The sequence below is a fragment of the Micromonospora sp. C51 genome, assembly GCF_018070435.1.
Classification (GTDB): domain Bacteria; phylum Actinomycetota; class Actinomycetes; order Mycobacteriales; family Micromonosporaceae; genus Micromonospora; species Micromonospora sediminimaris.
Map to the genome: position 1 here is coordinate 170,226 of NZ_JAGPXQ010000005.1, position 57,671 is coordinate 227,896.

Annotated in this window: 48 protein-coding genes (2 of these 48 cut by a window edge); 26 read left to right on the forward strand and 22 right to left on the reverse strand. The window is 70.2% G+C overall.

The features are described 5' to 3' along the window. The 5 genes from KBX50_RS09140 to KBX50_RS09160 form a co-directional block, all read left to right on the forward strand. Positions 1-2,183: the 3' portion of a bifunctional diguanylate cyclase/phosphodiesterase gene (locus tag KBX50_RS09140; RefSeq protein WP_247673369.1), read on the forward strand. Its footprint begins 322 nt before the window's first position; 2,183 of the gene's 2,505 nt are visible here — the last part of the coding sequence; the start codon falls outside the window, past its left edge; the stop codon is at positions 2,181-2,183. A gap of 13 nt (positions 2,184-2,196) precedes the next feature. Beyond that, positions 2,197-3,501, forward strand: a complete 1,305-nt coding sequence (locus tag KBX50_RS09145) for a glycosyltransferase 87 family protein (protein WP_210936268.1) — start codon at positions 2,197-2,199, stop codon at positions 3,499-3,501. A 17-nt stretch (positions 3,502-3,518) separates the two neighbouring features. Next, positions 3,519-4,151, forward strand: a complete 633-nt coding sequence (locus KBX50_RS09150; RefSeq protein WP_210936270.1) for a phosphoribosyltransferase — start codon at positions 3,519-3,521, stop codon at positions 4,149-4,151. A 19-nt stretch (positions 4,152-4,170) separates the two neighbouring features. Then, positions 4,171-4,566: a zf-TFIIB domain-containing protein gene (locus KBX50_RS09155; RefSeq protein WP_210936272.1), complete on the forward strand. Its 396-nt coding sequence runs from the start codon at positions 4,171-4,173 to the stop codon at positions 4,564-4,566. 154 nt (positions 4,567-4,720) lie between these two features. After that, complete coding sequence (locus KBX50_RS09160) at positions 4,721-5,395, forward strand: maleylpyruvate isomerase N-terminal domain-containing protein (RefSeq protein WP_210936274.1); 675 nt, start codon at positions 4,721-4,723, stop codon at positions 5,393-5,395. A 4-nt stretch (positions 5,396-5,399) separates the two neighbouring features. Here KBX50_RS09160 and dnaB read toward each other — a convergent pair whose 3' ends face one another. Next, positions 5,400-8,342 carry a replicative DNA helicase gene (dnaB, locus tag KBX50_RS09165; protein WP_374224587.1) on the reverse strand — a complete coding sequence of 981 codons (2,943 nt, stop codon included), beginning with the start codon at positions 8,340-8,342 and terminating at the stop codon, positions 5,400-5,402. Positions 8,343-8,718: 376 nt separating this feature from the next. Here dnaB and KBX50_RS09170 point away from each other — a divergent pair, with 376 nt between their 5' ends. Beyond that, complete coding sequence (locus tag KBX50_RS09170; protein ID WP_210936278.1) at positions 8,719-10,359, forward strand: hypothetical protein; 1,641 nt, start codon at positions 8,719-8,721, stop codon at positions 10,357-10,359. 78 nt (positions 10,360-10,437) lie between these two features. On the opposite strand, the gene rplI is transcribed toward KBX50_RS09170, so the two are convergent. From rplI to rpsF, 4 genes are all read right to left on the reverse strand, one after another. Next, on the reverse strand, positions 10,438-10,884 hold the full coding sequence (gene rplI, locus KBX50_RS09175) for a 50S ribosomal protein L9 (RefSeq protein ID WP_093409374.1): 447 nt from the start codon (positions 10,882-10,884) through the stop codon (positions 10,438-10,440). Between the two features lie 13 nt (positions 10,885-10,897). Further along, a complete protein-coding gene (gene rpsR, locus KBX50_RS09180) occupies positions 10,898-11,137 on the reverse strand; it encodes a 30S ribosomal protein S18 (protein WP_007073789.1) in 240 nt (79 codons plus the stop codon). Positions 11,138-11,178: 41 nt separating this feature from the next. After that, positions 11,179-11,688, reverse strand: a complete 510-nt coding sequence (locus tag KBX50_RS09185) for a single-stranded DNA-binding protein (RefSeq protein ID WP_093409371.1) — start codon at positions 11,686-11,688, stop codon at positions 11,179-11,181. A gap of 99 nt (positions 11,689-11,787) precedes the next feature. Further along, positions 11,788-12,078, reverse strand: a complete 291-nt coding sequence (rpsF, locus tag KBX50_RS09190) for a 30S ribosomal protein S6 (RefSeq protein ID WP_093409369.1) — start codon at positions 12,076-12,078, stop codon at positions 11,788-11,790. A 508-nt stretch (positions 12,079-12,586) separates the two neighbouring features. Here rpsF and KBX50_RS09195 point away from each other — a divergent pair. Together KBX50_RS09195 and KBX50_RS09200 are read left to right on the forward strand one after the other, a co-directional pair. Continuing rightward, positions 12,587-13,378, forward strand: a complete 792-nt coding sequence (locus KBX50_RS09195; RefSeq protein WP_210936280.1) for a deoxyribonuclease IV — start codon at positions 12,587-12,589, stop codon at positions 13,376-13,378. After that, positions 13,375-15,789 carry a hypothetical protein gene (locus KBX50_RS09200; RefSeq protein WP_247673371.1) on the forward strand — a complete coding sequence of 805 codons (2,415 nt, stop codon included), beginning with the start codon at positions 13,375-13,377 and terminating at the stop codon, positions 15,787-15,789. Before KBX50_RS09195 ends, KBX50_RS09200 begins: the two co-directional genes overlap by 4 nt. A 12-nt stretch (positions 15,790-15,801) precedes the next feature. Here the strand turns inward: KBX50_RS09200 and KBX50_RS09205 are convergent, their stop codons facing one another. The 3 genes from KBX50_RS09205 to KBX50_RS09215 all read right to left on the reverse strand — a co-directional run bounded on the left by KBX50_RS09205 (position 15,802) and on the right by KBX50_RS09215 (position 21,095). After that, positions 15,802-17,331 (reverse strand): glycosyltransferase family 87 protein, encoded by a 1,530-nt coding sequence (locus KBX50_RS09205; protein ID WP_210936282.1) that lies wholly within the window; start codon positions 17,329-17,331, stop codon positions 15,802-15,804. A 265-nt stretch (positions 17,332-17,596) separates the two neighbouring features. Then, on the reverse strand, positions 17,597-20,437 hold the full coding sequence (locus KBX50_RS09210) for a transglycosylase domain-containing protein (protein ID WP_210936284.1): 2,841 nt from the start codon (positions 20,435-20,437) through the stop codon (positions 17,597-17,599). A 196-nt stretch (positions 20,438-20,633) separates the two neighbouring features. Beyond that, entirely contained in the window at positions 20,634-21,095 is a 462-nt protein-coding gene (locus KBX50_RS09215; protein ID WP_164448785.1) for a DUF5318 domain-containing protein, read from the reverse strand. A gap of 174 nt (positions 21,096-21,269) precedes the next feature. On the opposite strand from KBX50_RS09215, the gene KBX50_RS09220 reads away from it, so the two are divergent. Genes KBX50_RS09220 through KBX50_RS09230 form a run of 3 tightly spaced genes read left to right on the forward strand, consistent with a single transcriptional unit; the run spans position 21,270 to position 23,843 of the window. Further along, positions 21,270-21,908 (forward strand): PadR family transcriptional regulator, encoded by a 639-nt coding sequence (locus KBX50_RS09220; protein ID WP_093409356.1) that lies wholly within the window; start codon positions 21,270-21,272, stop codon positions 21,906-21,908. Between the two features lie 23 nt (positions 21,909-21,931). Beyond that, on the forward strand, positions 21,932-23,011 hold the full coding sequence (locus tag KBX50_RS09225; RefSeq protein WP_210822847.1) for an inositol-3-phosphate synthase: 1,080 nt from the start codon (positions 21,932-21,934) through the stop codon (positions 23,009-23,011). Next, entirely contained in the window at positions 22,995-23,843 is an 849-nt protein-coding gene (locus tag KBX50_RS09230) for a hypothetical protein (RefSeq protein ID WP_210936286.1), read from the forward strand. The genes KBX50_RS09225 and KBX50_RS09230 overlap by 17 nt, the downstream gene beginning before the upstream one ends. Here the strand turns inward: KBX50_RS09230 and KBX50_RS09235 are convergent, their stop codons facing one another. The 3 genes from KBX50_RS09235 to KBX50_RS09245 all read right to left on the reverse strand — a co-directional run bounded on the left by KBX50_RS09235 (position 23,844) and on the right by KBX50_RS09245 (position 28,161). Further along, on the reverse strand, positions 23,844-24,323 hold the full coding sequence (locus KBX50_RS09235; RefSeq protein ID WP_210936287.1) for a methylated-DNA--[protein]-cysteine S-methyltransferase: 480 nt from the start codon (positions 24,321-24,323) through the stop codon (positions 23,844-23,846). Between the two features lie 102 nt (positions 24,324-24,425). After that, positions 24,426-26,465: a S8 family serine peptidase gene (locus KBX50_RS09240; RefSeq protein ID WP_210936288.1), complete on the reverse strand. Its 2,040-nt coding sequence runs from the start codon at positions 26,463-26,465 to the stop codon at positions 24,426-24,428. A gap of 235 nt (positions 26,466-26,700) precedes the next feature. After that, positions 26,701-28,161 (reverse strand): CCA tRNA nucleotidyltransferase, encoded by a 1,461-nt coding sequence (locus tag KBX50_RS09245; protein ID WP_210936289.1) that lies wholly within the window; start codon positions 28,159-28,161, stop codon positions 26,701-26,703. Positions 28,162-28,286: 125 nt separating this feature from the next. On the opposite strand from KBX50_RS09245, the gene murJ reads away from it, so the two are divergent. The 7 genes from murJ (at position 28,287) to KBX50_RS09280 (ending at position 36,816) form a co-directional block, all read left to right on the forward strand. Next, on the forward strand, positions 28,287-30,038 hold the full coding sequence (gene murJ, locus KBX50_RS09250) for a murein biosynthesis integral membrane protein MurJ (protein WP_210936290.1): 1,752 nt from the start codon (positions 28,287-28,289) through the stop codon (positions 30,036-30,038). 442 nt (positions 30,039-30,480) lie between these two features. Then, positions 30,481-32,079, forward strand: a complete 1,599-nt coding sequence (locus KBX50_RS09255; RefSeq protein ID WP_210936291.1) for a protein kinase family protein — start codon at positions 30,481-30,483, stop codon at positions 32,077-32,079. A gap of 34 nt (positions 32,080-32,113) precedes the next feature. After that, entirely contained in the window at positions 32,114-32,854 is a 741-nt protein-coding gene (sigM, locus tag KBX50_RS09260) for an RNA polymerase sigma factor SigM (protein WP_210936293.1), read from the forward strand. Next, positions 32,851-33,960: a hypothetical protein gene (locus KBX50_RS09265; RefSeq protein WP_210936295.1), complete on the forward strand. Its 1,110-nt coding sequence runs from the start codon at positions 32,851-32,853 to the stop codon at positions 33,958-33,960. Before sigM ends, KBX50_RS09265 begins: the two co-directional genes overlap by 4 nt. A gap of 174 nt (positions 33,961-34,134) precedes the next feature. Further along, the gene (gene trxB / locus KBX50_RS09270) at positions 34,135-35,085 is read left to right on the forward strand and encodes a thioredoxin-disulfide reductase (protein ID WP_210936297.1); all 951 of its coding nucleotides are present in this window, start codon (positions 34,135-34,137) and stop codon (positions 35,083-35,085) included. 30 nt (positions 35,086-35,115) lie between these two features. Next, positions 35,116-35,439, forward strand: coding sequence for a thioredoxin (gene trxA, locus KBX50_RS09275; RefSeq protein ID WP_164448776.1), 324 nt, complete (start codon positions 35,116-35,118; stop codon positions 35,437-35,439). 210 nt (positions 35,440-35,649) lie between these two features. Continuing rightward, positions 35,650-36,816, forward strand: coding sequence for an N-acetylmuramoyl-L-alanine amidase (locus tag KBX50_RS09280; RefSeq protein ID WP_210936299.1), 1,167 nt, complete (start codon positions 35,650-35,652; stop codon positions 36,814-36,816). Between the two features lie 69 nt (positions 36,817-36,885). Here the strand turns inward: KBX50_RS09280 and KBX50_RS09285 are convergent, their stop codons facing one another. Next, the gene (locus tag KBX50_RS09285; protein ID WP_210936301.1) at positions 36,886-37,551 is read right to left on the reverse strand and encodes a GNAT family N-acetyltransferase; all 666 of its coding nucleotides are present in this window, start codon (positions 37,549-37,551) and stop codon (positions 36,886-36,888) included. Positions 37,552-37,869: 318 nt separating this feature from the next. Between KBX50_RS09285 and KBX50_RS09290 the strand changes: the two genes are divergently transcribed. Then, the gene (locus tag KBX50_RS09290; protein ID WP_210936303.1) at positions 37,870-39,183 is read left to right on the forward strand and encodes a PLP-dependent aminotransferase family protein; all 1,314 of its coding nucleotides are present in this window, start codon (positions 37,870-37,872) and stop codon (positions 39,181-39,183) included. 8 nt (positions 39,184-39,191) lie between these two features. Further along, positions 39,192-40,181 carry a D-alanine--D-alanine ligase gene (locus KBX50_RS09295; protein WP_210936304.1) on the forward strand — a complete coding sequence of 330 codons (990 nt, stop codon included), beginning with the start codon at positions 39,192-39,194 and terminating at the stop codon, positions 40,179-40,181. A gap of 421 nt (positions 40,182-40,602) precedes the next feature. On the opposite strand, the gene KBX50_RS32715 is transcribed toward KBX50_RS09295, so the two are convergent. Beyond that, positions 40,603-41,709, reverse strand: coding sequence for a hypothetical protein (locus KBX50_RS32715; protein WP_307870896.1), 1,107 nt, complete (start codon positions 41,707-41,709; stop codon positions 40,603-40,605). 1,822 nt (positions 41,710-43,531) lie between these two features. On the opposite strand from KBX50_RS32715, the gene KBX50_RS09305 reads away from it, so the two are divergent. After that, entirely contained in the window at positions 43,532-43,798 is a 267-nt protein-coding gene (locus KBX50_RS09305; protein ID WP_210936305.1) for a hypothetical protein, read from the forward strand. A gap of 76 nt (positions 43,799-43,874) precedes the next feature. On the opposite strand, the gene KBX50_RS09310 is transcribed toward KBX50_RS09305, so the two are convergent. From KBX50_RS09310 to rpmH, 8 genes are all read right to left on the reverse strand, one after another. Continuing rightward, positions 43,875-44,885 carry a ParB/RepB/Spo0J family partition protein gene (locus KBX50_RS09310; RefSeq protein ID WP_210936306.1) on the reverse strand — a complete coding sequence of 337 codons (1,011 nt, stop codon included), beginning with the start codon at positions 44,883-44,885 and terminating at the stop codon, positions 43,875-43,877. Positions 44,886-44,912: 27 nt separating this feature from the next. After that, positions 44,913-46,205, reverse strand: coding sequence for an AAA family ATPase (locus KBX50_RS33280; RefSeq protein WP_307870893.1), 1,293 nt, complete (start codon positions 46,203-46,205; stop codon positions 44,913-44,915). A 314-nt stretch (positions 46,206-46,519) separates the two neighbouring features. Continuing rightward, positions 46,520-47,260 carry a 16S rRNA (guanine(527)-N(7))-methyltransferase RsmG gene (gene rsmG / locus KBX50_RS09320; protein ID WP_210936367.1) on the reverse strand — a complete coding sequence of 247 codons (741 nt, stop codon included), beginning with the start codon at positions 47,258-47,260 and terminating at the stop codon, positions 46,520-46,522. A 51-nt stretch (positions 47,261-47,311) separates the two neighbouring features. Then, on the reverse strand, positions 47,312-47,899 hold the full coding sequence (locus KBX50_RS09325; RefSeq protein WP_210936307.1) for a R3H domain-containing nucleic acid-binding protein: 588 nt from the start codon (positions 47,897-47,899) through the stop codon (positions 47,312-47,314). A 211-nt stretch (positions 47,900-48,110) separates the two neighbouring features. After that, a complete protein-coding gene (yidC, locus tag KBX50_RS09330) occupies positions 48,111-49,100 on the reverse strand; it encodes a membrane protein insertase YidC (protein ID WP_210936308.1) in 990 nt (329 codons plus the stop codon). A 3-nt stretch (positions 49,101-49,103) separates the two neighbouring features. Further along, entirely contained in the window at positions 49,104-49,391 is a 288-nt protein-coding gene (yidD, locus tag KBX50_RS09335; RefSeq protein WP_210936310.1) for a membrane protein insertion efficiency factor YidD, read from the reverse strand. Then, positions 49,388-49,801, reverse strand: coding sequence for a ribonuclease P protein component (gene rnpA / locus KBX50_RS09340; protein WP_210936369.1), 414 nt, complete (start codon positions 49,799-49,801; stop codon positions 49,388-49,390). Before rnpA ends, yidD begins: the two co-directional genes overlap by 4 nt. 35 nt (positions 49,802-49,836) lie before the next feature. Further along, positions 49,837-49,974: a 50S ribosomal protein L34 gene (gene rpmH / locus KBX50_RS09345; RefSeq protein ID WP_013736606.1), complete on the reverse strand. Its 138-nt coding sequence runs from the start codon at positions 49,972-49,974 to the stop codon at positions 49,837-49,839. A gap of 617 nt (positions 49,975-50,591) precedes the next feature. Here rpmH and dnaA point away from each other — a divergent pair. The 5 genes from dnaA (at position 50,592) to KBX50_RS09370 (ending at position 57,070) form a co-directional block, all read left to right on the forward strand. Continuing rightward, positions 50,592-52,400: a chromosomal replication initiator protein DnaA gene (gene dnaA, locus KBX50_RS09350; RefSeq protein ID WP_210936313.1), complete on the forward strand. Its 1,809-nt coding sequence runs from the start codon at positions 50,592-50,594 to the stop codon at positions 52,398-52,400. Between the two features lie 778 nt (positions 52,401-53,178). Further along, positions 53,179-54,312, forward strand: a complete 1,134-nt coding sequence (dnaN, locus tag KBX50_RS09355) for a DNA polymerase III subunit beta (protein WP_210936315.1) — start codon at positions 53,179-53,181, stop codon at positions 54,310-54,312. A gap of 38 nt (positions 54,313-54,350) precedes the next feature. Next, the gene (gene gnd, locus KBX50_RS09360) at positions 54,351-55,223 is read left to right on the forward strand and encodes a phosphogluconate dehydrogenase (NAD(+)-dependent, decarboxylating) (RefSeq protein WP_210936317.1); all 873 of its coding nucleotides are present in this window, start codon (positions 54,351-54,353) and stop codon (positions 55,221-55,223) included. Positions 55,224-55,239: 16 nt separating this feature from the next. Then, positions 55,240-56,373 carry a DNA replication/repair protein RecF gene (gene recF / locus KBX50_RS09365; protein WP_210936318.1) on the forward strand — a complete coding sequence of 378 codons (1,134 nt, stop codon included), beginning with the start codon at positions 55,240-55,242 and terminating at the stop codon, positions 56,371-56,373. 172 nt (positions 56,374-56,545) lie between these two features. After that, positions 56,546-57,070 (forward strand): DciA family protein, encoded by a 525-nt coding sequence (locus KBX50_RS09370; protein ID WP_307870897.1) that lies wholly within the window; start codon positions 56,546-56,548, stop codon positions 57,068-57,070. A gap of 28 nt (positions 57,071-57,098) precedes the next feature. Here KBX50_RS09370 and KBX50_RS09375 read toward each other — a convergent pair whose 3' ends face one another. Beyond that, positions 57,099-57,671, reverse strand: partial view of a hypothetical protein gene (locus tag KBX50_RS09375; RefSeq protein ID WP_210936319.1) — the 3' portion only. The gene runs 9 nt beyond the window's last position; only the last 573 of its 582 coding nucleotides appear in the window; its start codon lies beyond the right edge, outside the window; its stop codon occupies positions 57,099-57,101.

Genomic DNA, 57,671 nt, shown 5'->3' on the forward strand with positions numbered 1-57,671 from the left:
CACGGCTCGCACCGATCAAGCGAGTCTTCGGCGTCGCCAAGAACATGCTCATCGCCACCGCCGCCGGAGTGGTCCTGCAGCTGTTCGCGTGGTCCCCGACCAGTCCCGACGTCGCGGAGACCGCAGTCGCACTGGCTGCCGCCTACCTGGCTGCGGTGCTACTTGACGAAATCATCACCATGCCGGTCATCGCCATGGCAACCGGCACCTCCTTGCGGAAGTTGGTTCACGAGAACTGGGACGTCCGCCTGACTGCGGCCCTGACCCGTCCGGTGGTCATCATCGGCACAATCCTCGTCGTCAGAATCAACTTTCAGTGGCTTCTCGCGTTGCCACCGCTGGTACTCAGCCTTCATCTGCTCGTATCGACACGGGTCCGCAGCCGAACGGAGCAAAAGGCCTGGCAGCGGCTCGCTCAGACCACCGACGCGCTCAACGTGGTCGAGCTGGACGAGGTTCTCACCACTGCGGTCACCCGGGCGGCGGAACTCTTCTCCGCCGACGAGGTGGAGGTCGAGCTGCGCGACGACGACCGGGTGGTACGCGGCGGCGCCGACGGCGTCACATACGACGGTCCGGCGGCCGAGCCCACCACCGTCCAGGGCGCGGTGGTCCCTGCCCGTCTGGAAGGGCACGACAAGACGGTCGACGTGGGCATGCTGCGGCTGCGATTCCGCGGACCGGTGAAACTCTCCGAGCGGGAGCACTACACCCTCTACACCTTCGCCTCGGCACTGTGCACCGCCATCCGAAACGCCCAGGCGTACGCCGAACTCGCCCGGGTGGCCCAGGCCCACGCGCACGACGCGACGCACGACGCGCTTACCGGTCTGCCGAACCGGCGTCACCTGCTCGACGCGGGCAACGACCACCTGAACCAACGGCACGCCGACGGGGTGACCGCCCTGGTCCTGATCGACCTGAACCACTTCAAAGAGGTCAACGACACCCTCGGCCACACCGCTGGCGACCAGATGCTGGCCGCCGTCGCCGAACGGCTGCGCGCCGCCGCCCACGCCGAGGACCTGGTCGCCCGGCTCGGCGGCGACGAGTTCGCCGTACTCCTGCGTGCCCTGCCCGCGCCCGCGGTCGCCGCACACCGCGCCGAAACGCTGCTGGCGGCGCTGCACGAACCCTTCGACATCGACGGCATGCGGCTCAACGTGGAGGCCAGCGGCGGCATCGCCGCCGCTCCCGCCACCGGCGGCATGGTCGAACTGCTGCGCCGTGCCGACGTCGCCATGTACCAGGCCAAGCGGGCCGGGCAGCGGCTGGCCAGCTACGCGTCCGCCCGGGACACCGCCGACCTGGGTCGCCTCACGCTCGGCGGAGAGCTGACCCGAGCCGTGGCCGACCACGAGTTCACCGTCAAGTTCCAGCCGATCGTCGAACTCGGCAGCGGTGAGGTCATCGCCGCCGAAGCGCTGGCCAGATGGCGTCACCCCACCCACGGCATGATCGACCCGCTGCGCTTCCTGGAGACCGTCGAGCGGTCGGGCCTGCTACCGGCCTTCGCCGAAGCCATCCTCGACCAGGCCCTGATCGCCGCCGGCACCTGGCGGGACGCCGGCTTCGACGTACCCGTGGCGGTGAACGTCTCTCCCCGCAGCCTGCTCGACGCCCGGTTCCCCGGTTCGGTGCTGGCCCGCCTGCGCGCCCACGACCTGCCACCCGACCGGCTGATCCTGGAGCTGACCGAGACCCTCACCCTCAGTCAGCTCGACGTCGTCGACCAGGTGCTCACCCGATTGCGCGACGCCGGCGTTCGGCTGGCCCTGGACGACTTCGGCACCGGCTACTCCTCGCTCTCCCTGCTCTCCCGGATTCCGGTGCATCAACTGAAGATCGACCGAAGCTTCGTCACCGCCATGGAATCCTCCACCGAGGCCGCCGCGATCATCCGCTCCACCCTCGATCTCGGTCGCAGCCTCGACCTCGCCGTGGTGGCCGAGGGTGTCGAGCGGGAGGCGCAGCGACGTACGCTCTGGGAACTGGGCTGCACCTCCGGCCAGGGTCATCTCTTCGCCCGCCCACTGCCCGCCGGAACGTTGCTCGCCGCACTCCAGCGCGGCACCGGCGACCGGACCGGCTGCCTCGCGGTCGCCCTGCACGACGCTGGCGCGGTGGTTCGGCTGCCGCAGGGACGCCGACAGGGCGGCCGGGGTCGGCACCAGCCGGCCTGACACACTTGCCCGGGTGAGCACCGCCACCCCCACCAGCCGCCGCACCGGGTGGTGGCACCGGATCGACACGGCCGCCGGAGGGCTCGCTCTCGACCTCGGCCTCTACGCCGTATCCGCCACCTTCGCCGCAGTCACCGCGGCCACCTCCACTCTGCTGCCGCACCGCGCCTGGGGCGGCATCGCCGCACTCGGCTACCTCGGCGCGGCGATCGTCGCGCTCGGTCAACTCCTACTGCGGCGGCACCGGCCCGGCTCGGCGCTGGCCGGACTTCCCGGACGCTGGCTGGTCACCACCCTCACCTGGATCGCCGTCGCCCTGCTACCGCTGCTCTGGCAGAGCGTGCAGCGCGCGGCGGGACGCACCGACCGGGCCCAGGAAGAGGTGCTCGTCGTCGAGGATTCCGGGCGGCGGCTGGTGGAGACCGGCACGCCCTACCTGGGACCGGACGCCATCGCCGCGCTGCCGCCCGGCGAGCAACTGCTCGGCTACACGCCGTACCAACCGGCAATGGCGCTGTTCGGGCTGCCCCGCGCGGCCACCGACGGATGGTGGAGCGACGCGCGGGTCTGGTTCGCGATCGGCACCGCCCTCGCTCTCCTCCTCGCCGTCCGCGTCCTGCGCCGACCGGAGGGTGTGGGCGCAGCGGACCGGCACGACGCCGCCGTGCTGCGCGGGGTCCAGGCCGCCACCGTCCTGCCGATCTGTGCGCTGACCCTCGCCACCGGCGGCGATGACCTACCCGTACTCGCGCTCTGCCTGCTGGCCCTCGCGCTCGCCGCCACCGCCCGACCCGGTTGGGCCGGCGTCGCCGTCGGACTCGCCGGCGCACTCAAACTTTTCGCCTGGCCAGTCGCCGCGGTCCTGGTCATCTGGGGCATGTCCCGGCGGGCCGGCCTGCGCGTCGCCGCCGGCGCGCTCGGCCTACCCGCCGCCGCGCTACTACCCACCCTGCTGGTGGACCGGGACGCCCTGGTGGAGAACGTACTGCGGTTCCCCCTCGGGCACGGCCTGGTCTCCAGCCCGGCGCAGTCCCCGTTTCCCGGCTACCTGATCGCGAACGCGCTGCCGGCGGGCCGGGGTGTGGCGGCGGCGCTGCTGGTCGCGGCCGCAGCGGCGATCGCCGTCCGACTCGTGCGCCACCCGCCCCGCACCGCCCGGGCCGCGGCGCTCGTCTGCGGGTACGGGCTGCTCGTCGCGATCCTGCTGATGCCCAGTACCCGGTTCGGCTATCTGCTCTATCCGGTGGCGTTCCTCGTCTGGGCAGCCGCACTTGACGTTCCCGGGATCCGGCAACCGGCGAGCGAAGACGGCCGGTAGGGCGTAGACCTGAGGGCATGACCACCTACCGCGACCGCAGCGAGGCGGGCCGGGTGCTCGCCGACCGACTCACCGCCCTGATCGGCGAACCGGACGTCGTCGTGCTGGGCCTGGTACGCGGCGGCGTGCCGGTCGCCCAGGTAGTCGCCGAACGCCTCGGCGCGCCACTGGACGTGCTGGTGGTACGCAAGCTGGGCATGCCGTGGGCCCCCGAGGTCGCCTTCGGCGCGCTCGGTCCGGCCGGCGTACGGGTGGTGAACGACGTGGTGGCCGGGCAGCTCGGCCCCGACGACATCGCCGACGTGCAGCGCCGGGAACAGGCGGAGCTGGACCGGCGCGAACAGCTCTACCGCGCCGGCCGGCCGCCGCTGGACCTGACCGGGCGTATCGCCGTCATCGTCGACGACGGCCTGGCGACCGGGGCGACCGCCCGAGCCGCCGTGCAGGTGGCCCGTCATCTCGGTGCCCGGCGGGTGGTGGTCGCCGTGCCGGTCGGGGCCCAGCAGGCGTACGAGATGCTCGCCGCCGAGGCCGACCAGGTCATCTGTGCGCAGCGGCCGGATGCCTTCACCGCCGTCGGGGCGTACTACGACGACTTCCACGAGGTGTCCGACGACGAGGTGACGGAGGCGCTGACCGCTACCCCGTGAGTCGACCAGGTACCGTCGGGTGATGAGCCTGACCTGTCCCAAGTGTCACGGAGAAATGCGTCAGTACGAGCGCAGTGGCGTCGTCATCGACCAGTGCGGCGAGTGCCGGGGGATCTTCCTCGACCGCGGTGAGTTGGAGAAGCTGTTCGAGGCGGAGGCCAACTGGAGCGCCCAGCAGGCGCCCCCCGCCCCGCAGCCGACCCAGCACGCACCGCAGCCGGGCGGCTACCAGCCCCCGCCTCCGCCGCCTGCGCCGCACCAGCCGGGCTACGGCGCCGTGCCGCCGCCACCGCCACCGCAGCACGGCTACCCGGCCCCGGCACCCGCCTACGGCCACAGCCAGCAGCACTACGGCTACCACGGGCACTACCGCCGGAAGAAGCGCAAGAGCTTCCTCGACGACATGTTCGGCTGAGCAGCACAACCCTGAGCGACCGGGCCGTCCGACCGGCCGGCCCGGTCCGGTCCGCCATGCTGCACGAGACCGAGCGTGAGCGGACGCGCTGGCATCGCCGTCCCCCGCCGCTGCTGAACGCGCCGCCCGACTTCAGCTGTGGGACGCTGCCCACATGGGGTCGCGAGCTTCGCACATCGCACTGGCCAACGCATACGACGGAATCACCTCGGCCGTCGCCGATCTGGACGACCTCGATCTGCAACGATCCACCCGGTGTCGGGGGTGGATGGTCGCTGACCTCCTCTTTCACCTGCTCTGCGACGCCCAGCGGGCACTCGTCGCACTGGCCAGCCCCGCCGAACCACCGGCCACCGTCGACTCCGTCGGCTACTGGCACTCGTTTCCGGGCGGCGACGGGAACGTCCGGCACGCCTGGTGGGCCCGCCGCTCCGCTGCCGCGTTCGACCGCCCGTCCGAGGTGGTCCGGCTCTGGGCCGACACCGCGCCGGCCGCCGTACGCGCCGCCGGCAACGCAGATCCGGCCGGTTTCGTCACCACCCAGGGCCACGTGCTGCGGGTCGCCGACCTGCTGGACACCCTCACCACCGAAGCCGTGATCCACCACCTTGACCTGGTGCTGGACCTACCGGACGCGCCCCTACCCGGACCGGCCGCGACCCGGGTCGCAGTGGCCACCGTGGACGCCCTGCTCGGCGGTGCCGTTACCCGACCGGACGGCTGGAACGACCACCACTACCTGCTCAAGGCCTCCGGACGGCTGCCGCTCACCAGACCGGAGCGAGGCGAACTCGGTGCATCGGCCATCCGCTTCCCGGTGCTCGGGTGAGCGGTCAGACGATCGCCATGTCGACGAAGCGCGACAGGTGCAGTTGAGCGGCGACGGTCACCGTGTCGGTCGGACCATTCCGGTGCTTGGCAACAATGAAATCCGCCTCCCCGGCCCGCGGCGACTCCTTGTCGTAGTAGTCGTCCCGGTGCAGAAGTATGACAACGTCCGCATCTTGTTCAATAGACCCACTTTCGCGTAGATCGGACAATTGTGGACGCTTGTCGGTGCGCTGTTCCGGGCCACGGTTCAGCTGGCTGACCGCGATGACCGGACACTCGACTTCCTTGGCCAGCAGCTTCAGGCCACGGGACAGGTCCGCGACCTCCTGCTGCCGGCTCTCGGTACGCTTCGGCGAGGTCATCAGCTGGAGATAGTCGACCACGATCAACTTGAGGTCATGCCGCTGCTTGAGCCGACGGGCCTTCGCCCGGATCTCCATCAGGTTCATGCTGGGTGTGTCATCGACGAACAGTGGCGCCTCGCTGATCTCACCCATGCATCGGGCGAGCTTGGTCCAGTCGTCGTCGGAAAGTTGCCCGCTTCGCAGCACATGCAGTGGCACTCGGGCCTCGGCCGAGAGCAGCCGCATGACGATCTCGACCTTGCTCATTTCCAGCGAGAAGATCGCCGATGCCTGGTTGGCACGGATCGCGGCGTTGCGCGCGAAGTCCATGCTCGCGGTGCTGTTGTGCGTGGGAATCATTGATCGACCGGCCAAGTAAAGGTGATCCTCGTTGTCGACCGTGACGCACCGCACGGGGACACTCGGCACCGGTCGCACATCCACGATGTAGCGGGATCGGGTACCCGCCCGGCCGACCGCGTGTCGGCGCGTAGCGTGCGACTCCCGCTTCCTGGTCAGCCGGAATACCTCGTCCGCCGTCGAGAAGCTCAATGTGAAAGCCGTCGAGCTTTCGGGGGTACGGCCGTTGACTCGCTTGCGGTTGATCGAGCATCGGTAGCCCAGGCTGACGACGAGCTCGTACACATCCTTGGCTATCCGCTCCGAGGTGGTGGTGTACTGGACGTGTCCGGCTGCCGCAGCAGTACCGTCGGTGTCGAGCAGTCCCGCCAGCAGCTCCCGTCGCTGCTCCTCCGACGCTCGGAGGTAAGGCTGCGGAATGTGCTTGTCGTTCAGGACACCGGCGGCTCGAAGCAGCCCGGTGAACGAGCCACGCAACCGGCGACACGTTGCGCAGTGGCGGGCACCGTTCCAGCTCGACTTCGCTGTCGTACCGCAGGTCTCGCAGCCTCCGCGGTCGGCGGTCCCGACCATGCCCCTCGACCTGGCGCCACACGTCCTTCCGCAGGTTCTTACCGCAGACGCGCGGGGAGTGAAGATGACGCCGCAGACGATGCAGCGACGATCGTCGAGTGGTGCCCGCGGTGGCAGCTTGATGCCGTAGGAGTAGGTCCCGCTTCCCGGGGCGACGATGAAGCCATCGGCTTCGACATACTGTGCGATCTCCGGGTCCGCCGACGTGAACCGGGCACCTGCCGAGTGCCCGTCGCCCAGCCACACGCCAAGCGTGTACGGGGGGATCGGCAGGTCCTCGCGGGCGGGAAGGGACAGCGGTTGAGCATTGGCCACCGCGTGGTTTGCGCGCCCGTCAGCCGGATGCCGCAGTGTCGCGGCGATGTGTTCGGTAGTGACGGCCCGAGGGTGTGCCACAGTCGTATTGCTGTTCATGACCCGGCTCAGATGGGCGTCGAACAGGGCATGGGCGCTGTAGGCGTCGACCGTCCGACGCCAGGGCTTGCCGTTTCGCGAGTACTGACGTTCGACAGTGCCGGCGATGCCCACCTTGGCCGCCACTACGTGCAGGACGTACCGGAACCGGGATCCGGCGATCTCCACGGCTTCCCGGTGGGTGACAAGCCGGTCGGGGATGGTGGTGACAGCCCGGTGTACGGCTGCCGCCTTGGCGCGTGCCGAGGCATCCCACTGGTAGCGCGGCCGGAGCTCATTCTGTTGGCGGCGTGAGGCCCGGGTGGTCGTCGTCCACAGGTGCTCGGCATCGGCGACGATGACTGATCCGTCGGAGAACTCGACCTCGTAGCAGGGGCGGTCGTGGCGCACCTCGTAGGCGTGCGTGACGGTGGTGGGGCGGCCGTCCGCACCGATCAGCTGATCGCCTACCTGCACCTCACCCATCGTCGTCCAGCCGGTGGGGGTCGGCAGGGGTGTGTCGAGTGCCAGCGCCTTTCCAAGGCCAGGTCGCCCCGCCACAATGATCAATTGCCCGGCGTGCAGGCCGTTGAGCAGGCGGTCCAGGTCGGTGAAGCCGGTCGGCACACCGGTCATCACGCCGCCCTGGGCACCGACCGCCTCGATCTCGTCGAGCGTCGGTTGCAGCATGTCAGCCAGGACCGCGAAGTCCTCGCTGACCCGGCGTTCCGTGACGTCGTAGACGGCCTGCTGAGCCAGGTCGACAATGTCGTCCACGTCCCGGCTACCACCGTTCGCGGTGCCGTAGCCGAGTTGGACGATCCGGGTGCCGGCCTCGACCAGACGCCGGAGTACCGCGCGTTCGCTGACGATGCGCGCGTAGTAGGCGGCGTTCGCGGCGGTCGGCACGCTCGCGATCAACGTGTGCAGGTACGGGGCGCCACCCACGCGGGCCAGGTCGCCGGAGTCGGCCAGCGCCGCCGCGACGGTGATGGCGTCGGCCGGCTCGCCCCTGCCGTAGATCTCCAGGATGGTGTCGAAGATGGTGGCGTGCACCGGCCGGTAGAAGTCGTTGGTCTTGAGGATCTCGACGACGTCGGCGATGGCGTCCTTGGAGAGCAGCATGCCGCCCAGGACGCACTGCTCCGCGGCGACATCCTGCGGCGGCGTCTTGTCGAACTGACCGGCGCGCGGCCCGTCACCGGACTGCTGCCCGCCGCCCGGGAACGACTCCGTCCGCCTGTCGTCGGTGACCGACACCGGGCCCCCCTCCACTGCGTCGGATCGGTTCCAGGCTTACCGCCCGGGTGCGACAACGTCGACCGGCCGCTTCGATCGGGGGCCATCGGGTCGGCAGGTCGGTGGCAACCATACGGACTCCGAGGTCAGCCGCTCAACCGTGGCGGTGGACGAGCCTCGGGACAACCTGTGGACTCAGGTGGACAACCATGTGCGCAGCGTGTGCACAGGGTGTGGATAACGGATGGGGAATTCTCACCGACACGCCTGTGACCTGCGGAAACTTTTTCCCCAGCCTGTGGAGGGAATTTCCGGGTAGGGCTTTGTCCTGAACCTCCCGTAAGATCGGTGCCCTACGGCTACACCTGGACAGCGGATTGCACTTTCGGTTGAGAAGGGTCACGCTCCGGCCGTGAGTTACCGGGACTGGGCACGCGGGGAGGACGGTCCGCGCGAGCGGCGACCGACCGCTTCGTGGGCCGAGCCCGTCGAGGATTCACGGGCCGGCCGTTACGACGCGGCGGTCGAGCGCTACCGCACCCCGAGCCGTCGGCGGGCCATCGAGCGCGGCCAGGAGGAGCCGGCCGAGCCGTATCTGCCGCGCTGGGCGCTGGAGTCGGGAGTCAGCAGCGTCGATGGTGGCGGTCGGCATGCCGCGCCGGATGATGATGACGATGACGACCGCCCGCGCTACGGCGATGGCGACTGGCGAGCTTCAGGCGCTTCCCGGGCCAGTCGTAGCCGGCGCTCCCCTGAGGCTGATTGGCGTGATCCGCCACCCCGCGCCATCGCCTCGTCGCCGGCAGTGGTGCCGCCGCAGTCCGACCACACGCGTGAGTGGACCTTCGACCGTCCACAGGAGGAGGGGTACGTCGGCAGCCGCCGGGCCGAGGAGGACGATCCGGTCTCGGGTGTGGCGCCACAGAGTCGGCCTCGTCGCGCACAGTCCCGCCAACGCCAGGTGACCTGGTCCGGCCTGGCGGACGAGGGTCAGCAGACCTCCGACTCGGAGCCGGCCGCCGACCCGACGCCTCGGCGTCGGCGGCGGTCGGTGGAGCCTGCGCCCGGTCCGGCAGTGGACCCGTGGGAGCGGACGGCGGAACCAGCACCGCCCCGACCTGCGGTGGATCCGTGGGATGCCTCAGGTCTGCACGCCTGGGAGCAGCCCGCCGGCCCGGATCGTCGGGGCGATTCCGGCCCGGTCGACCCCTGGGACGCCGACAGTACGAGCCAGTGGCTTCAGTCGTCGCCGTCGGAGCAGTGGCTGGAGCCGGACAGCACGGGCCAGTGGGACCGCGATCCCGAGCTTGATCGACGGGAACGGCAGCGGGACCGCAACAGGTGGGAGGACTACTCCGAGCCGGAACGTTGGGATCGTACGGAGCGTCCCCGGTCGGATGGCGCACCCGGTGCACAGCAGTGGTCTTGGAGCAGTCGACCCGAGCCGGCGCCGCCGCAGGAGACCTTCTGGCCGGGTACCCGGTTGGCCGGTGACGATCCGCGTTGGGTGGATGCGCCCGCTTCGGCACCCCGGTCGCCGGTGGTGGGCTACACCGCACCGCGTCCCCGCCCGGTGCCACGGCGGCGTACCGCTGCGGTTCCGCAGGCTCGACCGGTCGGTATGGCGGCGGTACGACGTCGCATCGAGTCGGTGGGCAACGCCAGTTGGAACCGCCGGCTGGAAGACGACCTGCTTGATCCCGATACGGGTGGCCCCTGGCTGCCTCTGCTCTACACCGCGGCCTGTTACGTCCTTCCGGCGGTCGTGGTCTTCGTCTGGCTGCTGACCCTGGACGGTGCCCCACCCGTGGGCTGTGTGACCGACATCAGTGGTGGTGGCTGCGAGTCGCCCCGGGCGCGGGCGTTCGGGGCGATGGTGGGCGGGCTGCCGCGCTTCGGCCTGGCCCTGGCCAGCAGCCTGGCGATCGCGATGCTGCTGCGTCGGGTGGGTACGACCTGGCGTCCGACCACTGTGGCGCTCGCCGCCGCCGTGGTGGGTGGCGGTCTCTCGACGGTGATGATCAGCGCGGTGACCGGTCAACCCATCGGTTGATCGCTCATTCGGACGAACAATGACGCAGGGCCCGCACCGGTGGACGGTGCGGGCCCTGCGTCATTTGCCGGCCGGGACTCAGCCCTGCACGACGTTGAGGTTGAACGTGGCGGTCACCTCGGGGTGCAGCTTGATCCGCACCGGGTGCGACCCGATCGACTTGACGTGGCCGGAAACCTCCAGCCGCCGCCGGTCGAGGGCCGGACCACCGGCCGCCTTGACGGCATCGACGATCTCGGCCGGGGTGACCGAGCCGAAGAGTCGGCCACCTTCACCGGCGCGGGCCTTCAGGGTCACCTTGAGGGCCTCGAGCTGTGCCTTCACCTCGTTGGCGTGATCCAGGTCACGGATCTCGCGGGCCGAACGGGCCCGCTTGATGAGGGTGACCTGCTTTTCCGCGCCCTTGGTCCAGGCGATCGCGAAGCCCTGCGGGAGCAGGTAGTTACGGCCGTAGCCGTTCTTGACCTCCACGATGTCGCCCGGGGCACCGAGCCCGGACACCTCCTGAGTCAGGATGATCTTCATGTCGGTGCCTCTCTCAGCGGGCCGTCGCGGTGTACGGCAGGAGCGCCATCTCACGGGCGTTCTTGACCGCACGGGCGATCTGCCGCTGCTGCTGCGAGGTGACGCCGGTCACCCGCCGAGCGCGGATCTTGCCGCGGTCGGAGATGAACTTGCGCAGCAGCGCGGTGTCCTTGTAGTCGATGTACGTGATCCCGTCCTTGTCGAGCGGGTTCACCTTCTTCTTCGGCTTGCGCAGTGCCGCAGCCTTCGCCATTGCTCTTGCTCCTGGTTTACGATCACGGGCGCTCGGCGCCATTAGAACGGAGGCTCCTCGTCGAAGTTGCCGCCACCCGAACGTGAGGGGGCCGGTGCAGCCGAAGCCCAGGGGTCGTCGAAGTTGCCTCCGCCGCCCTGGCCACCACCGCCACCACTACCGAAGCCGCCGCCACCGCCGCCGGACCGGGACATCTTCTGCACCTTCGCCGTGGCGTAGCGCAGTGACGGGCCGATCTCGTCGACCTCCAGCTCGATGACGGTGCGCTTCTCACCCTCGCGGGTCTCGTAGGACCGCTGACGCAGCCGGCCCGAGACGATCACGCGGGCGCCGCGCTGTAGCGACTCCGCCACGTGCTCGGCGGCCTGCCGCCAGACGGTGCACGAGAGGAACAGCGGCTCGCCGTCCTTCCACTCACCGGATGCCTTGTCCATGAACCGGGGCGTCGAGGCGACCCGGAACTTGGCGACCGCGGCACCGGAGGGGGTGAACCGCAACTCGGGGTCATCGGTCAGGTTGCCGATGACCGTGATGGTGGTGTCTCCTGCCATGACCAACTCCTCGCGCGCTCATCCGTTCCGCCGTACAGGTTCTCAGAACCCTCCGACAGCAACGGTGAGGCTGTTCCGGATGGGGCCGGGGTGGGTTTGCTAGCGCATCTCCGGCCGGAGGACCTTCGTACGCAGCACGGACTCGTTGAGCCGCAGCTGGCGGTCCAGCTCGGCCACCGCCTCCGGCGTCGCCTGGAGGTCGATGACGGCGTAGATGCCCTCGGCCTTCTTGTTGATCTCGTAGGCGAGGCGTCGGCGGCCCCACACATCGGTCTTCTCCACCGAGCCACCCGCGGTCCTGATCACGTTCAGGTACGTGTCGAGCGACGGGGCGACGGTGCGCTCCTCGAGGCTGGGGTCGAGGATCACCATGATTTCGTAATGACGCAAGACGTGCTCACCTCCTGTGGGCTAGGCGGCCACGGTCCTTCCGTGGCAGGAGGTCGTGCGTCGTGGCCCGTTCCGGTATCGGGGGAACCCGACCGGGGACGGACAACCGGACCAGGATACCCGGCCCTGACGATCACCATCACCGAGGTGACGGCACAGCGAACCGGGGGTCCGGGCCGACGTCGCTGTCGGCACGGACCCCCGGCCACGGGGCCGCGGGGCGCCTGGTCCGCATTCCTTGGGTGGGACCTGGGGAGGAACGACCACACCGATGAGGTTGGACCGGAGACGCCCCGCGGAGCTTTATCACGTTGTTACCTGACGTTATCGTGGAAGCTGGCGCTTCATGGGGCAAATACCAAAATTGCCGACATTTTTGTACCGAGTGCTGCTGTGTCGTCTTGACCGGAGGATCCATTGGCATCAACGACTGCCACCGGTGCCGGTGACGCGGCCAGGTAGCGGGCGGTCGGCCCGCCCGTCGGTGGCGGGACGTAGGCTCGCCTGCATGCGTATCGGAGCCCACGTCGATCCGACCGAGCCGCTGGCGGAGGCGACCGCCCGAGCAGCGGACGCCGTGCAGTTCTTTCTCTCCGACCCTCAGGGCTGGAAGTCGCCGCAGCCCCGCTCCGACGCGGCAGCGCTGATCGGTGCCGAAGTCGACGTCTACGTGCACGCGCCGTACGTCATCAATGTCGCCACCGGCAACAACCGCATCCGTATCCCCAGCCGCAAGCTGCTGCTCGCGCACGCGAAAGCGGCTGCGGCGATCGGTGCCAAGGGCCTGGTGGTGCACGGTGGGCACGTGAACGCCGGTGACGACCCGGCGACCGGGTTCGACAACTGGCGCAAGGCGCTGTCGTACGCGGCAGAGTCGGGCGGCTTCGGGCTTCCGGTGCTGATCGAGAACACCGCCGGTGGCGAGAACGCCTGCGCCCGGCGGCTCGATGCGCTCGCCCGGCTCTGGGACGCGGTCGGTGACCAGGAGGTCGGTTTCTGCCTCGACACCTGCCACGCCCACGCCGGCGGGGAGGAACTGCTCGGCCTCGTCGATCGAGTGAAGGCGATCACCGGCCGGATCGACCTGGTACACGCCAACAACTCGAAGGACGGGTTCGGGTCGGGGCGGGATCGCCACGACAACCTGTCGGGCGGGACGATCGACCCGGAGCTCCTGGTTGCGGTGATCCGCGCGGCGGACGCGCCGGTCATCGTGGAGACGCCGGGAGGCGTCGAGGGGCAGGGCAACGACATCGCCTTCCTGCGTCGGCAACTCGACGGGGAGACCGGAGCACGATGACCACGGACCAGTCCGCCCCCGGCGGCCCCAGGCCGACCTCGCGCGACGCTCGGGCCACCGGTGGTCCGGTGCCCGGCGGCACCGACCAGCAGTACCGGCGCGACCCGGGCGACGAGGTCCGGGCGAGCGCCTCCGACGAGGCTGACCAGGGCAAGGCCACCGGGAGCGGTCCGGCCGACACGGCTCGCACGACGCGGAAGCGCACCAACGCCGACGAGGCTCCGGGCAAGAACGCAGGCACCTCAGCGAACCCGACCACCGGCAGGGCCGCTGCTGGCAAGAACGCCAGCGTGGGCAACGGCAACGATCGGGACAAGGCCGCCACAGGGAAGGCGCCGGCAGCCGGCGAGGCTGCCGATCAGAATGAGGTCGCCGCAGGCAAGACCGCGGCCGCGGGCAAGGTTGCCGACCAGAGTAAGGCCGACACCAACGACAAGGCCAAGACGAACGGCAGCGGCAACGACCGGATCGACGACAAGAGCAAGGTCGCCCACCAGGACGAGGCTGGGGAGAAGGACAAGGACGGAAAGAAGGCGGGCGGCGACGGGGCCAGCGCGGGCGACAGCGGCACGCCCGACGGCAAACCGGCAACGGACGGAAGCAAGCCCGACGGCACCCCGGCGAAGGACGAGAGCAAGCCGGACCCGTGGGCCGCTTTCGGGCCCGCACCCGAGCCGGTGCCCACCTGGTACGGGCGGCTGGGCCGGCGGGTCGGCCGGCTGCTGGTCCACGAGTGGACGCTGGCCGCCGTCGCGTCACTGGCGCTGGCAGTGCTGATGACCTGGCCGACACTGCGTTACCCGGCACACACGCTGCCGCAGGACTACTGGGACCCGAGCCTCCAGGCCTGGCAGATGGCCTGGTCCGGGCACATCCTGCTGACCGAACCGGCCCAACTCTGGCACGCCAACGCGTTCTTCCCGGAACGGTGGAGTTTCGCCTTCTCGGACACCCTGCTCGGGTACGCGCCGGCTGGCATGATCGGCGGCGGCCCCGAGGCCGCCCTCGTTCGCTACAACATCATGTTCGTGCTGGCGCACGCCCTCGCCACCTTCGGCGCGTACGTGCTGGCCCGGCAGCTCGGCGCGAGCCGGACGGGTTCCGCGGTGGTCGGCGCCGCCTACACCTACGCGCCGTGGCTGCTGGCCCAGGCCGGCCACCTGCACGTGGTCTCCAACGGCGGCATTCCGCTGGCGCTGGCCATGCTGGCCCGGGGCCACGGCTGGTCGCTGCGGCACGGCTACCGACCGGAGCGTCGGCACGAGGGCTGGGTGTACGCCGGCTGGCTGGTGGCCGCCTGGCAGCTGAGCCTCGGATTCGGTATCGGCCTGCCGTTCGCGTACGTCCTCGCCGGCACCGTGCTGGTGGCCGCCGTCATCTGGTACGCCAAACGAATCTTCTGGCGGCTCAAGCGCCCCTTCGGCCAGCGGTTGTTCGTCGCCGACCTGATCGGCGGGTTGATCTTCGCCGGGGTGGGCGTCCTGATGGCCATCCCGTACTTCACCGTCACCCAACTGCACCCGAACGCGGAACGGACGATCGGCGACATCGCCATCTTCTCGCCACCCGTGACCGGTTTCGTCACCGCCCCGGCCGAGTCCCGCCTCTGGGGCGGGCTGCACGAAGGCGCCCGGTCGCTCCTGCCGTGGCACCCGGAGATGACCCTGCTGCCCGGCTTCGTGCTGTACGCGCTGGCTCTCGGTGGGCTGTTCTTCTCCATCTGGAAGCTCCGCCAACGGCTCCTGCTGCTCGCCGGGGTGCTGGTCGCGATGGCCCTGTCGATGGGTACCGAGCTGTTCGGCGGTCGCTTCACCTACGTACCGCTCTTCGACCATCTGCCCGGCTGGAGCGGCATCCGGACCCCGGGCCGGTTGATGCTCTGGGCCACGTTGCTGCTCGGGCTGCTCGCGGCGGGGGCGGTCAGCGCGTTCGCCGAGCGGGTCCGGGAGATCTCCGCCGAACGGATTCCCTCCTGGCCGAGCCCCTGGCTGCGGCTGGCGACCCTGGTGCCGCTGCTGCTGGTGATCGCCGAGGGCACCAACACCACACCTCATCCGGTGGTGCCGGCGCAGCCGGCGGCGATGCGTTCGGTCGACGGCCCGCTGCTCGTGCTGCCCAGCGGGCAGAACCACGACCAACCGGTGATGCTGTGGTCCACCACGCGCTTCCAGGACATCGTCAACGGAGGCAGCGGTTTCACCCCACGTCAGCTCGATGACGTACGCCGGGTCACCATGACCTTCCCCGACCAGACAAGCGTCGACTACCTGCGCACGTTGGGCGTGCACAACGTGCTGGTGCTGCGCGACAAAATCGCCGGCACCCCGTGGGAGGTCAGCGTCGACGCACCGGTCGACGGGCTGGGCATCACCCGTGAGGAGATCGACGACGTCGTCGTCTTCCGCCTCTGAGCGCGCATCGGGTCACGTGGTTGCGGCCACCGGCGTCGGCGTCGGGTCGGCGGCTCGGCGGCTTCGCCATCGGTCGAGCCAGGGGGCATCGGGGGTGCCGTCGAGCAGGCCGCCGTCCGGGTCGTCGGCGTAGGTGCGGCGTACCGCGTCCTGCTCCGGGTGCAGGATCTCGCGTACGACCAGGACGACCAGGGCCACCACGGCGGCCAGGCGCAGGCTCGCGGCCAGCACGAAGACGCCCTCCGGGAAGACCGGCGTGCCGGTCGACGCGCCGAGCAGCTGGCCGTAGAAGGCGATGAAGTAGCAGACCTCGGCGGCCTGCCAGACGAGGAACGCTCCCCACTTGGGCCGGGCGAGCACTACCAGCGGCAGCAGCCAGAGCACGAACTGCTGCGACCAGACCTTGCTGAAGATGAGGAAGGCAGCGACCACCAGGAAGGCGAGCTGGGCGAGTCGGGGACGTCGCGGTGCCAGCAACGCCAGCGCGCCGATGCCGAGGCAGGCCAGCCCGAACAGGGCGTACGACAGGTAGTTGAGCGTGGGAATGTTGGCGTCCAGCCACTGGAAGGGCCCGATGCTGGCGGGGTCGCCGAACTTCCCGTCCAGGTAGCGACCGATGTACCAGAAGGTGCCCCAGTCGATCGGACGCGTGGTGTTCAGCTCGAAGAAGCGGTCCCAGTTGTCCCGGTACGGGATCGCCGCCGGCAGGTTCACCAACACCACCGTCACCGCGGCCGTTCCGATGGACAGCAGCGCGGCCCGGATCCGGTTGGCACGTAACGCGAGCACCAGGATCGGCCCGAGAATGAACAGCGGCCACATCTTCGCCGCGCCACCGAGCCCGAGCAGCACTCCGGAGAGCGCCACAAGCATTGTCCCCTTCGGGCCGGGCCCGGAGCGCGCCCAGGCCAGCAGGCCCAACGCGGCGAGCCCGATGGCGAGGAAGTCCCAGTTGACGGTGGCGGTGAGCAGCAGCGCGGGGGCGAGCGCGAAGAGCGCGGCGTCCCATGGGCGTCGACGGCGCAGCGCCAGGATCACCGCCACGGTGACCACCGCCAGCGCACCGAGCACCAGGGCGTTGAGGTTGTAGAACCACTGGCCCTGGTTCATGTCGGGGTTGCCGTCGCCGGCCGAGTGGACCGGCAACCCGAGCGCCCCCATGAAGTACCCGGTCAGCACCGGATACTCGACCGGGTGGTCCCGGTAGGGCACCGCCCCCTCGTTGAGCCGTTCGGCGTAGTAGAGCGCCAGCACATCGGTGTAGCAGAAGCGGGTGTACTGCTCGTTGTTCACCCACGCGCCGTCCTGGCAGGGCGACTTCTGCACCCAGTGCAGGGCCAGCGTGAGGCAGGTCAGCGCCAGGACGATCCGTACCGCCGTCCAGAACCGATTCTCCGCGCCGACGGGCCGGTCGCGGGCGACCGCGTGGTCGCCGAGCGGACCGCCGATCAGCCCGGAGAGCCCCCCGACGAAGCCGTCGGAGCGGGACGGGTGATCGGGGACACCCGATTCATCGATGCCTGGCGTCGACTTCGTGCTCATGACCGTGCATCCTGCCGTATCCGGCGACCGCGTTGAAGCCGAAACCACAGCGAATCCCCGAGGCACTGCCGCCTGTGGGGGGTGGACACTTCAGTCACCTGGGCACCGGCGACCGACGCTCGGCAATCCATCCTCGGCGCTCGCGGTCTGCGGCATGTCGCGGTATCCCTGGCACCGGAAACCCCGACATGCCGCATCTGACGAGCCAGTACAGCGCTGCGGGCGGCCGGAATGGTTCTCCGGCCGCCCGTGGCGTCAGCGGGAGCTACTCCCGGCTCGTCGTTCTGGGTGGTAGCAGGCCGCCACCTGCACCGCCCTGTTCTCGATCACCATCGGGTGGGCCACCCGGGTTGTTGCCGCCGTTGTTTCCACCGCCGGGACCGCCGTTGTTTCCACCGCCGAGTTGGCAGAGGAGATCGACCGGGTTGCAGTTCTGCTGGTTGCCGCCCGGCGGGGGCGGTGGCGGGGCGGGCTCCTCGCCGTTGCCGGCGTCCTGATCGCCAACCCCGGTCACGTCGGGCAGGTCGGACGGGTCGTAGCCCTTCAGGGCGTCGTCCATGTACCGCTTCCACAGCGCCGCCGGGAAACTGCCACCGCCGATGTCCGAGCCGTTCTTGTCGACGATTGTCGGCTTCTTCGTGTCGCGGCTGCCGATCCAGACGGCGGTGGCCACGTTCTCGTCGTAGCCGACCATCCAGGCGTGGGCGTTGCGCGGGGTGCCGTTGTGCTCCCAGGTGCCGGTCTTGCCGGCGGCCTCGCGGTTCACCAGGCTGGCATTGTTCCTACCGGGGATCTCCTTGAGCACCGCGGTCACCTCGTCGGCGACCTCCGGTCGGATCACCTGCTGCGGCTTGAGTTTCTCGCCGGTGCCGGGCACCTTGTCCCACTTGCCGGTGGCCTTGTTCTGCTTCTCCACCGTCCGGACGAAGTGCGCCTTGTTGTACTTGCCCTTGTTGGCGAGGGTGGCCAGGCCGTTGGCGTGGTCCAGCACGGTGATCGGGTACTGGCCGAAGCCGATGACCCGGTCGAACTTCGAGCGCCCGAGGTCCTCGGGCTCGTGCTCGGTCAGGTCGTACGCCTTCGGCGGGTCCACCGTCCACATGGTGCGGATGCCGGCACGGCGGGCCATGTCGATCACCTTGGCCTCGCCGATGTCCTCGGCGAGGTGGAAGAACGGCACGTTGTACGACCGGACCGTCGACTCCTGGAGCGTGCACCACTTGTTACAGGTCTGGCGCACATCCCGGCCCGCGTTCTGGATCTCGTTCTTGTAGCCCTCGGGCTTGAACGGGGTCGCGTCCCAGTGCGACTTCACCGAGATGCCGGCGTCGATCGCCGCCGCCAGGGTGTAGACCTTGAACGACGAGCCCGGCGGGTGGCCACCGACGAGGTCGCCGTTCTGATTGGTGTTCAGACCGGCGTAGTCGAACCCGGTGCCGTTGTCACCGCCGTAGTAGGCGAGCACCCGGCCGGTCTTCGGGTCGACGGAGACCGCCGCCGCCATCAGGTTCTTCGGCTGCCCCTTCAGCACCGAGCCCTTACGGTCGGGCTGGGCCGCCGCCTCCAGCGCCTTCTGCATCTTCGGGTCGATGGTGGTGGTGATCCGGTAGCCGCCCTCGCGCAGCTCGTCGACGCAGCTGGGCTTGCCCTCGGCGCCGGAGTTGGAGCAGAGGCCCCACTCCTCCATCTCCTTGCGGACGTAGTTGATGACGTTGCCGCGCGGAGTGGCGACCCCGAAGCCGTTGTCCTTCTTCGGCTTCTCGACCTTCGGGTACTCGGTCGGCCGCTCCGGCTTGCCCGGGGCGCCCAGCCAACCCTCCTCGACCATCCCGTTGATGACGTACTCCCACCGGGACTTCGCGTCGACCTCGTTGACCTCCGGGTCGAAGCCCTTGTGGGTGGCGCTGGCGACCGGCTGCTTGATCAGCGCGGCCAGCACCGCGCCCTCCGCGACCGTCAGCTTCTTCGCACTGGTGTTGAAGTACGTCTGGGCCGCCGCCTCGATGCCGTACGCACCGCGACCGAAGTAGATCACGTTGAGGTAGTTCTCCATGATCTGGTCTTTGGTGTAGTTGTCGTTCAGCTTGGAGGCGAGGATCGCCTCCTTCACCTTCCGCGCGTAGCTGTCGTCCTGGAGGTTCTCGTAAGCGTTGCGGGCGTACTGCTGGGTGATGGTCGAGGCGCCCTGCTTGTCACCGCCGGAGAGGTTGTTCCACGCGGCCCGGGCGATGCCCTTGTAGTCGACGCCCGAGTGCCGGTAGAAGTTCCGGTCCTCGGCGGCGGCGACGGCGTCCCGTACATGCTGGGGGATGCTGTCGATGGTGACGAAGGTGCGGTTCTCGTTGCCGAGCCTGGCCACCAGTGTCTTGCCGTCCTTGGCGTAGACCGTGGTGGACAGCGGCAGCGGGATCTCCTTGGGCAGCACCACGTTCGTCGAGTAGTAGGTGAACCCGACCACGCCGATGCCGGCCAGCATGATGAAAACCGCGAAGCCGGCGATCAGCATGTTCATCCGCTTGCGCTTGCGGGCGCGGGCCACCGCACCCGGGTCACGGCCACCGCGACCGGGCCGGGTCGGTCCACCCGGTCCACCGGGGCCACCCGGCCCGCCAGGGCCCCCGACGCTTGCCCGGGCCACCGCGGCCCGACCGCCGACGCCACCCACGGACGCCGAGCCGACGCTCGCCCGACCGGTCGACGCCGCGCCCACTGCGGCGGCACCGACCGAGGCACGACCCGGCCCGGCCGGCGACACCGGCACCGAGGCCCGACCGGCGCGACCCGGCGCCGGGGAGACCGGCACCGATGCACGGCCGGGGCCGGCTGGCGAGACCGGCACGGAAGCGCGGCCGGGGCCGGCCCGGCCGACCGATGCCGCGCCGGCGGAACCGCCCCGCGGCGGAACGCTCGCCGAGCCGCCAACCGAGGCACGTCCGCCGACCGAGGCACGGGCCGACGGGCCGGATGTCTCCGGCCCGGTCGACCAGTTGACTCCGCGCGGTTCGCCACCCGGGCGGCGGTACGCGTCGTCCGCCTGCCCCGAGTCGTCCTGGCCCGGAATCCAGGCCCGGCCGCGCGAGGAGCTGGGATCGCCGTACGAGTTCATTCCTCACACCCTGCCGTCGCGGTGGGGCGCAGTCGCACCGCCACCGGTTTGCCGTGAGTTATGACACCTGCGAGCACGGCATGGGGGTGCCGTGGTCCTGGCGTCAGATCCGCATCAATCGGACCATTCAGACCTACAAGCCGTCGGTCACCCCAGCCGCGTCGCACGCGACCGGGGTCGGCCGATCGAGCTCGAATCACCGTTGCGCCTCTCGCCTTCGCCGGACGCCCGTTCCGTCCGCGGTCATGCCGCTCGCCTCACCGTGCTCCGGGTCGCCGTCGGCGACCCCGGTCAGACCGTCCCGCCCGAGCAGGTACTGCTCGACGAGATGGTTCCAGTCACAGCCGAGGCACACCTCCACCACGAAGACCTGGAACTCACGCAGCGTCATCGCCAGCACGGTCAGCTCAGCCACATTACGGGCTTGGCCGGCCGATTGCTTGAGTTCGTCCCCGTAAATGTAGTGGACCAGGGTCAGGTTCTCGCTGCGGCAGATCGGGCACCGCTCGTCGGTGGACTCGCCGTGGAACCGAGCCGCGTTCTTCAGGTAGGGCGACGCGTCGCACAGGTCATAGGTGCCGACGCGGCCGGCGAGGAGCTCACGCAGCGCCGCTCGCTTTCGGAGCGAGTAGTCGACGACCTGGCGCTGCGTACGCATGCGGGAAAGGGTACGCGGTCTCTTCTGACGAGGCGACCACCGTGACGATCCGTGACCAGAGGACATCAGAACGGGGGTTTGCCCAGACTGGAACGAGACGCTACGGTGCGATGTATCGGTCCGATACATCGTGACGGTTAGCGCTTCACGCACAGGGTAAAGGGAGGGTGGCCGGTGCTCGAACTCGCCATCCTCGGCCTGTTGCAAGAGGCCCCGATGCACGGCTACGAGCTACGCAAGGAGCTCACCGCCAAGCTCGGGGCGATCCGCGCCGCCATCAGTTACGGCTCGCTCTATCCGACCCTGCGCCGGCTGCAGGCGGCGGGATGGATCACCGAGGCCGACGAGACACCCGCCACCGCCGAGGAGGTTCCCGCGCTGACCAGCCGACGAGGTCGGGTGGTCTACGAAATCACCGCGGAAGGCAAGGAACGCTTCGCCCAGCTCATCGCACAGACCGGGCCGGAGACGTACGGCGACACCGGCTTCGGTGTGCACTTCGCGTTCTTTTCCCGAACCGACCAGGCGACCCGACTTCGAATTCTGGAAGGTCGCCGCCGCACGATCGAGGAACGTCGCGAGGGCCTTCGCGACATGCTGGGCCGGGCGGCCGAGCGCCTCGACGCGTACACCCTGGAGCTGCAGCGCCACGGCCTGGAGGCCTGTGAGCGTGAGGTCCGCTGGCTGGAGGAGCTCATCGCAAACGAGCGCTCCGGCCGTGCCCCGACGGTCCCGCACGACGGGACGGCCGGCGGCCCACGACAAGACAACAGCCCGCCTCCGCCTGGTGAGACCAGGACAGAGCGGCCGTGACAGAGAAGAAGGAGGCACACGCGATGGGCTCCGTCCGCGTCGCCATCGTCGGTGTGGGTAACTGCGCCTCGTCCCTGGTACAGGGCGTCGAGTACTACCGGAATGCCGACCCCAACGACCGCGTCCCGGGTCTCATGCACGTCACCTTCGGCGACTACCACGTCTCTGACGTGCAGTTCGTCGCGGCGTTCGATGTCGACGCCAAGAAGGTGGGCATGGACCTCGCGGAGGCGATCGTCGCCAGCGAGAACAACACCATCAAGCTCTGCGACGTGCCGCCGACCGGCGTCACCGTGCAGCGCGGCCCGACCTTCGACGGCCTCGGCCAGTACTACCGCGAGATCGTCGAGGAGTCGGACGCCACGCCGGTCGACGTGGCCAAGGCGCTGCGCGACGCGCAGGTCGACGTGGTCGTCTCGTACCTGCCGGTCGGCTCGGAGCAGGCCGACAAGTTCTACGCCCAGGCCGCGATCGACGCCGGCTGCGCGTTCGTCAACGCCCTGCCGGTCTTCATCGCCTCCGACCCCGAGTGGGCGCAGAAGTTCACCGACGCGGGCCTGCCGATCGTCGGCGACGACATCAAGAGCCAGGTCGGCGCCACCATCGTGCACCGCGCCCTGGCGAAGCTGTTCGAGGACCGAGGCGTCGAGTTGCTGCGTACGTACCAGCTCAACTTCGGCGGCAACATGGACTTCATGAACATGCTGGAGCGCAACCGCCTGGTCTCGAAGAAGATCTCGAAGACCCAGTCGGTGACCTCCCAGGTGCCGCATGAGATGGCCAAGAGCGACGTGCACATCGGCCCGTCCGACCACGTGCCGTGGCTGGACGACCGCAAGTGGGCGTACATCCGCCTGGAGGGCCGCTCGTTCGGTGACACGCCGCTCAACGCCGAGCTGAAGCTCGAGGTGTGGGACTCGCCGAACTCGGCCGGTGTCATCATCGACGCCGTCCGGGCCGCGAAGATCGCGCTGGACCGGAAGATCGGCGGCCCGATCCTGTCGGCCTCGTCGTACTTCATGAAGTCCCCGCCCGTGCAGTACGCCGACCACGACGCGCACGCCGCCGTCGAGGAGTTCATCGCCGGTGAGATCGAGCGCTGACGCGCCGACCACCAGCAGCACCGGCGAGGGCCGGGTCCGTGCGGACCCGGCCCTCGCCGTCTCCGCTCAGGCCAGCCGCACCCGGTACGAGGGGATGTCGCCCGTGCGGCATGCCGCGCGCCGCACGGGGCGGCGTCGTCGATGGCGGGACGTTACGCTGACCGCCGTGCCGTTCACCGACGCTACGCACGCCGCCAGGTCGGTGCGCCGGGTCGCCACCGCGCTCGCGGGCGCTTCGCTGACCACCAGCCTGTTCGCCTGCGCCGTGCCGGGCAGCCGTCCGGCGGCCGAGTCGGGCCAGGAGGTCGTGCCGCCCAACCCCCGACCGTCGGTGGTCGAGGCCCGCTGTGCCGCCGCAGCGGCCACCCTGCCGGAGACCGCGACGAAAGCCGCCGTCCCGTCCGGCGCGTCGACCGCACCGGTACCGCTTGGCACCGGAAATCCGATGGCCGACGAACGGGTACGTGAGGAGATGCTCCGCCGTCAGCAGGCCGCCAACGACGCTTTCCGGCAGCGCGGCACGCTCGAACCCGAGACGGCTGCCGGCGCTCGGGCCTGTGCCACCGAGGTGCTCAAGGGCCTGAATCTGCTGACCGCCGGCGGCCGGGACGAGCCCGACGAGAAGGCAGTACGGCGGGCGGTGACCGCCACCGGCCTCACCGACGTGGTCGTCAGGCCGCCCGGGCGGCTCGATCTGGGCCCCGGCGACGGGCTGATCTTCGCGGGGTGGACCGGCCGGGCGTGCGTCTTCGGCAGCGTCCGCCAGGACGACATCACGGTGGCGATCGGAACCCGGATCGCCGACGGTGGTTGTCTGCCCGCGCCGGACTGATCAGGACCAGGCGCGTTGCAGGGCCACCCGAGCCTCCAGCTCCAGCAGTTTGACCTTGCGGTCCAGGCCACCACCGAAGCCGACCAGCTTCCCGCCCGCCCCGATGATGCGGTGACACGGCACGATCACCGGAATGGGGTTGCGGTTGCAGGCCACCCCGACCGCTCGGGCCGCTCCCGGGTCGCCGACCCGCCGGGCCACCTCGCCGTAGGTCAGCGTCTCGCCGTACGGGATGCGGGTCATCTCCCGCCACACCGCCCGCTCGAAATCGGAGCCACGGGGCACGGTCACCGGCACCCCGAAGTCGGTCAGCTCACCGGCGAAGTACGCGCGCAGTTCCGCCACCGCCCGTCGGGAGGTCTCGTCAGCCGGCTCGGTCGTCCCGTCACCGACCGGGCCGAAGTGAGCCCCGCAGACGCCGTGCCCGTCGGTGGCCACGGAGAACTCCCCGATCGGTGAGTCGAGCACGGTCCAACGCATCCCGCCATTCTCCACCCGTGAGCAGGGGCCGCAACGGCGAGCGCCCGCCGGAGCCTCCCGGGTGTTCGGAAGCTCCGGCGGGCGCCGGCCGTGCGCGACTGATCAGGCGGTGGAGACAGTGAATCTCTCGCCGTTGCCCAGCCCCAGACCGGAGGACGACCACTTGATGGTCTTGTTCGAGATCAGCTGGCTGGTGCCGGACGACCCGGCGGAGACCGCCTGGCCGTCGCCGGCCCTGAGGAAGATCGTTCCATCGATGTTGTAGTTGGCGAAGTCGAACGTCTCGTAGAGGCCCCGCCCCGTGCTGCTGGCGACCAGCGGCTTGGTGCCCTTGCTCGCCGCGGTCACGTACCTGCCGTTGGCGTGGGCCCGCAGACTGAAGAAGCCGTCACCCACGTTGATGACGTCGAACCTCGCCGCCTTGGTGACGGTCGTGCTGCTGGGGACCAGCGGCTTGGTGCTGCTCGCGGCCACGACGTACTTGCCGCTGGCCTTCGACCTGAGGCTGACGATCGGCGGCGCCGCGTCGATTGTGAACTTCTCGTTGGTCCCGATGGAGGTCTTGCTCGCCATCATCGACGAGGTGCCGGACGTCGACGCCGTGACGTACTTGCCATTGATCTTGGACTTGAGGCTGACCGTGCCGTCGGTGTGGTTGACGATTGTGTACTTGGCCGACGTGACGATCGTCTTGTGGCTCGCGATCAGCGGCTTGGTGCCGTTGCTCGGTGCCACCACGTACAGTCCAGTGGCCCTGGAGCGCAGCGCGACCAGCCCACTACCCGCGTCGACGAAGTCGAACCGCTGCGCCGTGCCCATGCTCGTTCCGTTGTTCACCAGCGGCTTGGTGCTGCTGGCGGCGGTGACGAACTTGCCGTTGGAACGGGCCTTGAAGCCGTGCGAGTAGCGGGTCGGCGTGACCGAGCCGACGGTCAGCAGCCGGTCGATCGAACCCTTCGTGTCGTACACCCCGCCGGCGAGGCCGGTGGTGACGATCCGGTCCCGGACCTGCCTCGGCGACCAGCCCGGATTGGTGCTCAGCAGCAGCGCCGCGGCACCCGCCACGTGGGGAGCGGCCATCGAGGTGCCGCTGAACACCGCGCTGCTGGTGTTGCTGTTGTGCCGCGCCGAGACGATGCTCGCGCCCGGCGCGAAGACGTCCAGGCACTTGCCGTAGTTCGAGAACCACGCCCGCATGTTGATCCGGTCCGTCGCGCCCACGGTGATCGCCTCCGGTACCCGGGCCGGAGACGCCTTGCACGCGTCCATCCAGCTGTTACCGGCCGCGATCGAGTAGGTGACTCCGGACGCGATGGACCGGTTCACCGCCTCGTCGAGGGACGGGACGGCGACGACGTCACCGAGGCTCATGTTGGCCACGGCCGGCTTCTGGGCGTGCTCGGTCACCCAGTCGACACCGGCGATGACCTGTTCGGTGGTGCCGAAACCGTCGCAGTCGAGCACCCGTACGCCCACGAGCTTCACACCCTTGGCCACGCCGTACTTCGTGCCGCCGACGGTCCCGGCGACGTGCGTACCGTGGCCGTTGCAGTCCTGGGCGACCTCGTCGGAGTCGATGGCGTCGTAACCGTGACTCGCCCGACCGCCGAAGTCCTGGTGGGCGATGTTGATTCCGGTGTCCAGGATGTACGCGGTGACCGAGCTGCCGGTGTTGGGGTACTTGTAGCTGCCGTTCAGCTTCGGCGACGCCTGATCGATGCGGTCGAGGCCCCAGGACGGCGGGCTGCTCTGCGTGCCGCTGTTGGCCGACAGCCGCCGGACCTGCTCCACGTAGGCCACGTCGGGGTGGCTGGCCAACTTGTCCGCCTGCCGCTGGCTCATGGTGGCCGAGTAACCGTTGAGGGCGTGGCCGAACACCCGGCGGACCGTGCCACCGTTCGCGCCGGTGAGCGCCGAGGCGGCGGCCCGGACGGATCTGTTGGTCGCCCCCCGGTCCTTGAGTACGACGATGTAGCGGTCCGGCACAGCGCCGACGCCCTTGCTGCCGAGCACCTCGACGCGGGGCTGGTCGGCCGGAGCGGCCATCGCCGCGCCGCCGGTCACGACGGTGAGAATGGACGAAGCGGTGGCGAGGGCAAGCCCCGCCGCCGCCGAGCGGCGCAGCGCGCCACGGCGATTCACTGGATGTGCCCCCGTCGGTCGTCGACCGGACCCGATGGGCGGTCGGACGGATACTGGATCGTCCCGCCTCCGACTGCGAAGCAGCGGGCTGATGGACGTGCCAACATCATGGACGAACCTCGCTGGGACCGCGTCCACCGTTCGGTCGAGACGTGAGCGTTTCGACGTACGGCCGTCGCCGTGGGACGGGCCACGGTGGACCTCGGGCGCAGCCGGGCACACCCAGCGCGGCTGGTCAGTCGCGGATGCCCTCGTCGCGGGCCCAGCGCAGCAACTCCGCTTCGGCCGTGTCGCGATCCAACGGCCCCCGCTCCAGCCGCAGGTCCTTCAGGTGCTTCCAGGCCCGTCCCACCACCGGCCCGGGCGGCACACCCAGCAGCTCCATGATCGCGTTTCCGTCGAGGTCGGGCCGGACCCGGGCCAGATCTTCCTCGGCGGCGATCCGGGCGATCCGCTCCTCCAACGCGTCGTAGTCCGCCGCCAGTTGGGCAGCCTTCCGCCGGTTGCGGGTGGTGCAGTCCGAGCGGGTCAGCTTGTGCAGCCGGGGCAGCAGGTCACCGGCGTCGGTGACGTAGCGGCGTACCGCCGAATCCGTCCATTCACCCCGGCCGTACCCGTAGAAGCGCAGGTGCAGCGCGACCAACGCGGTCACCTTCGTCGTGACGTCCTTGGGGTAGCGCAACGCCTTCATCCGCGCCTTGGTCAGCCGGGCACCGACCACCTCGTGGTGGTGGAAGCTGACCCGTCCGTCCGGGCCGATCGCCTTCGTCGCCGGCTTGCCCACGTCGTGCATCAGCGCAGCCATCCGGAGGATGAAGTCCGGTCCGTCCTCCTCGTACGAGACGGCGTTGCTGACCACGGTGAGCGTGTGCTCGTAGACGTCCTTGTGCTGGGCGTGCTCGTCGATCTCCAGCTTGAGTCCGGTCAACTCGGGCAGGAACCGTTCGGCCAGCCCGGTGTCGACCAGCAGCCGCAGGCCGGAGATCGGGTCTGCGCCGCAGAGCAGCTTGGTGAACTCGTCGCGGATCCGCTCGGCGGTGATCCGGTCCAGGTCGGTCGCCATCCTGGTCATCGCCACCCGCACGTCCGGGTGGACCGCGAAGCGCAGCTGCGCGGCGAAGCGGGCGGCCCGCAGCATCCGCAGTGGGTCGTCGCCGAACGACTCGGCGGGCGTGCCCGGGGTACGCACGATCTTCGCGGCCAGGTCGGTCAGGCCGCCGTACGGGTCGGTGAACCGATGCTCGGGGACACTGACCGCCATCGCGTTCACGGTGAAGTCCCGCCGTCGCAGGTCCTCGACGAGACTGGTGCCGTAGGCGACCACCGGGTTGCGACTGACCTGGTCGTACGATTCGGCGCGGAAGGTGGTGATCTCCAGTCGCAGACCGCCACGCTGGCAGCCGATGGTGCCGAACTCGCGCCCGGTCTCCCAGATCGCCTCGGCCCAGCCCCGCACGATGTCCAGCGTCTGGTCCGGGTGCGCGTCGGTACAGAAGTCGAGATCCTCACCGAGCCGGCCGAGCAGGGCGTCGCGTACCGAACCGCCCACGAGGTGCAGTTCGTGACCGGCGGCGGCGAACCGGCGACCCAACTCGTCGGCCACCGGAGAAACCCGGAGCAGTTCGGCGACGGCGTTGCGCTGCGCTGCGGTGAGATCGCGGCGGTCGGTGGCGTGGGATGCGGCGGTTTCGGACATCGGATCCGCAGCCTATCGGTCCTGACCGGCATCGCCTCCGCCGGGCGCGGGTAACGGGCCGGGGTTGACTAAGGTCTGTGACGTGTGGGCCGGTGCCGGCTCCGGCGTACCCCTTGGAGGCACAGATGAGCGGCGGGCTCTACCGCAGCGCGAACGCCCAGCAGGGCGGCGCGCCCGGCGGCTGGCCCGGTGACGGAGCCACGTTCATCTCCGCCGAGCCGCTCAACCAGCCCGCGATGGAGTCGACCGCACCTCCGCAGGAGCAGGTGGCGGAGGGCAGCGCCGCCGCCAACAGCGCGATCATGGCCCTGGGCAGCCTGGTCAGCCGGGGTACCGGCTTCCTGCGCAATCTGGTCATCGGCGCCGCCCTCGGTGGTGCGTTGGTCGGCGACGCCTACACCACCGCCCAGATCCTGCCGGGGATGGTCTACGAGTTCCTGCTCGGCGGCATCCTCACCAGCGTGCTGATCCCGGTGCTGGTGCGTCGGCGGAAGGCGGACGCCGACGGCGGTCAGGCGTACGCGCAGCGGCTGCTGACACTGGCGGTGCTCGCGCTGGGCGCCGCCGCCGTGCTCGCGGTCGCCCTCGCCGCCCCGCTGACCTGGCTCTACGGCGCGGACGAGTCCGCTGACGGCTACTCGGGACTGGTCACCGACCTGGCCCGGCTCATGCTGCCGATGATCTTCTTCTCCGGATTGAGCGCGCTGATCAGCGCGGTCCTCAACACCCGGGGCCACTTCGCCGCGCCGATGTGGGCACCGATCCTGAACAACCTGGTCGTCATCGGGACCGCCGGGCTCTACATCGCGGTCTTCGGTGCCGAGATCGTCGGGCCGGACGACATGACGACCGGGCGGATCCTGCTCATCGGTGGCGGCACCCTGATCGGCGTGGCCATCCAGGTCGCCGGTCTGTTGCCGGCACTGCGCAAGGTCGGCTTCCGGTGGAAGCTCCGCTTCGACTTCCGCAAGCTCGGCCTGGCCGAGTTGGGGCGGCTCGGCGCCTGGATGATCTGCTACGTCGCGGTCAGCCAGGTCGGCCTCATCGTGCTGTTCAACCTGCTGAACCGCGCCGGCAAGGAGAACGCCGCCGGCCCACTGATCTACAACAACGTCTTCCTGCTGCTGATGACCGCGCACGGCATCATCGCCGTGTCGATCATTACCGCGCTCATGCCTCGGATGAGCGCTGCCGCCGCCGACGGCCGGTACGCCGATCTCGCCGCCGACCTGTCCCGGGGCACCCGGACCGTGTCGGCCGTACTCGCCCCGATCGCGGTCTGCTACGCCGTGCTGGCCACCCCTATCGCGTTCACGCTGTTCCGATGGGGAGCCTTCACCGCCGACAACGCCACCGCGACATCCCTGGTGCTGCTGGCCGCCGCACTCGCGCTGGTGCCCTTCGCGATCAGCCAGCTGTTCACCTTCGCCTTCTACGCACTGCCGGACACCCGCACTCCGGCACTGATCAACATCCCGATCGTGGCGCTCCGGATCGGGGTGCAGATCGCCCTGTTCGCAATCTTCTCGGCGAGCTTCGTCGGCGCGGGGATGATGATCGGTAACGCCATCTCGTACCTGGCTGCGGCAATCGCCTCCGCCTGGCTGCTGCGCCCCCGGGTCGGCCGTATCGGGCTGGGCGCGATCCTGCGTACTCTCGGCCGGGTGGCCGTCGCGGCGCTGGGCGCGGCCCTGGCCGGCCTGGTGGTGGTGGCCCTGCTCCCGGGCGGCGACACGCCGACGCGGTTGGAGGCGATCGCGCAGCTGCTGTTGGGTGGCGCGGTGATCGGGGGCACCTACCTCGGCCTGGCGACGGTGCTGCGGATCTCCGAGATCACCGAGGTGGTCGGCATGGTCCGCCGCCGACTCGGCCGCTGAACCCTCCACCGGCTCGGCGTGCACCCAGCGTGACTGCGGATCACCAGGCTGGGGATGTACCTGTGGATAACTCCGCGCGCCGCCGCTCACCTGACGGATCAGCCTGTGGATAACCAACCGGACGGCCGAGTATGCCCGGCCGATTGACGGGAATCCGGCGCTGGCGAACCCGCCGATGCGACCGGCTCCGCCCCGGCCGGAACTGGTTGAGGTCAACCTCTAGATTGGCTGGTACAGGTACCAGCAACGTGGCCGACAACGGTGGTAACGGGACGAGTCCACCGACTGCTGACTCTGTCGTCACCGGACGGCGGGAAGATGACATGTCGGGGACCGGGCCATCCCGGGTAAGGTCGCACTCGACGGGTACGGCAGACACCGGCGCGCGGCACCGTGCTGCGACCGGCCGGCCGGTACCAGACGAAGGCGGAGCGGGAAGCAGATGCCCAGCAGCGCGGGTCCATCGATCGACACGATCACCGAGGGAGGACGGGTGACCCAGGTCGGCGAGGGTCAGGACGCGGACGAGACCACTCCGCCGGTCATGACCTTCGGTGCTCCGACGGCCGGTGAGATCCTCGCCGAACGTTACGAACTGGTCGAGCACATCAACAACGACAGCGCGGGCCGTCTGGTCTGGCGCGGGGTCGACGTCGTGCTGCGCCGACCCGTCGCGGTCGTCATGCGCTACCCGGGTGGCGACTCCGCCACCGAGATGCTCCAGGCCGCCGTTGCCGCCAGCCGGGTCGTCCACCCCAACCTCGTCGGCGTGTACGACGCCATCGACGAAGCCGAGCGGGCCTACGTGGTACGCGAGTGGGTCGACGGTCAGTCCCTGCGGGACCTGGTCACGAGCGGGCCGTTGGACGCCGCCCGTGCGACCGCCGTCGGTAACTCCGTCGCCAGCGCCCTGGCGGCCGTGCACGCCACCGGCATGGTGCACGGAAACGTGCACCCAGGCACGGTGATGATCAGCGATGACGGCCGGGTGGTGCTCGCGGACGCCCGCACCGACGGTGACGACAGCCAGGAGAGCGACGTCCGGGCCGTCGGGGGCATCCTCTACTTCGCGATGACCGGCTACTGGCCGCACGCCGAGGCGCCGCTGCGCGGTGCCACCGCCGGGCATGGTCGGGCGGCCATTCCCGACGCGGTACGCGATGCCAACGGGTCCGTCGCGGCACCCCGTCAGGTCCGCGCCGGTGTGCCGGCCTACCTGGACGACCTGACCATGGATCTGCTCGACGCCGAGATCGCCCCGCCGCCGTCGGACGTGCTGACGGCGGAGTTGGCCCGGCTCGACGTGCCGGACGACGACTACCTCGACAACAACGGCCCGCTGCGGTTCGCCGGCGAGACCGGCGAGGAGCCGTCTCCGTTGGCCGCGGCCGGCGGGCGGAAGGTCGCTCTGGGCATCGCCGGGTTGCTGGCGGTTGCCCTGATCGGGCTGCTGATCGGGATCAGCACTCTCGGCGACGGCAACGGGGACCCGCAGACCAACCCGGTTGCGGCACCGACATCGAGCGCGCCGGTGAGCGAGGAGCCAGCAACACCCGCAGTCCGGAACCTCAAGATCAGCGACGCCCGGATCATCGACCCGGACAGCAGCAACCGGAGCGAGGTGCGCGACGCCGAGAAGGTCTTCGACGGCGACCAGGACGAGGGCTGGTCCACCGAGACCTACAACCGCAGCAACTTCGGCAACCTCAAGCGGGGCATGGGCGTCTGGATCGACCTCGGCACCGAGCGGACCGTCAAGTCGGTGCAGGTCAACCTCTCCGACCGGGGTGCCTCGGCCGAGCTGCTCACCGGCACGACAAACGCCCCGTCGTCCAGCTCGGGCGACGACGAGGTCCTCACGGCGTACCTGAAGAACAAGATCGGGCAGCCCTTCGAGGAACACGACGGCACCACGATGACCTTTGACGGCTTCGACGCCGACAAGAAGTACCGCTACCTGCTTTTCTGGATCACCGAGCTGCCGCCGAACGGAGGCGGTTTCAAGATCGGGGTGCAGGAGATCACGGTCCAGGGGTCATGAGAGGTCGCCACGGCGGCAACCACCGGGTCGGGTGATGGAGGTACGCGACGCCGGAGGCAACCACACGGGCACCGCTTCCGTGGACGACACGGTGAGTGACCTCGATCTGCTGCGCGCCCACGTCGCCGGTGACCGGGACGCCTTCGGTGAGTTGTTCCGCCGGCACCGGGACCGGCTCTGGGCGGTCGCCCTGCGTACGCTCGGCGACCGTGAGGAGGCCGCGGACGCCCTCCAGGACGCGCTGCTGTCCGCCCATCGCGCGGCCGACCGGTTCCGGGGTGACTCGGCGGTCACCACCTGGTTGCACCGGATCGTGGTCAACGCCTGTCTCGACCGGATCCGCCGTCGGCGGGCCCACCCGACGGTGCCGCTGCCCGACGGAACGCACGGCCCGGAGGACGGGCCGGGCACCGGCGGCGTGGAGCCGGCCGCACCGGTACCCGACCACGACACCGCCATGGTCGTCCGGGATGCCCTGGCCGCGTTGCCGCTGGAACAGCGGGCCGCCCTCGTGCTGGTGGACGTGCAGGGCTACCCGGTGGCCGAGGTCGCGCGGATCCTCGGCGTCGCCGAGGGGACGGTGAAGAGTCGCTGCGCCCGGGGCCGAGCCCGGCTCGCGGTCACGCTTGGGCACCTGCGACCCGGCACCCGGCCGGCGACCACCGCCCGCCCGGACGTGCCGGAGGTCACCGGCGGGAACCCGAAGGAACCATCGGGCGTCCGATCGGGGTCGGGGCGGTCCCGGCCGGCCGCCAACCAGCAGGAGGAAGCGTGAGCACCGGGGAGTTCAGCGAGGTCGACCACGACCTGCTCGCCGACTACCTCGGTGGCGTGCTGGACGGCACCCCCGAGCACGCTGAGATCACCCGGCTGGTGGCACAGGATCCGGCCTGGGCCCATGCTCACGCTCTCCTGGGCCCGGCCGTCGACAACGTCCGCGCCGAGCTGGCCGGGTGGGGCGAGCCGACGCTGGAGCTTCCGCCGGAGATCAGCGACCGGATCAGCGCCGCTCTCGCCGCGGCTGATCCGCTCACCGCGCCCACCACCGACACCGCGCCGACGACAGCGGCTGCCGAGCACCCGCAGCATGCGGCACTGGTCACCGGGGACGGTATTGCGGCCGTCGAGGACCGCAGCTCGGAGCCGACCGGCGGGAAGCTCACGGTCGTACCGACCCAGCCGCTGGGCGGTCCCCGTCGGCCCGGCGGCCCGCTGCGGCCCGGCCAGGACCGGTCCTCGTCGTCGCGGCCGGGTCGGCGACGTCGCCGCTGGGCCCGCGTGGCCGGGCCGGTTGCCCTCGCCGCCGCCGCGGTGGTCGGGTTGGGTGCGCTCCAGCTGTTCCAGCCGGGCGGGGGGGACGACGTCGCCACCGACACCGCCCTGAACGAGCGGGCCGCCAGCCCTGCGGTGCCGCACGCCTACCCGCAGGATTCCGCAGGGCAGCCCGGCACCAAGTCGGCGCCCGAACGTGCCGCGGTCGCATCCGGCGCTCCGTACCGCGTTGTCGGCCCTCCCCAGCGCAGCGACACCGACTACACGCCGGAGGCACTGGCCGGCCTGACCCCGAGCGTCAGGCAGTTCTCCACCGGCGGTGATCCGGGGCTCGGCGCGGAGAACCAGGAGCGCCTACCCGCCCCGGGCGATCTGACCCGGCTCGGCGACCAGACCGCATTGAGCGCCTGCCTCGCCGAGATCGGTGCTGAGCACCGCGGGGGACCGCTGACCTTCGAGGTCATCGACTACGCCCGCTTCCAGGGGCTGCCGGCGCTGGTCCTTCAGTTCACCGACGCCTCCGGCACGAACTGGGCGTGGGTCAGCGGCCCGGAGTGCGGTGTACCCGGGTCCGGCTCGGACGCCCGTTACCGTACGCGGGTAGGGTGAGCCTGCGGTCGCCGGACTTTTGACCGTCCACGTGACCTGACCCACCGGGTGACCGGCTCGGGAATCCCCGCTTCGTACGATGACGTTCTGCACATCAGTTGCCGCCGCGTCGGCACTCGGATCGGCATCGGCCCGTACGCCGGTGACGACAGTCAACACGATTGGGAGACGGCAGTGGACGAGGTCCGCAACCTGGTCATCATCGGCTCCGGGCCGGCCGGCTACACGGCTGCGGTCTACGCGGCGCGTGCCAACCTCAAGCCACTGGTGATCGAGGGCGTGCAGTCCGGCGGCGCGCTGATGACCACCACCGAGGTGGAGAACTTCCCCGGTTTCGCCGACGGCATCCTCGGCCCCGAGCTGATGGACAACATGCGTAAGCAGGCCGAGCGGTTCGGTGCCGAGTTCCTGACCGACGACGTCACCCGGGTCGAGCTGACCGACACCGGTCACCCTGGCGCGGTGAGCACCGTCTGGGTCGGGGAGACCGCGTACCGCGCCCGGGCCGTGATCCTCGCCACGGGTTCCGCCTGGCGCCCGCTCGGCGTACCCGGTGAGCAGGAGTACCTCGGGCACGGTGTCTCCTCCTGCGCCACCTGTGACGGCTTCTTCTTCCGCAACCAGCACATCGTGGTCGTCGGTGGTGGCGACTCGGCGATGGAGGAGGCCAGCTTCCTGACCCGCTTCGCCGAATCGGTGACGATCCTGCACCGCCGCGACTCGTTCCGGGCAAGCAAGATCATGGCCGAGCGGGCGCTCGGCAACGACAAGATCAAGGTCGAGTGGAACACCGTGGTGGAGGAGGTGCTCGGCGCGGACGGCAAGGTCTCCGGCGTACGAGTGCGCAACGTCCACACCGGCGAGGCCAAGGTGCTCGACGTCACCGGCGTGTTCGTGGCGATCGGCCACGACCCACGCAGCGAGCTGTTCCGCGGGCAGGTGGAGATGGACGACGAGGGGTACGTGAAGGTGCAGGCCCCCAGCACCCGGACCAGCATCCCCGGTGTCTTCGCCGCCGGTGACCTGGTCGACCACACGTACCGGCAGGCGATCACCGCAGCCGGGACCGGCTGTGCGGCCGCCCTGGACGCGGAACGCTTCATCGCCACGCTGCCCAAGGACTGACGAGACACATCTGAGGAGGAGGGGTCAACAGTGGGAGCAACCAAGTCGGTCACCGACGCGAGTTTCGCCGCAGACGTGCTGAAGTCCGACAAGCCGGTCCTGGTGGATTTCTGGGCCGAGTGGTGCGGGCCGTGCCGTAAGGTGTCGCCGCTGCTGGAGGAGATCGCCGGCGAGATGGGCGACCAGGTCAGCATCGTCAAGCTCAACATCGACGAGAACCCGGAGACCGCCCGGACGTACCGCGTGATGTCGGTGCCGACCCTCACCGTTTTCAAGAACGGTGAGCCGGTGCAGTCGATCGCCGGTGCCAAGCCCAAGGGCGAACTGGTCAAGCTGATCGAATCGGCGCTCTGACCCCCAGCCGCGACGTCACCGTCGACCCCGTGCCGGGCTCACCGGCACGGGGTCGACGCGTTTTTCGCCGCCCACCACCCCAGCGGATCGCCTAGCGCATAGCCTCGAACCGGGGCCGCCGGACGCCGGTGAGCACCTGGTCCCCGCCAACGGCACCCGCTCGTCGGCGGCGGGGCCTGGCAGCCACCGACCGTGCAGAGGGGGTCTTGCGTGCGTCCGATTCGTTCCGGTGACCGGGGACCCGCAGTGACCGAGATCCGTGCGGTGTTGACCGGCCTCGACCTGCTGTCGAAGGTGACCGGCCCGCACAGCGACGAGTTCGACCCGGCGACCGAACGGGCGGTCCGCGCGTTCCAGCAGTCGCGGGGTCTCAGCGTTGACGGCCGGGTCGGTGCCGAGACCTGGCGAGCCCTGGACGCCGCCCGCTGGCGGCTGGGTGCCCGCACCCTCTACCACGCGGTGCCGGTCCCCCTCACCGGCGAGGATGTCCGGTCGCTCCAGGAACGGCTGCTGGAGATGGGCTACGACACCGGACGGGCCGATGCCATCTACGGCATCCGCACGTCTCGGGCGGTGGCGCAGTTCCAGCGTGAGGTGGGACTCGTCCCCGACGGCACCTGCGGCCCGCACACCATGGGTGCCCTGCGCCGACTGGGCCGCAAGGTGGTCGGTGGCCGGCCGCAGTGGTTGCGTGAGTCCGACGCCATCCGACAGTCCGGCCCGACCCTGGTCGGTCGGACCGTGGTGATCGACCCGGGGCACGGCGGAACCGACCCGGGCGTGGTGGTGGCGGACGGCCCGCTGCGCTGGACCGAAGCGGATCTGATGCACGACCTGGCCAGCCGGCTGGAGGGGCGCCTCGCCGCGTCCGGGGTACGGGTGCAACTCACCCGAGGACCGTCGCCGGAAACCTGCCTGCCCGACATCGACCGGGCGCAACTGGCCAACTCGCTCGGCGCCGACGTGTTCATCTCGCTGCACACCGACGGCCACGCCAACCCGATGGCCGAGGGCGTCGCCACGTACCACTACGGCACCGACAACGGGGTTAGCTCGGCGACTGGCGAACGGCTGGCCGGGCTGGTCCAGCGGGAGATTGTGGCGCGTACCGGGCTGCGGGACTGTCACACCCATGCCAAGGCGTGGGACCTGCTCCGGATCACCCGGATGCCGGCGGTCCGCGTCGAGGTCGGCTACCTGACCTCGACGACCGATCGGGAACGGCTGATCGCTCCCGGGTTCCGCGACAAGCTGGTCGAGGCGATGGTGGCCGCGGTGCAGCGGATGTACCTGCCGATCGAACGCGACGTCCCGACCGGCTCGATCGACGTCAGCGAGCTGCGGGCGGCGGTCGCCGCCGGCACTGTGGTGGACTGAGCCGACCCGCCCCGGCACGGGCGCACAGGGCCGGTCGCCGCGTCGGGTCGAAGTGCCCGTCGCGGCCGGTCAGCCGGCCGTCGAACGGGTGGCCGGTGTCGGTCGGACCGGACGTAGCAGTGACTCCGGGCTCATCGAGCCGAGGAGCTTCTCCAGCGCGTACTCGACGTCGGACTTCCAGCTCAACGCCGTCCGCAGTTCCAGCCGCAGCCGGGGAAACCGCGGATGCGGGCGGACCGTCTTGAAGCCCACCGAGAGGAAGAAGTCGGCGGGTGCCACGCACGCTCCGCCCGGATCGGCGGAGTCACCGAACTTCGCGTCGCCGAAGGCCTCGATCGCCTTGATCCCGCGCTTGGTCAGATCGCGGGCCACCCCCTGCACCAACATCCGGCCGAGGCCACCGCCGGAGAACGCGGGCACCACGTTCGCAGTCATCAGCAACGCCGCGTCGGCGGAGACCGGAGAAGTCGGGAAGGCCATCGACCGGGGCACATATGCCGGCGGGGCGTACATCACGAAGCCGGCCGGCATGCCGTCGACGTAGATCAGCTTGCCGCAGGAACCCCATTCGAGCAGGGTCTGCGACACCCACGCCTCTTTCTCCAACCCAGGGTCGCCGGCAGCGCAGGCACGGTCCGCGGAAACCGGATCAAGCTCCCAGTAGACACACTGCCGACAGGGAAGGGGCAGGTCCTCCAGGGTGTCCAGGGTCAGGCTGACCAGACGTCGCGACATTGGCGCTTCCCCACACTAGGCTCGGAGGTGGGACCGGCCCGAGCGGCACCGCCGCCGCAGCGGCCCGGACGGCACCGCCGTGTTCCTGCCCCCGACGAGCGATCGTACGCCGCCGATCGGCGGCAGGGGAGACTAAGCACGAACGTCCACCTCAGGGGTGCCGGCCGCCGGTCCGGCATGTGGACGCACGAATAATCGGAGACGCATCGGGCGGTGCAGGGCGGCTAGGATCGACATCCGGCGCGCCGTACCGCCATGGTCGCCGGTGTCCTGGGTATCCGGGACCGGAGCCGTCCGAGCAGCCATCGGGGTGATGTGATGACCGGCACGACACTCGACGACTACACCGACCGGTACGCCCGGCGGGTCCGGGGAATGACCGCCTCGGAGATCAGAGCGCTGTTCGCGGTAGCCAGTCGACCGGAGGTCGTCTCCCTCGCCGGTGGCGCGCCGTACATCGCCGCGCTGCCGCTGGACGCCGTCGGCGAGATGCTCGGCCGGCTCGGTGCCGAGCACGGCAGCACCACCCTGCAGTACGGCATCGGTCAGGGCACCCTGGAGCTGCGGGAGCGGATCTGCGAGGTGATGTCCCTCTCCGGCATCGACGCCGCCTGTGGGGCCTCCCCGGAGGACGTGGTGGTGACGGTCGGCGGGCAGCAGGCACTCGACCTGGTGGCCCGCCTCTTCCTGGACCCGGGTGACGTGGTGCTCGCCGAGGGGCCGACCTACGTCGGCGCACTCGGCGTGTTCCAGGCCGCCCAGGCACAGGTCGTACACGTGCCCATGGACGACGAGGGTCTGATCCCGGCAGCGCTGGAGCTCGCCATCGCGGAGCAGGCCCGGGCCGGACGCCGGGTCAAGTTCCTCTACACCATCCCCACCTTCCAGAACCCGACCGGCGTGACGCTGACCGAGCAGCGACGGGAACAGGTGCTCGACATCTGCGAGCGCGCCGGGCTGCTGGTGGTCGAGGACGACCCGTACGGCCAGTTGGGCTTCGAAAGCGAGGCGCCCGCGCCGCTGCGGGCGCGGCGGCGGGACGGCGTCTTCTACCTCAGCACCTTCTCCAAGACGTTCGCGCCGGGGCTGCGGGTCGGTTGGATTCTCGCGCCACACGCGGTACGCGACAAGCTGGTGATCGCCAGCGAGGCACAGATCCTCTGTCCCAGCGCGTACGCGCAGGCCGCTGTCAGCACCTACCTCGGCACCATGCCCTGGCGTCAGCAGCTGAAGGTCTACCGGGAGGTCTACCGGGAGCGACGGGACGCGATGCTCACCGCGCTGGGCGACCTGATGCCAGCCGACACCCGCTGGACGGTGCCCGGCGGCGGCCTCTTCGTCTGGGCCACGCTGCCCGACGGGCTGGATTCGAAGGCGATGATGCCCCGGGCCATCGCCGCACGGGTGGCGTACGTGCCCGGCACCGGTTTCTACGCCGACGGCAGCGGCAACGGCCACATGCGGCTCAACTTCTCGTTCCCGCCGCCGGAGCGGATCAGGGAGGGCGTGCGCCGGTTGGCCAGCGTGATGGAACAGGACATCGCCATGCGGCGGGTTTTCGGTGCGGTCGGCGAGCCCGGCGCCCGGCGAGGCCGGACCGGCTGGGACGCGCCAGGACCAGACTTGGCATGATGCCCGGCATGGGTGTCACCGCTGCCGAAGAACCCGCCGTGTCGGGTCCCGAGACCACCGATCTTCACGTGCTCGTGCTCGCCGGCGGTCTGTCGTACGAGCGTGACGTGTCGCTGCGCTCCGGCCGCCGGGTGCTCGACGCGTTGCGTGCCGTCGGGATGCAGGCCGAACTGCGCGACGCCGACGTTGCCCTGCTGCCCGCGCTGACGGCGGACCCACCGGACGCCGTGGTGATCGCCCTGCACGGCGCCACCGGCGAGGACGGTTCGCTGCGCGGCGTCCTGGACCTGTGTGGCGTGCCGTACGTCGGATGTGACGCTCGGGCTTCCCGCCTCGCCTGGGACAAGCCGTCGGCGAAGGCCGTGCTGCGCGAGGCCGGCATCGCCACCCCCGACTGGGTCGCCCTGCCGCACGACCGGTTCAGCGAACTCGGCGCGGTGGCCGTGCTGGACCGCATCGTCGACCGGCTGGGGCTGCCGCTCATGGTGAAGCCGGCCCAGGGCGGTTCCGGCCTGGGCGCCGCCGTGGTCCGGGACGCGGCGTCGCTGCCGGCCGCCATGGTGGGTTGTTTCGCGTACGACTCGACGGCGCTCGTCGAACGGTACGTTCCCGGCATGGACGTGGCGGTCTCCGTGGTCGACCTGGGCGACGGTCCGCAGGCGCTCCCGGCCGTGGAGATCGTGCCTCGCAACGGGGTTTACGACTACGCGGCCCGCTACACCGCCGGACGCACCACCTGGCACACCCCGGCCCGCCTGGAGCCCGCTGTCGCCGAGTCGGTGGCCCAGGTCGCCCTGGCAGCCCACGCCGCCCTCGGCCTGCGTGACCTCAGCCGGGTCGATCTGATCGTCGACGCGACCGGTCAGCCACACGTACTCGAAGTCAACGTCTCGCCGGGGATGACCGAGACGTCGCTGTTGCCGCTCGCTGTACAGGCTGCCGGTCTGGATTTCGGACGCGTGATCGGAAACCTGGTCGCCCGCGCCGCAGGCCGCTGATCTCCCCCCACCCGACACTGAATTCGGCCGGTACCCGCTGCTCGGACTCTGGCCGCCGGCCACACGCGCACCGCACTCGGCCCACCGATCCTGGACTGGAGCGATCGGTGGGCGTGCTCGGTCCAGCACCTCAGCGCGACCGGCAATTGGGCGATGGAGACGAGGCGGGTCGTGGCCGAGGCTGACGCGGCGGGTCCTGGCCGAGGCTGACGCGGCGGGTCCTGGCCGAGGATGAGGCGCGGCGGAGGGCGCTCCGGTTGCCTGGAGGCAGGTCCGCCGCCACCGTCACCAGCGCCCCGACCGCGTGCGGTGAGCGACGAGTCGGCCGCGCGGCCGACGACGACAACGCCGCCAGCCGAAGCGCCCGGGCACGCCGCAGCTCGGCCAGCCGTCTCGGCAGGGCTGCCCGTCTCGGCGAGTCCTATTGCCGGTCGCTCTCAGGGCCCGATTCGCCGGTCGTCGTCGCTCGACCCGCAGTTGGCGTCTCGGCTTGCGCCCTCTCCGTCTCGGCCGTCTCCGCTCCCCGCGTATTCGCGGAGGCCTCGCCCTGTGGACCGCCCTCGCCCTGTGGACCAGCCTCGCCCTGCGGGCCGGTTTGGGCCTGTGGACCAGCCTCGCCCTGCGGGCCGCTCTGGGCCTGTGGGCCGCCCTCGGGCTGCGGCGGACCGTCCGTATCGGCGGACGGCTGTCGCGTCGGAACAGCACCAGCCGCCTCGCTGGCGGCCACGTCCGCTGCTTCCTCCTGAGGCTGAGCTACGTCCTTTGCTCGCCCCCCTGCCGCGTCCCCAGTCGGCCCCACTGCCGCGTCCCCGGTCGGCCCCGAAGCCGCGGCGTTCGACGCCTCCGAATCGATACTGGCGCCCGGGGTGTCAGGTGGTTCAGCTGTCTCGCCGATGGCGTCCAGGAGCGACCCTCCCTCAACCGGCTTCGTCTCGGGAGCGGCTGACTGCGCAGCCAGGCTGGACGGCGCCTGCCACTGGATGCGGGGTGGTTCGGCGAGCGGCCGCCCACCAAACTCGGCCAGCCAGGCCGCAACGAGGGCGAGGTTCTCCCGCCACTGTTCCTCCGAAATCGGCGGCAGGATCGAGTCCCAGAGCGACAGGAAGGTGCCACGGAGTTGGAGCCGACCGTACGGCCGGGCGAGGAACCACATGTGGAGATGGGCGGACCCGTCGCCCCAGCGGTTGACGTGCACCCGGGCCACCCCGTCGAGCGAGCGGATGGCGCGTTCCAGCCGTACCGTCATCACGCCCAACTCGGCGGCAAGGAGATTCGGCAGGTCCCCGAGATCGAGGTGCGACCGCGACTCCAGGATGAGGACCATCGGCAGGCCGGTCGGCCGGTCCATGGCTCGTACGCGCCAGCGTTCACCGACCCAGATGTAGGCCTCGTCGGGTGCCAGGCAGGCGGTGCATTCTCGGTGAGCCTCACCCTTGCGGGGCGGCTCGACAGGGACCGGATCGGCGAGTGGCTTGACTCGGAGGTCGCCCTCGAAGGGGAAGGACGGCCACTGGGTGAAGTCCGGGATTGAGGGAGGGGTGTCGTGCACGACGCTGACCCTAACCGAGTCCGCGACCACTGTCCCTACCGAAACGTCTTCGACTCTTCCCAGCGCTCGAATGTCGAGACAGGGGACGCCGGATAGTTCTCCCCAGGGTTATCCACAGGCCTGCCGGTCGTCGAATTCGCACCGCTGTCGCGCTTCGACAAGGGGTTTCGGGTCATGTTTCACGTGAAACGGCGCGAGCCTGTGGACAACTGGTGTGGATAACATCAGCGGACCAGCGGCCTCGCCGGGCAGACGTTCCGACGCGGGTATCACGAAGCGAGGCACGCCGGCGAGCACAGGCCACTCCGCTCGACGCCCGCACCCAACACCGTCGTTTCACGTGAAACCACGAGCCGCGCACGGCGACCAGAGCTGGGCCGACCGCCAGCGGCCCGCTGGCCGCAGGCCGGTGCCGATCGGCCTGTCGCCTCGTTGACCGGCGTGACTCCCGAGGAGCGCTCCTCGATCATCGGTCGACCAGGCCCTCGTCCAGCCTCCCGCACTGCTGCGGGGTCCGGCCGGAGGGTCCGACGGCTCGGGTGAATGGAACGTCACCTTCGAGCCCGGCTGTTGAGCCTGCCGCCGCTTGGTCGGTCGACCCTTGGCATGCGCCGCCTCCCGCCCGTCACCACTGAGGGAACGCAACCCGGCGTCTGCACCCGCAACCGGCGTCTCTTTCGCGCCCGGCACCGCGCTACACATCACCTGCGGACCCGACCAATCCCGCCGCGCCAGGAGCGGGGACTCTGCGGCCGCGCTCGACACCCGCGTTTCACGTGAAACGCCGCCCTGTCCGACCCGCCGCCTACCCGAAGCGTCCGCTCGCCTGGGCCGCGCGCTCCGGGTCTCTGGCGCTGCGGCTTTATCACCGCACCGGGCGAGACCATCGAGGCGACCGCCCGGCCGACCCGCTCTGCGCGGACCCTTCTGAGTCGACCCTTCTGCGCGGACCCTTGTGAGCCGTGCGCTCTGGGTTCTTCTGCGCCGCGCCTTCTGAGTGGACCTTCTGAGCGACCCCATCTCTGGCCGTGCGCTCTGGGCCGTGCGGCTCTGACACCCGGTCGAACCATGTGCCCGCCGTCGCCCCGGTCGTGGATCGCTCGCGCCTCACTCGGCCGCGCTCTACTAAGCCTCCATACTGGGCCTCTCTACGGGGCCGCTTTCTTCTGGGCCGCTTCTTCTGGGCCGCTCTTTGCTGGGTCGCTCCGACAGGGCTGCGCCCGTTCCGACTGGCCGGCGGACTGCTGCCCTGTCGGTCCGGCCCAGGGCCGGTCTCCGTCTCTGGCCGCCTCCAACAGGGTGAACTGCCCGGCCAAGCTGCCTGGGCGGCTTCCGTCCGTCCGCTGCCCTGCAAGTCCCTCGGTCGTCACCGACGTCCTGCGACTGCCCCATGCCAGCGCGACCGCAGGGGCCCACCGAGACCACCTCCGTCCGGTGCCGGATTCGCCAATCGGGTCACGGCTTGCGGTATGTCGCGCCATCGCTCTGGTCCGGGGGCCCGACATGCCGCAAGTCGGGAGTCCCCGGAGTCGAGCGCGGTGGTCTCGGTGTCTGCACGGCAGCCCCGACGGCGGAACGGGTGGGGCCGGTACGGTCTGCGTGGCCGTGCAGCGATCGCTCCCGAGTGCCAACGGCAGCGACCCGCGTGGGCCGCTCGTGACGGCAATTCTGGAGGCGGGTCGCCGCGCCGTGCCGCCTGATCGGGCGAAGATGCGTACCGCCTCGCCTTGCGGACTTGCGGCCGATGCGGCTCGCCTCTGTCCGAGCCGGTCGAGGGCGCACTGCCCGTCAGGCTGGGATGGTGACGCGAGGGAGGGTGGCGACGGACGGACGGCACCCTCGCCCACAACGCAAGCTGACCCGTAAGGCCATCGTGCACCGGCAGCAGCGGAAGCCGGTGCGACAGCCGACTGCCGCCAGCGGCTACCGGCAGCGGTGGCGGGAGCGGCAGGACTACCGGCAGCGGCACCGGAATACCTGGAGTGGCACCGGAAGCCTGGGCAATGCCGGCCGTTCGGTGCGGGCCGGCGAGGCCGATCTTTGCCGCGTACTGCGGCTACCCGGATGACGACAAGGCCACCTCGTCCCGATACCACAAGGCCGCCTCGTCCCAGTTCGACGAGGCGGCCTTGTGGTTCGGTTGTTCAGTTCTCCGGTTCTTCGGGCTCTACTCCGATGATGCCGACGATCCGCTCAAGGTCGTCGACGGTTGCGAACTCAATCGTGATCTTGCCCTTGCTCCGCCCAATGTCGACCTTCACGCGGGTGTCGAATCGGTCGGAGAGGCGGTCCGCGAGATCGGTCAGCGCCGGGGCGTGCGGCTTCGGTCGACGCTTTGCCGACTCCTGCTTGCCCGGCCTTTCGTTGAGGGCGAGCGCGACGATCTCCTCGGTGGCACGGACCGACAGTCCCTCGGCGACGATTCGCAGTGCCAGTTGCTCCTGGGTCTCCGGATTTTCCAGGCTGAGCAGCGCCCGGGCGTGTCCAGCGGAGAGGACACCGGCCGCCACACGTCGCTGTACCGGTGCCGGCAGGTTCATCAGCCGAATGGTGTTCGAGATCTGCGGCCGGCTTCGACCGATGCGCCTGGCGAGTTCCTCGTGGGTGGCGCCGAACTCCTCCAGCAACTGCTGATAGGCGGCCGCCTCTTCCAGCGGGTTGAGGTTCGCCCGGTGAATGTTCTCCAGCAGCGCGTCGCGCAGCATGGCGTCGTCCCGGGTGTCGCGGACGATCGCCGGGATGTTCTCCCGACCGACCGCCTGCGCGGCACGCCACCGGCGCTCGCCCATGACGAGCTCGAACTTTTCGCCGTCGAGTTGCCGCACCACGATCGGCTGGAGAAAGCCAACCTCCTGGATGGAGGTCTTCAGTTCCTCCAGGGCCTCCTCGTCGAAGACCTGGCGAGGCTGCTTCGGGTTGGGCACGATCGAGTCGACCGGGATCTCCGCGAAGCGCGCACCGGGCACCGGGCTCAGCATCTCGTCAGCTTCGATGGTCGGGGACGGCACCGGCATCGGGGCCGGCGTCACCACGGCCGTCGACCCGCTCACTCCCGCCGTCGACGCGCCGACGGCAGCCCCAGCGTTGGGTGCGGGCCCGGTCGGAATGAGCGCCCCCAGGCCCCGTCCCAGACCGCCCCGTGGACGGTTCTTCATGCCACGCCTCCCAGCGCCTCATCCCCGCTACGCATTCCGGCTCACCGGCTCCTTGACGCCCCGCTCGGCGATCTCCTGAGCCGCCTCGAAGTAGCTCGTCGCACCTCGCGAACCGGGATCGTAGGTCATCACCGACTGGCCGTAGCTGGGTGCCTCGGAGACCCGCACGTTACGCGGAATCACCGCCTGGAGCACCTTGTCGCCGAAGTGGTTCCGAACGTCCTGTTCCACCGCGTCGGCGAGCCGGGTACGACGGTCGTACATGGTGAGCAGAATCGTGGAGACCTCAAGCCGCGGGTTGAGGTGCTGACGCACCAGGTTGATGTTGTTGATCAGCTGGTTGAGCCCCTCAAGCGCGTAGTACTCACACTGGATAGGGATGAGCACCTCCTGCGCGGCCACCAACGCGTTTACGGTGAGCAGGCCGAGCGAGGGCGGGCAGTCGATGAACACGTAGTCGAAGTGCCCCGGGTAGGCGCTGATGGCGCGGTCGAGACGCGACTCGCGGGCCACCACGGACACCAGCTCAATCTCGGCACCGGCGAGATCGATGGTGGCCGGCACACACCAGAGGTTGGGGATGCCCTCCACCGCCTGGGTCACGTCCTCCAGCGGCACACTGTTGATCAGACAGTCGTAGACGTCCGGCACGCCGGTGTGGTGTGGCACGTTGAGGCCGGTCGAGGCGTTGCCCTGCGGGTCAAGGTCAACCACGAGCACCCGGTTGCCGTGCAGGGCCAGCGCCACCGCGAGGTTGACCGTGGTCGTGGTCTTACCCACACCGCCCTTCTGGTTCGCGACGCACATGACCCGGGTCCGGTCGGGCCGAGGCATCGTCACCTCGCCACTGGGATTCAGGATCTGCACGGCGCGCATCGCCTCCATTGCCAAGGGTGGGTCATCCTCTTCGCGCGTCGGGGTTTCACGTGAAACGTACGCGGCCTCGGGCGCAGCTGACGGGTAGGACCCGTCGGCAGGCGCGGGCGTGTCGGAAGCCGGCCGAGGATCCGGCACCACCGCGGATGTCGGGGGGTGCGCTGCCGCCACCTCGAACCGAGCAGAGGCGGAGGTGTTCCGGCGGATCGGGATCACCCGCGCGTCGGGAGACGCGTTGACCGGGCGGCCACTCGCGTCCGTACCGTCGCGTCCGTCGCCGGCCCCCGACCACGGAACACCCGACGTCGGCGCGTTCCGACCGGGTTCCGGTGGGCTCTGCGGCACCTCGGAAGGCCGCCAGTTCGGATATTCGGTTTCACGTGAAACAGGGTCGCCTGCTGACCCGGTCACGCGCGGATCGTCGTACCTGCCGTCGTCATGCACCTGTCATCCCTGCCCGCTTCGGATGGTCGGTCCGCACCCGTCAACCGGGCCACTCGCGTGCTCTCCGCAGAGGTACCGCCCGGCGGGAGCGGCCGGGCCCCGGAGGGAGATCCATCGCCGCCCGCTCCACACTATCGACGCGCGGCCAGCCTACGGCGCACGGGCGCGGCCGGTCCACGTCGGGTTCGCAACCCGCCGGTCGCGGCGCGCGCAGCGGAACGGGTAACCCGCCTCGGAACGCTGACTTTCGCGGCTGTCTGCGGCGTACCGGCCCAGGTCATCCGTGCGAAGACCCCGAGAGCGGAGCGCTCCGGCTACCGTCGACGCGCCCGCGACTTTCTGGACGACGTCCGGGCCGCCGGGCCGACCAGCCTCTCCCGGACGATCTCAACCACCGTGGTCGGCGGATCCACGACGCCTTCACCACACCGATGCAGTACGGGTGGACCGCCACCAAGACGGTGCACCGCCTCGGCATGCTCGGAGATCTCCTCCGCCACCGAGGCACCCTTCAGGGCGAGTAGTCGGCCGCCGATTCCGGTGAGGGGCAGACACCAGCCCGCCAGCCGGTCCAGCGGTGCCACCGCCCGAGCGGTGACCACGTCCCCAGGCCCAACCTCCGACACCGCGCCCGCTTCCTCGGCTCGACCGCGGAACACCCGTACGGAGTCGGTCAGGCCGAGCGCCTCCACCGTCTCGTCGAGGAAGGCGGTACGGCGGGCCAACGGCTCGATGAGCGTCATCGCCAGGTCGGGCCGGGCAATGGCGAGCGCCAGACCGGGCAGGCCGGCACCCGATCCCACGTCCAGCACGGAGGCGCCCGGTGGGATCAGCTCGGCCACTGCCGCGCAGTTCAGCAGGTGACGATCCCAGATCCGGGGGGCCTCGCGTGGACCGATCAGCCCTCGTACCACCCCGTCGGTGGCGAGCAGTTCGGCGTAGGCGGCCGCGACGTCGAGGCGTACGCCGAAGAGCTGGCTCGCCGCTCCGGCCAGTTCGGGCGGCAGCACCGCGGTGGTGGGCTGAGGCGGGACAGCCGCCGGCCCGGGCGGCATACCACCCGGGCCGGACGCGGCACCGCCGCTGGCGTCGTCTTGCCGCACCCGTCAGTCCGCGGGACGGACGACGATGCGCCGGCTGGGCTCGACGCCCTCGGACTCGCTCTCCACCCCGTCGATGGCGTTGACCACGTCGTGGACGCACTTGCGCTCGAAGGCGGACATCGGCTCCAGCCGCACCGGCTCGCCGTGCTCCTTGACCTTCTCGACGGCGTTGCGGGCAACCGCAGCCAGTTCCTTACGCCGGTTGGCCCGGTACCCGCCGACGTCGAGCAGCAGGCGGCTCGGCGAGCCGGTCTGCCGGAACACCGCGAGCCGGGCCAGTTCCTGAAGTGCTTCGAGGGTCGCGCCGCGCTGGCCGACGAGGTTCTGCAGGCGGCCACCGACGACCTCGACCACCGGGCGGCCACCCGACACCAGCTCGTCGATGTCGCCGTCGTAATCGAGGATGTCGAGCAGCCCCTCCACGTAGTCGGCCGCGATCTCGCTCTGCCGGAACAGGTCGCTCTCTCCGGGAGCCTTGCTCGGTGCCGCTTCGGCGTCGGTCTCCTCCGGCTCGCCCTCGACCGGAGCCGCCGCGGTCGGCTCCTCGTGGTCCAGGGGCTGTTCAGCGCGGGGGATGCTGGTGTCGGTCACGGTGTCATCTCCGTACTCGCTCGGCCGGACCTCGGGTCCGCTGGTTCCCCGCGGCCGGCGGGACGTCGCCGGTGCCCACGGGCACGTCTGTAGGGCAGTCTCGCCCGTCCGCCACGGCACGCGTGGCGCTTCACGTTCCGGCGCCGGCCTGACGGCGGCAGCACGGCGCGCAACGGGCCGCCGCCGGTCTCCCGGCGGCGGCCCGGACGATTCAGCCCTGCCGCTTGGCGGGGCGGCCCTTCTTCGGGTTGACCGGCTTGGCGCCCGGCTTCGGACCGGCGATCTTCGGCGCGGCCGGGGGCGGCGGAACGGCAGCCGGCTTGCTCCGGCCGAACAGCCCACCGGACTTCGCGGGCTGCGCCCCGTTCCGCGCCGAGGTGCCCGGCTTGCCGCTGGTCGCGGTCACCGGCGGCGGGAACTTGCGCAGCACCCACTGCTGCTGCCCGAGGGTGAACAGGTTGTTGGTGACCCAGTAGATGATCACACCGATCGGGAAGATGGCACCGGAGACCAGCAGAGACAGCGGGATGCCGTAGAGCATCAGGCGCTGGATCATGCGCTGCTGCGGGTCCTCCGCCCAGCCCGTCTTGAGGATCATCTGACGGCTGGTGAGGTAGGTGGTACCCATCATCACCAGCACCAGGACACCGGCCATGATCTTCACAACGGTGCCGTTGGCGCCGAGCTGCGCCAGCTCCGCCGCGGTCGAGCCGAACTTGCTGGCGATCGGGGCGGTGAACAGAGTTGCGTCAGAGGCGCTGTTGAACTGGTCGACGGTCCAGCCGTAGATGTCCTTGTTGTTCTTCGCCGGGTCCGGATTGAGGCGGCGCAGGACGTGGAAGAGGCCGAGGAAGACCGGGATCTGGAGGAACATCGGAAGGCAGCCCATGAGCGGGTTGGCCTTTTCCTTCCGGTAGAGCTCCATCATCTCCTTCTGGAGCGTCTCCCGGTCACCCTTGTGCTTCTCCTGGAGGGCCTTCACCTGCGGCTGCAGCGCCTGCATGGCCCGCTGCGACTTGATCTGCTTGACGAAGACCGGGAACAGGATGACCCGGACGGTGACCACCAGGAAGACGATGGCGAGGATCCACGCCCAGTTGGTGCCGAGGACCGCAGTGTCCGGAATGCCGATGGCGTCCCAGGCCGAGTGCCAGGCCAGCAGGATCCACGAGATCGCGTAGTAGATCCAGTCGAGACTCAATTCTCAGGCTCCAGTCACGTCGGCAGGTCGGCGGCCGCCCGGCTCCGGAACCGGGTCGTATCCACCAGGATGGAATGGGTGGCAGCGCAACAGTCGCCGGACCGTCAGGCCGGCTCCCCGGAGCGCGCCGTGCCGGGCCACCGCATCCAGGGCGTAGGCGCTGCACGACGGGTAGAACCGACAGCGGGCCGGCAACGCCGGACTTATCCACCGACGGTACGCGATGATAGGCAGGGTCAGCACCCGGGCACCCGGGGTAGCCGGGCGCGACGATGTCTGCTCGGCGCTCATCGAGGCCGCCGCCCCCGGCCGGACCGAGCGGCGACGAGCGCCGCATCCAGGTCGGTGCCGAGCCGTTGATACGTGGCGTCAGCCGCGGCCGGCAGGGCGCGTACCACGAGGGTGCTTCCGGCCGGCAGGTCGAGGAGGCGTTCCCGGGTCAGATGCCGCAACCGGCGGCGCACCCGGTTACGGACCACTGCCGGCCCGACCGCCTTGGAAACCACAAAGCCGGCGCGGGACACCAGCGGGGAGTCTGCCTCCGCGTTGTCCCGCGCCGGCTTCGGCGCTGCATTGTCGGATCCGGCTGCGTTCGGCACGGTCAGATGGACGACCAGAGCGCCGCGGCCGGCCCGCCGGCCACCGCGAACCGCTGCGGCGAAGTCGCTGCTGCGCCGCAGTCGTTGGGCGGCCGCCAGCACGACTGCCACGTCCTCCGGAGCGGACCTGACCGGCCTCAGGCCGACAGGCGGGCGCGACCCTTGGCGCGACGGGTCGAGATGATGGCGCGGCCGGCCCGGGTGCGCATGCGCAGCCGGAAGCCGTGGGTCTTCGCGCGCCGGCGGTTGTTCGGCTGGTAGGTGCGCTTGCTCACGTCAGGCTCTCCGTTGTCGGACGCCCCGGACGAGTGGATCGCCGGGTCGTGGTGGTCCGGGCCGCCGCTGTGGTGGCCCCGATCGGTGCTGCCCGTCGGTGCGTGACCTCGGTTGTGCGGTGCGCGACCGCAGGCAGCGAGCACCCATCACCCTAGCAGAGGGCGTGAGAGCAGCCCCTCCAGCCTAGGTCGGGGGGCAATCAGCGTCAAACCTGGCCACTCGGACGATGAGCTGCGACGCAAGACGACCGAAGCGGTGGTTTTCACGAATGCCGACAGGGGTGACCCGCGTCGGCGGTTGAAGACGCGGCGACAACGCTGTTACCGTGCCCGATTGCGGTCAGCGTCGGAGTTGTGCCGATGTCGCCGGCAGGCAAGACCGGACACGGTAGTGAATCGTTCGGCACGGTGAACCCCGCTTCAGTGCCCGGCCACGGCAGGGGGCAGGTCCGACCCGAGCCCGGCGGGCGGCCACAATCGGTCGGTACACAGGCTGTGGATAACTTGTGGAGAACGACCGGGTGCGGCGACCGGGTGGGTGGCGTGATCTCGCCCGCCGGTACGGGCCACCGGGAGACGGCGACGTCCGGGAGCAGAGGCGAGGGGGTGGCACGACGGTGGCCGGTACGACCGACCTTGCCGCGGTGTGGACGGCGACGACCGACGAACTCGCTGACGAGATCATTTCCGCGCAGCAGCGGGCCTACCTGCGGCTGACCCGGCTGCGGGCGATCGTCGAGGACACCGTCCTGCTCTCCGTGCCGGATGCCTTCACCCGGGACGTGATCGAGTCCCGGCTGCGCCCGGCCATCACCGAGGCGCTCACCCGCCGGCTGGGCCGGCCGATCCAGGTCGCCGTCACCGTCCGGGTACCGGAGGACGGGCGGACCATCGGCACCGTCTACCGCAGCGCTCCCGAGTCGGACCCGGTGGACCACGGTCCCGGCGAGGTCGACGACCGGTCGACCGGTCTCGACGGCGGGCGGCAACTGCCGCTGATTCCCGAGCAGCCGCACCCCGGCCGTTTCGACCGGCCGCCGCTGCCGGACGCCCCGCGCGTCGAGGACGATTCCCGCACCTCAGCCCCCGACGGTCAGGAAACTCTCTTCGGTGCCGGGTTCGGCGAGCCCGTCCGGCCGACGGAGAACACCGGACGACGGGCGCCGGAGCGGTTGGGCTTCACCGAGCAGGGCGGGCACCTGGACCGAGCGTCCACCGGCGCGCGCGGCTTCGCGCCCCGGTACGGCGACGAGCCCGGCGTCTCGCCCCGCGACCAGCATGTGATCCGGGCGATACCGGCCGACGGAGGCACCGACAGCGGGCCCGGCCGCAGTGGCCCGGATCAGCGACCGGTGGGCCGGGACGACCGACGGCTGCCCACCGGCGCGGACAGCGGCGGTAACCGGCTCAACCCGAAGTACATGTTTGAGACGTTCGTCATCGGCTCGTCCAACCGATTCGCGCATGCCGCGTCGGTGGCGGTGGCCGAGTCACCGGCGAAGGCGTACAACCCGCTGTTCATCTACGGCAGCTCCGGACTGGGCAAGACCCACCTGCTGCATGCCATCGGCCACTACGCCACGACGTTGGGCAACGCCCGCTCGGTCAGGTACGTCTCGACCGAGGAGTTCACCAACGACTTCATCAACTCGCTGCGGGACGACAAGACCAGCGCCTTCCAACGCCGCTACCGCGACGTCGACATCCTGCTGATCGACGACATCCAGTTCCTGGAGAACCGCGAGCGGACCCAGGAGGAGTTCTTCCACACCTTCAACACGTTGCACAACGCCAACAAGCAGATCGTGATCACCTCCGATCGCTCGCCCAAGCAGCTGGCGACGTTGGAAGACCGGTTGCGGACCCGCTTCGAGTGGGGCCTGCTCGCCGACATCCAGCCACCGGACCTGGAGACCCGGATCGCGATTCTGCAGAAGAAGGCGGCGCAGGAACGGCTCTACGCGCCGCCGGACGTGCTGGAGTTCATCGCCTCCCGGGTGTCCAACTCGATCCGGGAACTGGAGGGAGCACTGATCCGGGTCACCGCGTTCGCCAGTCTCACCAGGTCGAACGTGGAGCTGTCGCTGGCCGAGGAGGTGCTCCGGGACTTCATTCCGGACGGCGCCGGGCCGGAGATCACCGCCGACCAGATCATGGTCTCCACCGCTGACTACTTCGGGGTCAGCCTGGAGGACCTGCGCGGGCACTCCCGCTCGCGGGTACTGGTGAACGCCCGTCAGGTCGCCATGTACCTGTGTCGCGAGCTCACCGACCTGTCACTGCCCCGGATCGGCCAGGCCTTCGGCGGGCGGGACCACACCACCGTCATGCACGCCGACCGCAAGATCCGCCAGCAGATGGCCGAGCGGCGCTCGCTCTACAACCAGATCGCCGAGCTGACCAACCGGATCAAGCAGAACACCTGAGGGGTACGCCCGTCGTACGTTCACGGCGAGGGGTCCGGCCGGTTCCGGTCGGGCCCTTTTTCGCGCTCATCGGGTTGACCCTCAACGAGGTTCAGGCCACACCATCGAAGGCGTGTCCACACCGCCTGCCACTCGTTGTCCACAGCTCGTTATCCACGGACGGTGGATGAACACGCGCCGTCAGCGCCCAGTTACCCACAGCCTGTGGAGAAACCCTGGGGACAACGTTGTGGACCGCTGTGGACGCCTGGGGACAACCACCGGCGCTGTCCACCGACGGACGGCTGCCTGTGGGGAAGCTGTTGAAGGTTCTGGGGATGACGGCGGACGAGACGCCCGCGACGATCCACAGGTCTGGGGAGAAAGTCGGTGGATTACCGGTGGACAACCGGTGGACGACGGTGGACAACCGTGTGCACGGAGACCGCCTGTGGATCGCCGGCCGGGTTTTCCCCCCGCCCATCCACAGCAAAACCACCGGTGGATAACCTATCTGACCTGCCCATACTCGGGTTCTCCACAGTTTGCACAGGTGCGATGAAGACGATGAGTTATCTCTTCTAAAAGAACAAAAACCAATCATCACCGTTGGACTTCCTGTGGATCGGTCGCCAGCTGCCGGGACAGACCCGTCAGCAGCGACACGATCCACGGGGTCGGGCACACAGCCGATACCCTCGCGCCCTAAGGTGCGAGGGGTACCCGCACGCCAGGCGGGTCGGTGGGCAGCGTCCGGCATGAGAGAGTTGACGACGTCGACGTCGACGCGGAGGCATTAATGAAGTTCCGAGTGGAGCGCGACGCGCTCGCCGAGGCCGTGGCCTGGACCGCGAAGAGCCTGCCCAACCGGCCATCCGTACCGGTGCTGGCCGGGGTGCTGCTGCGCGTCACCGACGGCAGCTTGCAGGTCTCCGGCTTCGACTACGAGGTCAGCAGCCAGGTCACCGTGGAGGTGCAGGGCGACGCCGACGGCGCTGCGCTGGTCTCCGGGCGGCTGCTCGCCGAGATCACCAAGGCGTTGCCGGCCAAGCCCGTCGACATCGCCGCCGTCGGGGCGCACCTCGAACTGGTCTGCGGCAGCGCCCGGTTCACCCTGCCCACCATGCCGGTGGAGGACTACCCCACCCTGCCCGAGATGCCGGCCAGCGCCGGCACGGTCGACGCCGCCGCGTTCGCCGCAGCGGTGGCACAGGTGGCAATCGCCGCCAGCCGGGACGAGACGCTGCCGATGATGACCGGGGTACGCATCGAGCTCTCCGGCGGCAATCTGGCCATGCTCGCCACCGACCGTTACCGGCTGGCCCTGCGCGAGATGGAATGGAACCCGGACGACCCGGAGATCAGCCTCAACGCGCTGGTCCCCGCCCGGACGCTCAACGACACCGCCAAGACCCTCGGCCCCCTCGGCGGCCAGGTGGTGCTGGCCCTGTCCCAGGGCGCCGCCGGCGAAGGCATGATCGGTTTCTCCGGTGGCACCCGACGCACCACCAGCCGGCTGCTCGACGGCGCCAACTACCCGCCGGTCCGCTCGCTCTTCCCCACCAGTCACAACGCCGAGGCCCGGTTGCCGGTCAGCACCCTCATCGAGGTGGTCAAGCGGGTCGCCCTGGTGGCCGAGCGCGCCACTCCCGTGCTGCTCAGCTTCAGCGCCGACGGGCTGGTGGTGGAGGCCGGCGGCACCGAGGAGGCCCGGGCCAGCGAGGCCATGGAGGCCACCTTCACCGGCGAACCGCTGACCATCGGTTTCAACCCGCAGTACCTCATCGACGGGTTGTCCAACCTCGGCACCCAGTTCGCCGTGCTGCACTTCGTCGACGCCTTCAAGCCTGCGGTCATTTCCCCCGCCGGCGAGGATGGCGAGCTCATCGGTGGGTACCGGTACCTCATCATGCCGATCCGCGTGTCCCGCTGACCGGCAGAGCCAACCGCACCCACGAAAGGTCACCAGAGATGCAGCTCGGCCTGGTAGGACTCGGCCGGATGGGCGGCAACATGCGCGAACGGCTGCGCACCGCCGGTCACGAGGTGGTCGGTCTCGACCACAACCTGGAGCGCAGCGATGTGGCCAGCATGGCTGAACTGGCCGAGAAGCTGGACGCGCCGCGCGCGGTATGGGTGATGGTGCCCGCCGCCGTCACCGACGCCACCATCGACGAGGTGGCCGCCGTGCTCGACGAGGGCGACCTCATCATCGACGGCGGCAACTCGCGGTTCAGCGAGGACGCCCCCCGCGCGGAGCGGCTGCACGAACGTGGCATCGGCTACGTCGACGTGGGCGTCTCCGGCGGGGTGTGGGGCCGGCAGAACGGCTACGGCCTGATGGTCGGCGGCGCGCAGGAACACGTCGACCGGCTCTTGCCGATCTTCGACGCGCTCAAGCCCGACGGCGAGTACGGTTTCGTGCACGCCGGGCCGGTCGGTGCCGGGCACTACGCCAAGATGGTGCACAACGGCATCGAGTACGGCCTGATGCACGCCTACGCCGAGGGCTACGAGCTGATGGCCGCCTCCGAGCTGGTGACGAACGTGCCCGGCGTGATCAAGTCCTGGCGTGAGGGCACGGTGGTCCGTTCCTGGCTGCTGGACCTGCTCGACCGGGCCCTCGACGAAGACCCCGAGCTGACCCAGCTCAGCGACTACACCGAGGACACCGGCGAGGGTCGCTGGACGGTGGACGAGGCGGTCCGGCTCGCGGTACCGCTCAACGTCATCACCGCCTCGTTGTTCGCCCGGTTCTCCTCCCGTCAGGACGACTCACCGGCGCTGAAGGCCGTCTCCGCACTGCGGCAGCAGTTCGGCGGGCACGCCGTACGCAAGCCCTGACCGGCACCGCGGCCCCGTGTACGTCCGCCGGCTCGAACTGGTCGACTTCCGCTCGTACGAGCGGATCGGCGTCGACCTCGAACCGGGCCCGAACGTCCTGATCGGCGCCAACGGCGTCGGCAAGACGAACCTGGTCGAGGCGTTGGGCTACGTCGCGACCCTCGACTCACACCGGGTCGCCACCGATGCCCCGCTGGTGCGGATGGGTGCCACCGCCGCGGTGATCCGCTGCGCGGTGGTGCACGACGGCCGCGAACTCCTGGTGGAGTTGGAGATCGTCCCGGGTAAGGCCAACCGGGCCCGCCTCGGCCGCTCCCCGGCCCGCCGGGCCCGGGACGTGCTGGGCGCGCTGCGGCTGGTGCTCTTCGCCCCGGAAGACCTCGAACTGGTCCGGGGCGATCCGGCCGAACGCCGCCGCTACCTCGACGACCTGCTGGTGCTGCGCCAACCCCGCTACGCCGGGGTGCGTGCCGACTACGAGCGGGTGGTCAAACAACGCAACGCGCTGCTGCGCACCGCGTACCTCGCCCGCAAGACCGGCGGGTCGCGAGGCGGTGACCTGTCCACCCTCGCCGTCTGGGACACCCACCTGGCCCGGCACGGCGCCGAACTGCTCGCCGGGCGGCTGGAACTGGTCGCCGCCCTGGCCCCGCACGTCACCAAGGCGTACGACGCGGTGGCCGCCGGCCGCGGCGCGGCGGGAATCAGCTACCGCCCCTCGGTGGACCTCGCCGAACCCACCACCGACCGGGAGGTCCTCGCGGCGGCACTCACCACCGCACTGGAGGAGTCCCGCTCCGCCGAGATCGAACGCGGCACCACCCTGGTCGGCCCGCACCGCGACGAACTCAGCCTCACCCTCGGCCCCCTGCCGGCCAAGGGCTACGCCAGCCACGGCGAATCGTGGTCGTACGCGCTCGCGTTGCGGCTGGCCGGCTACGACCTGCTGCGCAACGACGGCATCGAACCGGTGCTGGTGCTCGACGACGTCTTCGCCGAACTGGACGCGGGCCGGCGGGACCGACTCGCCGAACTGGTCGGCGGAGCCAGCCAACTGCTGGTGACCTGCGCGGTCGCCGACGACGTGCCAGCCGCCCTGCGTGGCGCCCGGTACGAGGTGACGGAGGGGGCGGTGCGTCGTGCCGACTGAGCCACAGCCGCCGGACAGCGCACCCCAGGGGCAGCCGGGTGGCTCGGCTGCGGGACGCGGTGCGCGTACCGCCAGGCAGGGTGGCACTGGCGACGGCGGCCGCACCGACAAGCCCGCCAGCCGCCCGGCGGAGCCGCCAGCCGCAGCGCCCACGGCGGAGGACGGCGGCACCGTGCCGGTGACCGGCGACGGCGAGGGCGTCTCCGGCCCGCAACTGGCCCGCGCGGTGCTTGACGCGGCGAAGGCGCGGCGGGAGGCCGCCGGCCGGCCCCGCCGCACCGCGACCGGGGGTGGCGACGGCGAGCGCCGGCTGCGCGGCTACTCCGGGCCCGGCCCGGACCCGCGTGACCCGCAGCCGCTCGGCGCGGTGCTCAACCGGCTGGTGAAGGCCCGTGGTTGGCAACAGCCGGCCGCCGAGGCCACCGTTTTCGGCGCCTGGGAACGGGTGGTCGGCGCGGAGGTCGCCCAGCACAGCCGCCCGGTGAAGCTGGAGAACGGGGAACTGACCGTGGAGGCCCGCTCCACGGCCTGGGCGACGCAGCTGCGGCTGCTTGCCGGCTCGCTGTTGCAGCAGATCGCTCGCGAGGTCGGCCACAACGTGGTCCGCAAACTGCACATCCACGGCCCGGCCGCCCCATCCTGGTCACGCGGCCCACGACGGGTACGCGGCCGGGGCCCCCGCGACACCTACGGCTGACCGTCGGGGCGGCGTCCGGGGACCGTGGCTACGTCTGGGCCGCCCGGCGAGGTGCCGCCGACTCGGCGTAGACGGCGAAGCCGTTGTCGGCGCAGCGTCGGTAGAAGGCGGCGAGCACGCTCAGCTCAGCGCAGGTGAAGGTCCACTGCGGCGCGGCACCGCTGTCGTCACGCAGCGCGTCCAGCCGGCTGTCCAGCCACCGTAGCTGCTGCTCGGCCAGGCGGCCGTCGGCCAGCAGCGAACGCAGCACCGTACCCACCGACTCGAAGGTGACCGCCTCCCCGTGCGGGCGGTGCGTGGCCACGAAGCGTTCGATGCCGCCCGCGATCCAGCCGCACCCGTCCGGGTCGATCACCGGATCCTCGTCCTCGGCGGCGGCGTCTGTGGCGTAGAGCACACCATCGAGTCCGAGGATCAGATCCACCACTTCGGTGTACGCGGTGGCCCGGACCGTGCCTGTCTTCGCGATCAGCTCAGCGAGCGCGGCGGTCGGCGCCGATATCCCCGGCACGTCCACGATGTCGCCGAAATCGACGAACTCGGCCGGTGCGACCGGGTCGTAGAAGCGGCCGGTCCGCGGCCACTGAACCGCGACGTTGTC

Coding starts and splice junctions, on each gene's coding strand:
- KBX50_RS09150 (WP_210936270.1), top strand. CDS start 3,519: ATGACCACCTACCGCGACCGCAGCGAGGCGGGCCGGGTGCTCGCCGAC.
- KBX50_RS09160 (WP_210936274.1), top strand. CDS start 4,721: ATGGGGTCGCGAGCTTCGCACATCGCACTGGCCAACGCATACGACGGA.
- rplI (WP_093409374.1), bottom strand. CDS start 10,884: ATGAAGATCATCCTGACTCAGGAGGTGTCCGGGCTCGGTGCCCCGGGC.
- rpsR (WP_007073789.1), bottom strand. CDS start 11,137: ATGGCGAAGGCTGCGGCACTGCGCAAGCCGAAGAAGAAGGTGAACCCG.
- KBX50_RS09185 (WP_093409371.1), bottom strand. CDS start 11,688: ATGGCAGGAGACACCACCATCACGGTCATCGGCAACCTGACCGATGAC.
- KBX50_RS09195 (WP_210936280.1), top strand. CDS start 12,587: ATGCGTATCGGAGCCCACGTCGATCCGACCGAGCCGCTGGCGGAGGCG.
- KBX50_RS09200 (WP_247673371.1), top strand. CDS start 13,375: ATGACCACGGACCAGTCCGCCCCCGGCGGCCCCAGGCCGACCTCGCGC.
- KBX50_RS09205 (WP_210936282.1), bottom strand. CDS start 17,331: ATGAGCACGAAGTCGACGCCAGGCATCGATGAATCGGGTGTCCCCGAT.
- KBX50_RS09210 (WP_210936284.1), bottom strand. CDS start 20,437: ATGAACTCGTACGGCGATCCCAGCTCCTCGCGCGGCCGGGCCTGGATT.
- KBX50_RS09215 (WP_164448785.1), bottom strand. CDS start 21,095: ATGCGTACGCAGCGCCAGGTCGTCGACTACTCGCTCCGAAAGCGAGCG.
- KBX50_RS09225 (WP_210822847.1), top strand. CDS start 21,932: ATGGGCTCCGTCCGCGTCGCCATCGTCGGTGTGGGTAACTGCGCCTCG.
- KBX50_RS09235 (WP_210936287.1), bottom strand. CDS start 24,323: ATGCGTTGGACCGTGCTCGACTCACCGATCGGGGAGTTCTCCGTGGCC.
- KBX50_RS09245 (WP_210936289.1), bottom strand. CDS start 28,161: ATGTCCGAAACCGCCGCATCCCACGCCACCGACCGCCGCGATCTCACC.
- murJ (WP_210936290.1), top strand. CDS start 28,287: ATGAGCGGCGGGCTCTACCGCAGCGCGAACGCCCAGCAGGGCGGCGCG.
- KBX50_RS09255 (WP_210936291.1), top strand. CDS start 30,481: ATGCCCAGCAGCGCGGGTCCATCGATCGACACGATCACCGAGGGAGGA.
- sigM (WP_210936293.1), top strand. CDS start 32,114: ATGGAGGTACGCGACGCCGGAGGCAACCACACGGGCACCGCTTCCGTG.
- KBX50_RS09285 (WP_210936301.1), bottom strand. CDS start 37,551: ATGTCGCGACGTCTGGTCAGCCTGACCCTGGACACCCTGGAGGACCTG.
- KBX50_RS09290 (WP_210936303.1), top strand. CDS start 37,870: ATGACCGGCACGACACTCGACGACTACACCGACCGGTACGCCCGGCGG.
- KBX50_RS09295 (WP_210936304.1), top strand. CDS start 39,192: ATGGGTGTCACCGCTGCCGAAGAACCCGCCGTGTCGGGTCCCGAGACC.
- KBX50_RS09310 (WP_210936306.1), bottom strand. CDS start 44,885: ATGAAGAACCGTCCACGGGGCGGTCTGGGACGGGGCCTGGGGGCGCTC.
- rsmG (WP_210936367.1), bottom strand. CDS start 47,260: ATGCCGCCCGGGCCGGCGGCTGTCCCGCCTCAGCCCACCACCGCGGTG.
- yidD (WP_210936310.1), bottom strand. CDS start 49,391: ATGAGCGCCGAGCAGACATCGTCGCGCCCGGCTACCCCGGGTGCCCGG.
- dnaN (WP_210936315.1), top strand. CDS start 53,179: ATGAAGTTCCGAGTGGAGCGCGACGCGCTCGCCGAGGCCGTGGCCTGG.
- gnd (WP_210936317.1), top strand. CDS start 54,351: ATGCAGCTCGGCCTGGTAGGACTCGGCCGGATGGGCGGCAACATGCGC.